The 57,671-nt window shown below is 33.9% G+C and carries 51 protein-coding genes and 2 tRNA genes (1 of these 53 running past the window's edge); 26 read left to right on the top strand and 27 right to left on the bottom strand.

Going from position 1 to position 57,671, the window contains the following annotated elements; genetic code table 11:
• From ABEB18_RS00265 to ABEB18_RS00255, 3 genes are all read left to right on the top strand, one after another.
• Positions 1-1,577, top strand: the 3' portion of a protein-coding gene (locus ABEB18_RS00265) for an ArnT family glycosyltransferase (RefSeq protein WP_348796994.1). It extends 46 nt beyond the left edge of the window; 1,577 of the gene's 1,623 nt are visible here — the last part of the coding sequence; its start codon lies beyond the left edge, outside the window; its stop codon occupies positions 1,575-1,577.
• A 131-nt stretch (positions 1,578-1,708) separates the two neighbouring features.
• Positions 1,709-2,422: a glycosyltransferase family 2 protein gene (locus tag ABEB18_RS00260; protein ID WP_348796993.1), complete on the top strand. Its 714-nt coding sequence runs from the start codon at positions 1,709-1,711 to the stop codon at positions 2,420-2,422.
• Positions 2,422-3,057, top strand: a complete 636-nt coding sequence (locus ABEB18_RS00255; protein WP_348796992.1) for a lipid-A-disaccharide synthase N-terminal domain-containing protein — start codon at positions 2,422-2,424, stop codon at positions 3,055-3,057. Before ABEB18_RS00260 ends, ABEB18_RS00255 begins: the two co-directional genes overlap by 1 nt.
• Positions 3,058-3,213: 156 nt before the next feature.
• Here the strand turns inward: ABEB18_RS00255 and ABEB18_RS00250 are convergent, their stop codons facing one another.
• Positions 3,214-3,441, bottom strand: coding sequence for a DUF8828 family protein (locus ABEB18_RS00250; RefSeq protein WP_348796991.1), 228 nt, complete (start codon positions 3,439-3,441; stop codon positions 3,214-3,216).
• Between the two features lie 329 nt (positions 3,442-3,770).
• On the opposite strand from ABEB18_RS00250, the gene ABEB18_RS00245 reads away from it, so the two are divergent.
• Positions 3,771-4,223 carry a sulfatase-like hydrolase/transferase gene (locus ABEB18_RS00245; RefSeq protein ID WP_348796990.1) on the top strand — a complete coding sequence of 151 codons (453 nt, stop codon included), beginning with the start codon at positions 3,771-3,773 and terminating at the stop codon, positions 4,221-4,223.
• 150 nt (positions 4,224-4,373) lie between these two features.
• Positions 4,374-5,273: a sulfatase-like hydrolase/transferase gene (locus ABEB18_RS00240; RefSeq protein WP_348796989.1), complete on the top strand. Its 900-nt coding sequence runs from the start codon at positions 4,374-4,376 to the stop codon at positions 5,271-5,273.
• Positions 5,274-5,579: 306 nt separating this feature from the next.
• Here the strand turns inward: ABEB18_RS00240 and ABEB18_RS00235 are convergent, their stop codons facing one another.
• Complete coding sequence (locus ABEB18_RS00235; RefSeq protein WP_348796988.1) at positions 5,580-6,962, bottom strand: MATE family efflux transporter; 1,383 nt, start codon at positions 6,960-6,962, stop codon at positions 5,580-5,582.
• A gap of 210 nt (positions 6,963-7,172) precedes the next feature.
• On the opposite strand from ABEB18_RS00235, the gene ABEB18_RS00230 reads away from it, so the two are divergent.
• From ABEB18_RS00230 to ABEB18_RS00210, 5 genes are all read left to right on the top strand, one after another.
• The gene (locus tag ABEB18_RS00230; protein WP_348796987.1) at positions 7,173-7,715 is read left to right on the top strand and encodes a hypothetical protein; all 543 of its coding nucleotides are present in this window, start codon (positions 7,173-7,175) and stop codon (positions 7,713-7,715) included.
• A gap of 365 nt (positions 7,716-8,080) precedes the next feature.
• Entirely contained in the window at positions 8,081-8,914 is an 834-nt protein-coding gene (locus tag ABEB18_RS00225; RefSeq protein WP_348796986.1) for a DUF6929 family protein, read from the top strand.
• A 75-nt stretch (positions 8,915-8,989) separates the two neighbouring features.
• The gene (locus ABEB18_RS00220) at positions 8,990-10,909 is read left to right on the top strand and encodes a transglutaminase-like domain-containing protein (protein WP_348796985.1); all 1,920 of its coding nucleotides are present in this window, start codon (positions 8,990-8,992) and stop codon (positions 10,907-10,909) included.
• Positions 10,910-10,976: 67 nt separating this feature from the next.
• On the top strand, positions 10,977-13,133 hold the full coding sequence (locus tag ABEB18_RS00215) for a DUF3858 domain-containing protein (protein ID WP_348796984.1): 2,157 nt from the start codon (positions 10,977-10,979) through the stop codon (positions 13,131-13,133).
• A 145-nt stretch (positions 13,134-13,278) separates the two neighbouring features.
• On the top strand, positions 13,279-13,995 hold the full coding sequence (locus ABEB18_RS00210) for a 3-ketoacyl-ACP reductase (protein WP_348796983.1): 717 nt from the start codon (positions 13,279-13,281) through the stop codon (positions 13,993-13,995).
• Positions 13,996-14,069: 74 nt separating this feature from the next.
• On the opposite strand, the gene mtaB is transcribed toward ABEB18_RS00210, so the two are convergent.
• Positions 14,070-15,398 carry a tRNA (N(6)-L-threonylcarbamoyladenosine(37)-C(2))-methylthiotransferase MtaB gene (gene mtaB / locus ABEB18_RS00205; RefSeq protein WP_348796982.1) on the bottom strand — a complete coding sequence of 443 codons (1,329 nt, stop codon included), beginning with the start codon at positions 15,396-15,398 and terminating at the stop codon, positions 14,070-14,072.
• Between the two features lie 338 nt (positions 15,399-15,736).
• On the opposite strand from mtaB, the gene ABEB18_RS00200 reads away from it, so the two are divergent.
• Positions 15,737-15,889, top strand: coding sequence for a hypothetical protein (locus ABEB18_RS00200; RefSeq protein ID WP_348796981.1), 153 nt, complete (start codon positions 15,737-15,739; stop codon positions 15,887-15,889).
• Positions 15,890-15,975: 86 nt separating this feature from the next.
• Entirely contained in the window at positions 15,976-16,497 is a 522-nt protein-coding gene (locus ABEB18_RS00195; RefSeq protein WP_348796980.1) for a hypothetical protein, read from the top strand.
• 103 nt (positions 16,498-16,600) lie between these two features.
• Here ABEB18_RS00195 and ABEB18_RS00190 read toward each other — a convergent pair whose 3' ends face one another.
• Positions 16,601-16,759: a hypothetical protein gene (locus ABEB18_RS00190; protein ID WP_348796979.1), complete on the bottom strand. Its 159-nt coding sequence runs from the start codon at positions 16,757-16,759 to the stop codon at positions 16,601-16,603.
• A gap of 252 nt (positions 16,760-17,011) precedes the next feature.
• Here ABEB18_RS00190 and ABEB18_RS00185 point away from each other — a divergent pair, with 252 nt between their 5' ends.
• The gene (locus tag ABEB18_RS00185; protein WP_348796978.1) at positions 17,012-17,485 is read left to right on the top strand and encodes a BON domain-containing protein; all 474 of its coding nucleotides are present in this window, start codon (positions 17,012-17,014) and stop codon (positions 17,483-17,485) included.
• A gap of 6 nt (positions 17,486-17,491) precedes the next feature.
• On the top strand, positions 17,492-17,863 hold the full coding sequence (locus ABEB18_RS00180; protein WP_348796977.1) for a LysM peptidoglycan-binding domain-containing protein: 372 nt from the start codon (positions 17,492-17,494) through the stop codon (positions 17,861-17,863).
• 71 nt (positions 17,864-17,934) lie between these two features.
• Here the strand turns inward: ABEB18_RS00180 and ABEB18_RS00175 are convergent, their stop codons facing one another.
• The 6 genes from ABEB18_RS00175 to ABEB18_RS00150 form a co-directional block, all read right to left on the bottom strand.
• Complete coding sequence (locus ABEB18_RS00175; RefSeq protein WP_348796976.1) at positions 17,935-18,747, bottom strand: Cof-type HAD-IIB family hydrolase; 813 nt, start codon at positions 18,745-18,747, stop codon at positions 17,935-17,937.
• 78 nt (positions 18,748-18,825) lie between these two features.
• A complete protein-coding gene (locus ABEB18_RS00170) occupies positions 18,826-19,044 on the bottom strand; it encodes a putative signal transducing protein (protein WP_348796975.1) in 219 nt (72 codons plus the stop codon).
• Positions 19,045-19,133: 89 nt separating this feature from the next.
• The gene (locus ABEB18_RS00165) at positions 19,134-19,868 is read right to left on the bottom strand and encodes a DEAD/DEAH box helicase (RefSeq protein ID WP_348796974.1); all 735 of its coding nucleotides are present in this window, start codon (positions 19,866-19,868) and stop codon (positions 19,134-19,136) included.
• A 27-nt stretch (positions 19,869-19,895) separates the two neighbouring features.
• Positions 19,896-21,059, bottom strand: a complete 1,164-nt coding sequence (locus tag ABEB18_RS00160) for a sigma-54-dependent transcriptional regulator (RefSeq protein WP_348796973.1) — start codon at positions 21,057-21,059, stop codon at positions 19,896-19,898.
• Positions 21,060-21,124: 65 nt separating this feature from the next.
• Positions 21,125-22,441: an ABC transporter permease gene (locus ABEB18_RS00155; RefSeq protein ID WP_348796972.1), complete on the bottom strand. Its 1,317-nt coding sequence runs from the start codon at positions 22,439-22,441 to the stop codon at positions 21,125-21,127.
• Between the two features lie 57 nt (positions 22,442-22,498).
• Positions 22,499-23,422: an ABC transporter ATP-binding protein gene (locus ABEB18_RS00150; protein ID WP_348796971.1), complete on the bottom strand. Its 924-nt coding sequence runs from the start codon at positions 23,420-23,422 to the stop codon at positions 22,499-22,501.
• A 205-nt stretch (positions 23,423-23,627) separates the two neighbouring features.
• Here ABEB18_RS00150 and ABEB18_RS00145 point away from each other — a divergent pair, with 205 nt between their 5' ends.
• Both ABEB18_RS00145 and ABEB18_RS00140 read left to right on the top strand, forming a co-directional pair.
• Positions 23,628-24,749 carry a PQQ-dependent sugar dehydrogenase gene (locus ABEB18_RS00145; RefSeq protein WP_348796970.1) on the top strand — a complete coding sequence of 374 codons (1,122 nt, stop codon included), beginning with the start codon at positions 23,628-23,630 and terminating at the stop codon, positions 24,747-24,749.
• Entirely contained in the window at positions 24,749-25,204 is a 456-nt protein-coding gene (locus ABEB18_RS00140; protein ID WP_348796969.1) for a c-type cytochrome, read from the top strand. Before ABEB18_RS00145 ends, ABEB18_RS00140 begins: the two co-directional genes overlap by 1 nt.
• A 78-nt stretch (positions 25,205-25,282) precedes the next feature.
• On the opposite strand, the gene dnaJ is transcribed toward ABEB18_RS00140, so the two are convergent.
• The 3 genes from dnaJ to ABEB18_RS00125 all read right to left on the bottom strand — a co-directional run bounded on the left by dnaJ (position 25,283) and on the right by ABEB18_RS00125 (position 27,787).
• The gene (dnaJ, locus tag ABEB18_RS00135) at positions 25,283-26,392 is read right to left on the bottom strand and encodes a molecular chaperone DnaJ (RefSeq protein ID WP_348796968.1); all 1,110 of its coding nucleotides are present in this window, start codon (positions 26,390-26,392) and stop codon (positions 25,283-25,285) included.
• A 52-nt stretch (positions 26,393-26,444) separates the two neighbouring features.
• A complete protein-coding gene (locus tag ABEB18_RS00130) occupies positions 26,445-27,020 on the bottom strand; it encodes a nucleotide exchange factor GrpE (protein ID WP_438861429.1) in 576 nt (191 codons plus the stop codon).
• Positions 27,021-27,334: 314 nt separating this feature from the next.
• On the bottom strand, positions 27,335-27,787 hold the full coding sequence (locus ABEB18_RS00125; RefSeq protein WP_348796966.1) for a DUF4442 domain-containing protein: 453 nt from the start codon (positions 27,785-27,787) through the stop codon (positions 27,335-27,337).
• Between the two features lie 339 nt (positions 27,788-28,126).
• On the opposite strand from ABEB18_RS00125, the gene ABEB18_RS00120 reads away from it, so the two are divergent.
• The 5 genes from ABEB18_RS00120 to ABEB18_RS00100 all read left to right on the top strand — a co-directional run bounded on the left by ABEB18_RS00120 (position 28,127) and on the right by ABEB18_RS00100 (position 32,413).
• Positions 28,127-28,582, top strand: coding sequence for a DUF4870 domain-containing protein (locus ABEB18_RS00120; RefSeq protein WP_348796965.1), 456 nt, complete (start codon positions 28,127-28,129; stop codon positions 28,580-28,582).
• Positions 28,583-28,666: 84 nt separating this feature from the next.
• Positions 28,667-28,999 carry a PadR family transcriptional regulator gene (locus ABEB18_RS00115; RefSeq protein WP_348796964.1) on the top strand — a complete coding sequence of 111 codons (333 nt, stop codon included), beginning with the start codon at positions 28,667-28,669 and terminating at the stop codon, positions 28,997-28,999.
• A 7-nt stretch (positions 29,000-29,006) separates the two neighbouring features.
• The gene (locus ABEB18_RS00110) at positions 29,007-30,719 is read left to right on the top strand and encodes a PspC domain-containing protein (protein ID WP_348796963.1); all 1,713 of its coding nucleotides are present in this window, start codon (positions 29,007-29,009) and stop codon (positions 30,717-30,719) included.
• Positions 30,720-30,756: 37 nt separating this feature from the next.
• Positions 30,757-31,494, top strand: coding sequence for a head GIN domain-containing protein (locus ABEB18_RS00105; RefSeq protein ID WP_348796962.1), 738 nt, complete (start codon positions 30,757-30,759; stop codon positions 31,492-31,494).
• Between the two features lie 85 nt (positions 31,495-31,579).
• Positions 31,580-32,413, top strand: a complete 834-nt coding sequence (locus tag ABEB18_RS00100; protein ID WP_348796961.1) for a GIN domain-containing protein — start codon at positions 31,580-31,582, stop codon at positions 32,411-32,413.
• An 85-nt stretch (positions 32,414-32,498) separates the two neighbouring features.
• Here ABEB18_RS00100 and trxB read toward each other — a convergent pair whose 3' ends face one another.
• The 4 genes from trxB to ABEB18_RS00080 all read right to left on the bottom strand — a co-directional run bounded on the left by trxB (position 32,499) and on the right by ABEB18_RS00080 (position 35,482).
• Positions 32,499-33,449, bottom strand: a complete 951-nt coding sequence (gene trxB / locus ABEB18_RS00095) for a thioredoxin-disulfide reductase (RefSeq protein WP_348796960.1) — start codon at positions 33,447-33,449, stop codon at positions 32,499-32,501.
• 133 nt (positions 33,450-33,582) lie between these two features.
• A tRNA-Pro gene (locus ABEB18_RS00090) sits at positions 33,583-33,657 on the bottom strand.
• 311 nt (positions 33,658-33,968) lie between these two features.
• Positions 33,969-35,066, bottom strand: a complete 1,098-nt coding sequence (locus tag ABEB18_RS00085) for a slipin family protein (protein ID WP_348796959.1) — start codon at positions 35,064-35,066, stop codon at positions 33,969-33,971.
• Between the two features lie 364 nt (positions 35,067-35,430).
• Positions 35,431-35,482, bottom strand: a tRNA-OTHER gene (locus ABEB18_RS00080).
• A 343-nt stretch (positions 35,483-35,825) separates the two neighbouring features.
• Here ABEB18_RS00080 and ABEB18_RS00075 point away from each other — a divergent pair.
• Entirely contained in the window at positions 35,826-36,839 is a 1,014-nt protein-coding gene (locus tag ABEB18_RS00075) for a helix-turn-helix transcriptional regulator (RefSeq protein ID WP_348796958.1), read from the top strand.
• A 54-nt stretch (positions 36,840-36,893) separates the two neighbouring features.
• Here the strand turns inward: ABEB18_RS00075 and ABEB18_RS00070 are convergent, their stop codons facing one another.
• The 7 genes from ABEB18_RS00070 to ABEB18_RS00040 form a co-directional block, all read right to left on the bottom strand.
• On the bottom strand, positions 36,894-38,888 hold the full coding sequence (locus ABEB18_RS00070) for a family 2A encapsulin nanocompartment cargo protein cysteine desulfurase (protein ID WP_348796957.1): 1,995 nt from the start codon (positions 38,886-38,888) through the stop codon (positions 36,894-36,896).
• Positions 38,872-39,789, bottom strand: coding sequence for a family 2A encapsulin nanocompartment shell protein (locus tag ABEB18_RS00065; RefSeq protein WP_348796956.1), 918 nt, complete (start codon positions 39,787-39,789; stop codon positions 38,872-38,874). The genes ABEB18_RS00070 and ABEB18_RS00065 overlap by 17 nt, the downstream gene beginning before the upstream one ends.
• Positions 39,790-40,059: 270 nt before the next feature.
• Positions 40,060-41,175: a formylglycine-generating enzyme family protein gene (locus tag ABEB18_RS00060; protein ID WP_348796955.1), complete on the bottom strand. Its 1,116-nt coding sequence runs from the start codon at positions 41,173-41,175 to the stop codon at positions 40,060-40,062.
• A 91-nt stretch (positions 41,176-41,266) separates the two neighbouring features.
• Positions 41,267-42,334, bottom strand: a complete 1,068-nt coding sequence (locus tag ABEB18_RS00055) for a sterol desaturase family protein (RefSeq protein WP_348796954.1) — start codon at positions 42,332-42,334, stop codon at positions 41,267-41,269.
• A gap of 206 nt (positions 42,335-42,540) precedes the next feature.
• A complete protein-coding gene (locus ABEB18_RS00050) occupies positions 42,541-44,472 on the bottom strand; it encodes an arylsulfatase (protein ID WP_348796953.1) in 1,932 nt (643 codons plus the stop codon).
• Between the two features lie 145 nt (positions 44,473-44,617).
• A complete protein-coding gene (locus ABEB18_RS00045) occupies positions 44,618-46,087 on the bottom strand; it encodes a RagB/SusD family nutrient uptake outer membrane protein (RefSeq protein ID WP_348796952.1) in 1,470 nt (489 codons plus the stop codon).
• Positions 46,088-46,107: 20 nt separating this feature from the next.
• Positions 46,108-49,236 (bottom strand): SusC/RagA family TonB-linked outer membrane protein, encoded by a 3,129-nt coding sequence (locus tag ABEB18_RS00040; protein WP_348796951.1) that lies wholly within the window; start codon positions 49,234-49,236, stop codon positions 46,108-46,110.
• Positions 49,237-49,930: 694 nt separating this feature from the next.
• Here ABEB18_RS00040 and udk point away from each other — a divergent pair.
• The 4 genes from udk (at position 49,931) to scpA (ending at position 54,558) form a co-directional block, all read left to right on the top strand.
• The gene (gene udk / locus ABEB18_RS00035) at positions 49,931-50,539 is read left to right on the top strand and encodes a uridine kinase (RefSeq protein WP_348796950.1); all 609 of its coding nucleotides are present in this window, start codon (positions 49,931-49,933) and stop codon (positions 50,537-50,539) included.
• A gap of 105 nt (positions 50,540-50,644) precedes the next feature.
• Entirely contained in the window at positions 50,645-50,968 is a 324-nt protein-coding gene (locus ABEB18_RS00030; protein WP_348796949.1) for an FtsB family cell division protein, read from the top strand.
• A 32-nt stretch (positions 50,969-51,000) separates the two neighbouring features.
• Positions 51,001-52,365: a methylmalonyl-CoA mutase subunit beta gene (locus ABEB18_RS00025; protein WP_348796948.1), complete on the top strand. Its 1,365-nt coding sequence runs from the start codon at positions 51,001-51,003 to the stop codon at positions 52,363-52,365.
• Between the two features lie 69 nt (positions 52,366-52,434).
• Positions 52,435-54,558 carry a methylmalonyl-CoA mutase gene (scpA, locus tag ABEB18_RS00020; RefSeq protein WP_348796947.1) on the top strand — a complete coding sequence of 708 codons (2,124 nt, stop codon included), beginning with the start codon at positions 52,435-52,437 and terminating at the stop codon, positions 54,556-54,558.
• Positions 54,559-54,878: 320 nt separating this feature from the next.
• Here the strand turns inward: scpA and ABEB18_RS00015 are convergent, their stop codons facing one another.
• From ABEB18_RS00015 to ABEB18_RS00005, 3 genes are all read right to left on the bottom strand, one after another.
• Positions 54,879-55,514, bottom strand: coding sequence for a peptidoglycan-binding protein LysM (locus ABEB18_RS00015; protein ID WP_348796946.1), 636 nt, complete (start codon positions 55,512-55,514; stop codon positions 54,879-54,881).
• A gap of 418 nt (positions 55,515-55,932) precedes the next feature.
• Entirely contained in the window at positions 55,933-56,973 is a 1,041-nt protein-coding gene (gene mltG, locus ABEB18_RS00010) for an endolytic transglycosylase MltG (RefSeq protein WP_348796945.1), read from the bottom strand.
• A gap of 17 nt (positions 56,974-56,990) precedes the next feature.
• On the bottom strand, positions 56,991-57,545 hold the full coding sequence (locus tag ABEB18_RS00005; protein ID WP_348796944.1) for a GNAT family N-acetyltransferase: 555 nt from the start codon (positions 57,543-57,545) through the stop codon (positions 56,991-56,993).
• Positions 57,546-57,671 lie beyond the last annotated feature (126 nt).

Below are 57,671 nucleotides of genomic sequence, written 5' to 3'. Positions count from 1 at the left end.
TTATCCTAATTCTAATTTTTATTGCCACTCTAATCCAACTTGGTTCATGGGGTTTTACAGAAACTAGTGAGGCACGTTATGCTCAAATTTCTAAAGAGATGCTAGATTCTGGCGATTACATTCGTCCAACCAAACTTGGAATAACGCACTACCATAAGCCACCCCTAACCTATTATATCACAACTGTTGGTTATCACATTTTTGGCACCAATGAGTTTGGAGCGCGCTTTTTTTTATCAGTTGCACTCGTAATCCAATTATTATTGGTTTACAAAACATCGCAATTGTTATTTAACAATATCAAAACTTCGATTCTTGCTGTTGTATTATATTTTTCTACTCCATTGGTTTTAGCCTCTGCCAGAAACTTAACAACCGATACTTATTTGACAACTTTTATATTGATGGCTATTTATTTTTGGCTAAGATATCAAGAAAAGAAAACGTTTTTTTTCTTTTTTTACCTGTCAATAGCATTAGGTTTCTTGACCAAAGGACCACTGGTATTATTACCTATAATTATTTTTCAACTGACATGGTTGTATTTCAACAAAAAAAGAATCAAATTTTCTATATATGATTTGTGGGGTCTTTTAGTTTTCTTCGTTTTCTGTTGTTGGTGGTATCTTGCTGTAATAAAAGAAAACCCAATGGTTTTTAACTACTTTACGGGTGACCAACTCTATCAACGAATGGCTTCTAAAGATGCATTTAACAGAGGGAAACCTTTTTGGTATTATTTGGTATTCTTACCTGTATCATTATTGCCTTGGGTTGTGTATGTTTTTGCTTCGCTAAAAAAGATTAAACTAAAAGAAATCAAAGAGAAAAGCTTATTGGTTACTTTCATTTTAATCATTGCACTTTTTTCATTTTTCAAAACAAAATTGATATTCTATGTTTTACCATCAATATCTTTCCTTGTTCTTTTTGTATCAAACAAATTGATAGAATTAGAAGAAATAAGCTGGAAAAAATTCACACGTTTCTTATATATCTATTTTTCAATAATCACTATTGTTGCCGTAATTGCAATACTACTTCACAAAATTGAAGTAAGCTTTGTTTATGTATTACTATTAGCATCGGGAGTCCTAATTAGTCTTTTTGGATTAAAAAACATAGACTGGTTTCACAAAAACATTTATACATTGCTTATAAACAGTATTGCAATATTGTTGTTTTCAACAGGTGTAATGAATTCGAATGAATTGCTACTGAATTCTCCAAAACCGATAGCAAATTTTGTAAATACACTTCAGGCAAAAAATGTTTATGTCTATAACTATCTCCTCCCATCAATGGCTTTTTATACCGATAAAAAAATTATAACGGTTAATAATGGTAACCCAAATAGTCAGAGAGAAATACAATTTGAAAGAAATCTAAACTATTTGGAAACGTATTACAATCTTGAAAAACCAGAAGAAGCAAACCGATTTGACACCGATTTTTCTACACAAAATTCAGTTTTTTTAGTTAGAAAAAAAGAAACTATTCCAGACAACATCAAATCAGAATTACTTCCTTTTAAAAGACAAAAGGATTTTGGTAAATGGATTTTGTATTACAATTAACATCCAAATCAAAAACAGCTGATATAAAACAGCTACAAACCAACTAGAGCCTCGACTTTAGACAAGATATTTAATAGATTTTGAGGGTATTTTACTCGAAATAAAATACTTTTGCATAAAATTACAAAAACATGAATTTTGAATTAACCATTATCATACCTGTTTATAATGAGGAAGATAATCTTGATCGTGTGCATCAAGAAATGAAACAATATTTGAGCATCGCTAAAAAAAAGACAAAAATTTTATTTGTCAATGATGGTTCAAAAGACAACAGTCAAACTCTGATTGAAAAAATATGCAATAACAACGAAGAGTTTACATTCATTTCATTTGAAAAAAATGCAGGTTTGAGTGCTGCAATCAAAGCGGGTTTTGATTATACCGATACCACTTGGGTAGGATACATTGATGCCGATTTACAAACTGCTCCTGAGGACTTTAATATACTTATCGATTTCGCAGGAGAATATGATTTGGTTACAGGAGTAAGATCAAACCGAAAAGATTCCTTTACCAAGAATATGTCTTCAAAAATTGCCAATAGTATTCGAAGAACGTTTACAAATGACGGAATGGATGACACAGGTTGTCCTCTAAAAATTATCCGTACGGATATGGCCAAAAAAATTCCAATGTTTAATGGTTTACACCGTTTCTTACCCGCTATGATTTTGTTGCAAAATGGTAAAATCAAACAAACGCCAGTAAGACATTTTCAAAGAATTGCAGGAGTTTCTAAATTCAATTTATGGAATCGCCTCTTGGGACCTCTACAAGATTGTTTCGCTTACTTGTGGATGAAAAAAAAATACATCAACTATAGCGTAGCAAAACAAGGCTAATGAACAACATTATCGTTTATTCTATAGGATTCATCGCTCAAATATTATTCTCAAGCAGAATGATATTACAATGGATTATTTCAGAAAAAAACAAAAAAGTACTTACTCCAATTTTGTTTTGGGAAATCAGCTTATTTGCATCCTTTTTATTATTTGTATATGGCTATTTAAGACAAGATTTTTCAATCATGTTAGGACAAACCATCACCTATTACATCTACATCAGAAACATACAACTGCAAAATGATTGGAAAAAAATCAATATTTTTTTAAGATGGTTTATACTTTTATTTCCCGTTTTTATCGTTATGTATTCGTACAATAACAACATCTATGATTTAGATAATTTATTAAAAAATGAAGCCATCCCAAAATGGTTGTTATGGACAGGCATTATTGGACAAGTATTATTTACATTGCGTTTTATTTACCAATGGGTATATTCTGAAAAGAAAAAAGATTCGGTTTTACCTATGGGATTTTGGATTATAAGTTTAATAGGATCCCTTATTATCTTTATTTATGCCATAATTCGAAAAGACCCTGTATTATTGTCAGGACACGCCATAGGTTTGGTTATTTATTCCAGAAATATATTTATCCTAAAGAAAGACATCAAACTCAATTCCGAATAACTTTAGAAAATAAAAAAGCTTCGTCAAAATGACAAATTTGAATACTACTAAGCCCCTTTTTTGGGTAAACCTTAGTACAAAATTGTCATTTTGCGAAGGATTAATTGAAAACAAAGGTTCTAAAAATCAAAAAAAACCGCTAATATTCAATTCAGATTACTCTTCGTAACGCGCGATTTCTCTATCGTAAAACTCGTTGGCTTGCTCGATAAGTCCTTCCATTTCAGCATTTAATTCTGCTTCATCTAAATCTTCAGCTTCTTCTAAAAACTCTACTTCGTCGTCTTTTAAATTGATGATAAATCTTGGGTAATCTAAGTGAATAACAAAAATATCATCCTGAAAATCAGTATTATCTCCTAATAAGAATTTTGGTAATTCCATCTATTTACTATTTTATTTAAAGCTGTAAAAATACACTTTTTATCGATAAGATTTTACCAAAAATACACAACCAAAATTCTTACAAAACATAAAAAAGTAACTTTTACACTTTCTTCTATTCGGCAAAAAATAAAAAAACATAACTTATCCCTTCAGAATACATTTTTTTTATAAAAATTTAATGATAAAAAAAGTCCGTAATCAATTTAATACATTAATTTTATGATAACCTCAATTCTGTATCAGAAAACATTTCCTATATATTAAACCTACAAGTCAATTACTAACACTTTCAAAATTATTATTATGAAAAAAAGCAACTAATTTATATGATGTGCTTCACTTTTCTGTTGAACTGTTTCCCAACACTTGCACAGAAAAAGCCAAACATCCTGATTATTTGGGGAGATGACGTAGGAATATGGAATTTAAGTGCATACCATAGAGGTCAAATGGGAGGTAGTACACCCAATATTGACCGAATCGCCAAAGAAGGTATGATGTTTATGGATCATTATGCAGAAGCATCTTGTACCGCTGGTAGAGCCGCTTTTATAACAGGGCAATACCCGCTACGAGTAGGATTGGCAACGGTAGGACTTCCGGGAGCAGCACAAGGATTAAGTACTAAAGATCCAACAATTGCTACCTTACTAAAACCATTAGGTTATGCAACAGGACAGTTTGGAAAAAACCATTTAGGTGATCGTGATGAACACTTACCTACCAACAATGGTTTTGATGAATTCTTCGGAATACTTTATCATTTAAATGCGGGATAATATCCAGAATTATACGATTTCCCAAAAGATACAGCAGTCGCTCGTAAACTAGGACTTTCGCAACGTGGTGTTATTCATTCATGGGCTACTGGCAATGGCAAACAAAAAGTAGAAGATAAAGGAACATTTGGAAAAGAACGTCAACGAAATTTGGAATGGGAAATCTTGAAAGAATCAAAACGTTTTATTACAGATGCCGTAAAAGCAGACAAACCATTCTTTGTGTGGCACAATACTACCCGTACACATTACAGAACCAATCTTTCGCCTAAATATGATGGATCTACAGGTTATGGCGTATATGCAGACGGTATAAAAGAAATGGATGATGTAGTTGGAGAATTATTGAAACTAATAGATGATTTGGGCGTCGCAGACAATACGGTCATCATGTTTTCTACCGATAATGGTGCTGCTTCAAACAGTTGGCCAGATGGCGGAAACACACCTTTTCATGGAGAAAAAGGTGTTGGAGGTTATGAAGGAGGGTTTAAAGTACCTTGTATGGTAAAATGGCCAGGACTAACTCAACCGGGAACAATCAGTTCCGAATTGATTACTATGGAAGATTGGCTTCCTACCATTATGGCCAATGTGGGACAACCAGATATAAAAGACAAACTCCTTAACAGTTACAAAGCTGGAAACCGCAGTTATGAAAAAATACATTTAGATGGATACGATCAAACTGCAATGCTATCTGGAAAAGGAAGTTCTAACCGAAAAGAATTTTTCTTTTTTACCGAAACCACTTTACATGGTGTACGAGTTGGTGACTGGAAATTTTTATTCAAAAAACAAGACAAGTGGTTTAATGGAGTACAATTACAAATGGTAACCCCATTGATTACAAATTTGAAACTAGACCCATTTGAGCGTTTTCATGAAGCAAGAGGTTTTGATGAGTGGCAAGAAAATCGTTCGTCAGTATTACCAATGGCGGTTTCGCAAGTTACCAATTTGATAGAATCGTATCAAAAATACCCGCCACGTATGGCCAGTCTTAATTTTAATCTAGATGACGCATTAAAAATGCTTACACCTAAATAAGAATTTATTTTGTACCACTATCCAAACATGTAAAAAACACTAGTATTGGGGTTTGAAATGTTTGAAAAAAACAAAATACTATACCAGCTACAAAACAACCTCTCTTATTCCTACAAATGAGAATAAAAGAGGTTGTTTTATTTTTTTAAAGTGCTTCAAAAAACTACAAAGCCGTAAAATAGCCCTGATGGAAGCGGCATCTCCCGATTAAAAACAAGGCTTTTTTGCCGCTGTTTTTATAATCGGGAATATAGCGGACAGCAGGTGTGATGGTGTTATGAAACCTAAGATTTGTGCTCCTAAAAATTACTTACCTGCATTTTCTTGAATAAGTTTTTGGGTCAAACTAGCAAAACGTAAATATAAAAACAACGCAGCCGATGTTAAGCCCGCCAACAAGCCAATCCAGACCCCAATAGCCTTTAAATTAGTACATATTCCGAGGTAATACGAAATTGGAAAACCGATAACCCAATAGGCCACAAAGGTAATATACATAGGCACTTTTACATCTTGTAAACCTCTCAAAGCCCCCAAAACAACGACCTGAACACCATCTGAAATTTGAAAAAAAGCAGCCACCAACAACAATTGTGCTGCAATAGAAATAACTTCGGTATTTTTGGCAAAATTAACGGCATCGTTTAAATCGACAAAAAGTTTGGGTAATAAGGTGTGAAGAATCACAAATACAAGCGCAAAAATGATTTCCAAAATAATCGTTTGCAGATAAATAGAAAATGCAATTCGACGGAGGGAAACAAAATCCTCTAACCCTTTCTGATTCCCAACCCTAATCATGGCTGTGACGCTCAATCCCATTGCCACCATAAAAGTGAGCGAGGCAAGACTCAATGCAATTTGATTTGCAGCTTGACTGGTAATCCCTATCATACCGCAAAGCCAAATTGCACCAGTAAAAAGAGCTACTTCAAAAAACATTTGTAATGCCGAGGAAGTTCCCAAATTTAATATCTTACGTGTGATAGTCTTGTTGAGTTCCTTGAAACTAAAATCTTTAAAATAAGGGTGAAATTTTTCTTTTTGCTGCAATGCAAAATGCATATAGCCCAACATCACAAAACGGGAAGCTATTGTACCTATTGCAGCTCCCACTATTCCCATTTTAGGAAAAATCCAGATTCCATAAATCAAAAAATAATTGATAACCACATTGGTAATATTAGACAAAATGGTAGCCCACATCGAGTATTTGGTTTCGCTCAGCCCATCAGCAAATTGCTTATAAGCTTGGTACATTATCATCGGAATCAACGAGAAACCTACAATATCCAAATAAGGTTTTGCCATTTCGACCACAACTAAAGGTTGTCCCATAAGCGACATCAATGGTTTAGAAAAAAAGATACATAAAAACAAAACCAGCCCTAGTATCGAACACAAATACAATCCGTGATGAAAAGCACTTCGCCCGCTAGCAATGTCTTTTTTCCCATCGGCTTCAGCCACCAAAGGAGTTATCGCTGTAGAAAACCCAATACCTATAGACATGGCCAGAAACACAAAACTATTGCCTAACGAAACAGCAGCCAACTCGGTTGGACCCAATTTACCAACCATTATATTATCTACAATACCAACAACAGTATGCCCGACCATCCCTAAAATAATAGGATATGCCAATTTAATATTATATGAGAATTCTTTGGTGTATTGCGAAATGTTCATCTTAATTTATTTGAGTGGCAAAGATAATTAGAACATCCCTATTCTAAATACTATTTTGACGAAAGAAAATCATCCCAAACATAGTATCTGAATTTTATAAAAAAAGCCCAAAATTCTATAATAACAACGGTTTGCAATTGCAATAATTTTACAAAACACTTTTTTATCAAAGTGTTTAACAAATTGTTTTAACAACTTAAAAACTGCATTATGAAAACGACAGCGAAAATAAAAATGGCTATTATAGTAGTAATTACAGCATTATTTACCGTTGACACCAACGCACAAGAAGCAACAAATTACGATCAAGGTTTTAGATTAGGATTTGGTCTAACAGGCGGTTATGCCATTCACGAACCTTACAAACTGGCGTTAGGAGCCGATGCCAGGTTACAATACGATCTTTCCAAAAGATATTCTCTAACGCTCACCACTGGTTACAGCAATCTCTTTGTGAGCGAATCCGATGGTAACGACCTCGGTTTTATTCCAGCAAAACTAGGTTTCAAAGCTTTTATTTGGAACGATCAATTTTACATAATGGGCGAAGGAGGTGCTGCCTTCTCTACAACCAACGATTACAACAAAACCTCACTACTCTTGGCGCCAAGTATAGGGTATGCAACAAAATGCATCGACATATCCTTGAGATACGACCACTATAATGATTTTGAAAGACTCAATGATAACGGAACACTAAGCAAGGGGGTTGGTCAAATAGGCCTTCGCTTGGCTTATGGTTTCAAATTATAATTTCGTCAAAAAAAACTTTAAAAGAGGTTGTCCAAGAAGTCTTGTCTTTGTCATTCCAAATTTATTTCGGAATCTAAAAAATATTGATAATTAAATATTTACAGAAGCTGAAACAAATTCAGTTTGACAAGAGAATGTCTTTTTAGACAACCCCTTTTTTTTTGTAAAACTCAATAATATAAACCGTATTTTTGAGGAGCTATTTCCAGCTGTTCGTTACAAACTTTTTCAAGAACTTCTTTATTTTCTAAGCACTAGCAGGAGCTTCTTAGGTCGCTCTGCCAGCACAAGAAAAAACAAGAGTTCTTTTCAAAAGGTTTTACACTTCCATCTGGGCTAGGGCATTCATTTTCAAAACAAATTTCATGGAAAAATTCACATTAGAAATCCTATTTCACATCATCGGTATAGGTTCAGCATCAGGACTTATATACAAAGACAATACTTTATTTATCATTAGTGACAATAGCGGATATTTATACGAATATGCAATGCCATCTCAAACACTACAACGCCACGAAATTATCGAAAACACCACCGATAACATCCCCAAAAGCGACAAACCCGATTTTGAATCAATTACCCAGTTTGGCGATACACTTTATGTTTTTGGTTCGGGTTCTACCCCAAAAAGAAACCAAATGATCGAAATAAACACCGTTGCCAAAGAAATACGAACCAATGATTTGACCAATCTGTATTCGGTTATGCAAAGTTTTACCGCAATCAAACCAGAAGATTTTAATATCGAAGGAGCCATCAATTCAGGGAAAGAATGGTACTTATTTAATCGGGGCAATGGAGAATCGGCCAAAAACACCATATTTACCATTGAAGGCAAAAACCTCCTGAACGAATTTAACATGGTATCCAACAACTATAAATTACCCAAAATAAAAGGAGTTCGTAGTAGTTTTACAGATGCCGTTTTACTGGATTCCAAAATATATTTTCTAGCAACTGTAGAGGATACCAAATCTACTTATGATGATGGCGCAATCTTAGGAAGCTTCATAGGTTGCATAGATACTAAAACCATGAAAATAAATTTTACCAAAAAAATTACAGACACTCACAAATTTGAAGGTTTAACCGTTTATCAAAACAACGATAGGACCATAACATTTTTGCTTTGCGAAGACAACGATACCGAAACATTAAAAACCACAATTTTCAAACTTACTATCACTAAAAAATGACAAAAATAAATAGGAAAATTATTTTATTTACTGATTAAAATCAAAATAAATATGTATTTTTCGAAAAAAAAATACATGATCAAATTTATACTTAACCTATTAATTTTCCTACTATTTACTCTACACTCATTTGCTCAAAAAAGCATTGATCCCACTCCCGAAGACATAACAAAAGCAAAAAGTCTTAGAGAAACCTATAACAAAGACGATGTTGCCATACTAGAAAGCACCGAAAAAATTGCATTTGATCTAAACAAAGATCAATCTAAGGTTATGGTAAAACACAATGTAAATGAACTTTTGATGAACATCAACCATCGAGCTGATATTCAAAAGTATGAATTCTATGATAGTGAGTCTAAAATTGATGTGTTCAATCTAAATTTTAGAAATGACAAAAAAACAAATTTCTATGTAAAAGATGAATTTTACAAAGACAAGGATTTATTTTACAACGATGCTCGCGTCAAATACATGAACATCGATTTCCCGTTTCAAGGCTATACCTATAAATATGAAATCGAAAAAAGATACGAAGATGTAAAGTATTTTAGAGCCTTATATTTTAATGACGAATTCCCTGTTCTAAAAAAACAAATAACAATAACAATCCCTTCGTGGCTAACTGTTGAACTCAAAGAATTCAATTTCAAAGGAAACAACATCACCAAAGAACAAGCCAAAGATTCTAAGAACAATACCGTTTATACCTATACCCTAAACAACATTCCAGGTATTTACAAAGAAGAAAATTCGCCAGGCAGAAGCTACTTGTATCCACATATATTGGTTATTGCCAAATCATTCAAAGCAAAAGACAAAGAGGTTACGTTATTTAATTCGACCGCCGATTTGTACAAATGGTATAAATCGTTGGTAGATTCTATGAAAGACGATCCTACTGTTTTAAAAGAAAAAGTAAAAGAACTTACCGCAAATGCCAAAACGGATGAAGAAAAAATAAAAAACATCTATTATTGGGTACAAGACAATATTCGATACATTGCTTTTGAAGATGGAATCGCTGGTTTTAAACCCGATGAATGCAACAACGTTTTCAGCAATAGATATGGTGATTGTAAAGGAATGGCCAACTTAATCAAGCAAATGCTTAAACTAGCAGGTTTTGACGCTCGATTAACCTGGATTGGTACCAAACATATTGCCTACGATTATACAACACCATCATTGGCAGTAGATAACCATATGATTTGTACTCTTTTTTATAAAGGTAAAAAATACTATTTGGATGGAACCGAAAACTATGCTCCACTAGGAGAAAATGCCGAAAGAATTCAAAACAAAGAAATCATGATCGAAAATGGGAACGATTTTATCATAGAAAAAGTTCCGTTGATGACCGATGCAAACAATAAAGAAACCTTCAAATCTAAACTTCATATCGAAAACAACCAATTGAAAGGCACTTGTTCCAGAAGTTATATTGGTGAGAGTAGAACACAATTTCTCAAAATATACAACTCATTCAAAACCAATAAAAAATCAGAAAACCTCGAAAGTTATTTATCTTCTAATGATAAGAATATTCAAATCGATGCAGTAAAAACCTCCGATTTAAACAATAGAGATATCAAATTGACTTTGGATTACGAAATTACAATTGCCAACAAAGTTTCATCTTTTGACAATGAAATGTACATTGATATTGAATACAACAATGAATTCAAAAACATGAACTTAAAAGATCGTAAAACTGATTATCAATTTGATTACAAAGAAAACTACGAATCTATAACCGAGTTTACTATTCCTAACGGTTACAAAGTTACAAAGCTCCCAACCAACTTTGTGGTCACCGAAAACGATTATACCGTATCGCTAACATTCGAAAAAACTCCGAAAGCAATACTCTATAAAAAACAATTTATTTTTAAAAATGCCGAAATAAAAACAACCGAAATCGCTAAATGGCAAACTTTAAACAAAAATCTAAACGAAAACTACAATCAACAAATTACACTAACCAAAATATAATGATGCGTAATGCTGTTGGCAAACAGCAATCAAAGTTATGCCGCCTATTAAATTAAACTTACCAACAATGAAATCAATTATTACTTTTATTTTAATTCTATTCAGCATTTCGACATTTGCTCAAAAAAAGTCAGAAATAGACGAACTGGTTTGGGGAAAAACTGATGAATACAGCAAGGTTACCGAAGTTCCAAGCAAATGGAAAGACGAATCGGCTGTCATTATTTACAAGTACAATTATTACGGTTACCACAAATTTGGAACCAGCGTAAAATACACTTACATCATTAGAGAACGCTTAAAACTACAAGATGCAGCTGCCGTAAAAGAATATTCTGAGTTTTCATTTAGAGAAAAATTTAAATCCGATAAAGGATATGGAGCAAAAAATGCTACTGGTATATTTGGTATAAAAATTGTCAAACCAAATGGCAAAGAAATAATTGTTGATGTCGAAAAAGAAGCCAAAGAAATAGATAAAGAGAAAAAAATTGCAATTGCAAATCTAGAAATTGGGGATATTATCGACATCTATTCCTATACTATGGAACCCTTTTATTCTAAATATGCTTTAGGTTTTGATCCGATAGAAACAACATTGGGTGACTACTACCCTATCATGAATTTGAAGATAAGTTTTAAAACCGAAAATGATTTCTTCCTAAATTTCAACACCTATAACGGAGCACCAGAACTTAAAGAAATAGAAACAGGCAAAGGAGGCGAAAGACAATATGTCTTGGAAGCCAAAGACATTGAAAAAAATGAATTTCCGCGTTGGTTTTATCCTTTGGTCGAAATGCCTTGCTATAAGTTTCAGGTTTCGTTTGCCAGATCAGGAAAATATGAAGATGCCGCTTATGCATTTTTACCTAAAAAAGAGAACATCGTAAAGAAAAATGTTTCTAAAGATGAAGTCTTTGAATACTATAATGATAAATTCAGACCTTCTGGAAATATGGCTCCCGTTGAAGAATTTGTCAAAAATCATAAATTCTCAAGCGATGAAGAAAAAGTTAGAGAAGTATATTATTTTACCAGACACAAATTTTACACGCAATTTATTGAACCAATGATTGTAGAGAATCAAAAACTATTTAGCCCATACAAATATTATCAGTATGATTTTAAATGGTTTATGAACACTCAAAAACAGTTCATTGATTACTTCATGGAATTTTTAAAAGAAAACAAAATAGAATACGACTTAATCGTAGCCACAGGCAAAGAAAACGGTCCTATTGACGATTTATTGATCGAGCAAAATGCTAAAGTCTTATTGAGAGTCAACACCAAGAAACCAATTTATTTAGACTATTTTACATCATTTTCGAACACAGACTTTTTTGATTATTCTTTAGAAGGAACAAAAGCTTATGTGATGCAAATTTCTAAAGGAAAAAAAATCGTAGATGCTCAAAACACAACTTTGCCAGAATCAACAGCCGAAGACAATACATCTAAATCAATTTCAAACATCACGATATCGGATGATTTTTCGACTTTAAAAGTGAATCGTGAATTGCAATTTCAAGGTCATTTAAAAGAAGACCAACAATCCTATCGTGTAAAATTTTATGATTATGTACACGAAGACTATACCAAATATGTGACTGAATCTTTGGACGATCGTATAAAATCTAAAAAAGAAAGAGCGAAATATATCAAAGAATACGACGCATTTATTACCAAACTCAAAGAAAACTTATTAGAAAGCGGTAAAAAAGATATTAGCGAAGAATTTGGTTTTGAAGTTGAAGACTACAACAGTACTATAACCAATACCGGAAGGTACGGAACTAAAACACCTCTTGCTGTAAATGAAAATTTTAGTATCAAAAAAGATTTGATTAAAAAAGCTGGTAACAATTACATCCTTGAAATTGGGAAAATGCTAACCAAACAAGTCGAAATCACTAAAAAAGAAAAGGACAGAAAAAACAATGTTTATTCGCCTTATCCTCGCACTTATGAAAATGAAATAATTTTTGAAATTCCAAGCGGATATACCGTTTCTGGAATCGAAAAGTTAACTAAAAAAATACAAAACGAAACAGGCGAATTTACTAGTATTGCAAAGATAGAAGGCAATAAATTATCGATTAAAACCTTAAAAAAATACAACAAATACTACTGGCCAAATAGTGATTGGAAAAAAATGATCTCTTTCTTAGACGAAGCCTATCAATTTACACAAGAGAAAATTTTATTAAAAAAGAAATAATACTAACTCGCAATCTAACTTAAATTATAGCCAAAAGGCATTGAGAACTTTATATTTCTCAATGCCTTTTTTTCGAATTTGATTGCAAAAAAACCTTCAAAACTCCCTTTATATTATTAATTTTACTCTGTAAAACAACAATACCATGAATGACTTAAAAAATAAAAATGCACTAATTACTGGTGCAGGAAAAGGAATTGGAAAAGCTATTGCATTGGCTTTGGCCAAAGAAGGTGTAAATGTAATTTTATTGGCAAGAACACAATCGGATATAGATACCGTAGCCAAAGAAATAAAGGAATTAGGCGTAAAATCGTTTGCTATAACTACTGATGTTGCTGATATCAACTCTGTAAATACTGCCGTAGAGAAAGCCATATCGGAATTTAAAACCATCGATATTTTAATTAACAATGCAGGAATTGCTGCTTTTGGAAAATTCTTAGAACTAGAACCAACCGAATGGGAGCGTATTATTCAGGTAAATGTTATGGGAACGTATTATGTTACTCGTGCGATTTTACCGAATATGATAGAGAGACAAACTGGTGATATTATCAATATTTCGTCAACAGCTGGATTAAACGGAAATGCATTAACGAGTGCTTATAGTGCCTCAAAATTTGCCGTTTTAGGTTTAACAGATTCTCTAATGCAAGAAGTTCGCAAACACAATATTCGTGTAACAGCTTTAACCCCAAGTACTGTTGCAACGGATATGGCAAAAGATCTAAATCTGACGGATGGAAATCCCGAAAAAGTAATGCAATCCGAAGATATGGCTGAATTGATTATCGCTCAATTAAAATTAAACCGTCGAGTATTTATCAAAAACAGTAGTATTTGGTCAACAAATCCTTAAAAAAAAATCACGAATTCACACCAATAAAAAATCAATTTGTGTGAATTCGTGAAATTGTTTTTATACCTCTTTTTTTAAACTTCTACATTCAAAAATTTCATACGAACACATCCATCTTCATCAATTCTTGTCAAATTGATTTCGTGCAAAGTGTTTACCAATTCTGGATTCCAAGGCGTTTTTACTTTTACGTAATTTTCTGTAAAACCGTGAATATAGCCTTCTTTATTTTCTGCTTCAAAAAGAACCGTTCTATTAGTTCCTAATTGACTTTCGTAAAAAGCACGGCGCTTTTTTACCGATAAACCACGCAACATTTTACTGCGTTTGGCACGAACATTAGCTGGAACAACACCATCCATTTCGGCTGCTTCTGTATTATCTCTTTCCGAATAGGTAAAAACATGTAAGTACGAAATATTCAATTCGTTTAAAAAATGATACGTTTCTAAGAAATGTTCATCTGTTTCACCAGGAAAACCAACAATAACATCAACTCCAATACAAGCATGTGGCATTACTTCACGAATTTTGGCCACTCTTTCAGTATAAACTTCGCGCATATAACGACGTTTCATCAACTTTAAAATAGCATTACTCCCTGATTGTAATGGAATGTGAAAATGTGGAACAAAGGTTCTACTTTTGGATACAAACTCTATGGTTTCATTCTTCAACAAATTAGGCTCGATTGAAGAAATACGCAACCTTTCTATTCCTTCGACTTTGTCTAAAGCCTGAACTAATTCTAAGAAAGTATGTTCGTGTTTTTTATTTCCAAACTCCCCTTTTCCGTAGTCACCAATATTTACACCCGTAAGGACAATTTCTTTAATGTTTTGTTTCGAAATTTCATAAGCATTTTTCAAAACATTTTCCAATTCATCACTTCTAGAAATCCCACGAGCCAATGGAATTGTACAATAAGTACATTTATAATCGCAACCGTCTTGCACTTTCAGAAAAGCACGGGTTCTGTCCCCTATAGAATAACTGCCTACATAAAAATCGGCTTCGCTTATTTCACAAGAGTGTACTTGTCCATAATCATTTTTTGACAAATCATTTACATAATCTGCCAATTTGAATTTTTCGGTAGCACCCAAAACCAAATCAACTCCATCAACATCAGCTAATTCTTCAGGCTTTAATTGAGCATAACACCCAACGGCAGCCACAAATGCTTTGTCGTTTAATTTCATCGCTTTGCGAACAACTTGTTTGAATTGTTTATCTGCATTTTCGGTTACCGAACAAGTATTGATAACATACATGTCTGCAACCTCTTCAAAATCGACGCGGTCAAAACCTTCGTCTTGTAAATTCCTTGCAATTGTAGAAGTTTCTGAAAAATTCAGTTTACAACCCAAAGTATAAAAAGCAACTTTCTTCCTTTTTTCCATAATGATCTTAAATTAATGAAATCGTTGTCAAAAAATTTAAGTGCGCAAATTTACAAACAATATTTATTAAAACGAAATCACAAATAAATTGATTTTCAGCAAATTAAATATATACACAGACAAAATTTAAATAGAAAATAGATACCTGTAGAATCTAAGCAAAGACATAAACACAACAAACTCAAACTTGATATAAATAAATCTTTCGACACAACTTTCTTATTTATTCTTTTAAAAATAAAACAACTCAACAATAAATAAGTAAATACCTTGTTTTAACTACAAGTTTTTTCACAAAAAGCAACCTGAAAAATAAAAGTATTCTTGATTTTGTTGTTATGAATTTAAATCTTAATTTCACCATTCCAAAAAACAAATTAACATCGCAAAACTTCGATATTACCAATGAAGTTGTCATGCAAAATCATATCCAGAATTTAAAAGCATTGTCTATTTCAAAAACACATGAAACTATTGCGCTTTTAAATTGAATATCAGAAAAATATATAATAAACAAATGGGATTACCGAAAACCATAAAGAGTAGGTCAATATTAAACAACAATTATTTAAAAAAAATGAAATCAATCTGCCTCACCATCTCCCTACTATTCATCACAATTTTCACACAAGCACAAAGCACACCTTCTATTGCTACCAAAAATCCTTTTCCAACGATAAGTACCTTGACATCTTGGGCTAGTTATAATTCACAAGAAAAATTCAATATCGACATCAGATCACTTGGTTTCAAATTTGAAGAAAAATCGGTAGAAGCAGCTTCAACAGCTTACACCTACATCCGAAAAGTATCTGTAGATAACATCAACTATACCGATAGAATTGTTTATAGAATTGCTAATGATAATTCACAAAGTATTATTTCGTTAGTAACAGCTTCGACAGATTTAGTTTCTTTTTACACCCCTCAGTTGGCCAATTACAAAACCGGAAAATGCGATAACGAAATGTCTAAAGACAAAAAAACAACATGTACCTGTTATGACAATGGTCAATTTGTTATAGACGTTTGCGACGAAAGAGTTAAACTTACAATGGGTGACGGAAATAATTATTTTATTTCGGTAGCTAAAAAATAAAACAATTCAGATTCATACAAAAGAAAGTCCCGTTGTAGCGGGACTTTTTTTATACTAAAAGTTTTTGGAGATCCTAAAAAAACATTTCAAGCATACCTCTTTTTCAATCCCAAAAATCAGAATCTCTATAAAAATTGCGATAAAAATCATCATCGTCATCTGAATTGTTCGAATTTTTAAAAAAATTATCGGGCAACTCAATGCTTCCAGTACAAAAACCAACTATCAAAAGTCCTGCAAGAATTAATAAAGCATATCCCATAGTAAATAGATTTTAATTGTAAAAGTTACAAATCAATCGTGGTGTTAAAAAAATAAAACGTTGTACAGCCAAAAAATTCAGTTTAAGTACCAAAAAACGAATTAATTAATCAATAATTTAAAATCAACTCAAAGTAAGTGAGAATATCATATAAGAACGTATGTACAAAAAGCATTAAAAAAACACATTTAACACACAACTGATTAAAAATGAATTCATTAACTTTAAATGTAAATTTTAAAAACAACAATTATGAAAATTAAATCAATCATTTGTAGTTTATGTATTGCCTTATTGGTATTGTCTTGTGGCCCTAAAGATGCTGACATTCAAAAAGAAATTCTTGCAAAAATGGGCGATATGCCAGAAATGCAGGTTTCGGTAAAAGATGGTATAGCAACAATTTCTGGTATTTGCAAAGACGAAGCTTGCAAAGCAAGTTGTGAAAACATCGCCAAAGAAGTAAAAGGGGTAAAATCGGTAGTGAATAATTGCAAAATTGCAGCACCCGAACCTATAATTGCTCCTATCGAAATTAACACTGATGCTATTTTGACAACCGCTGTCAGCAAAGTTGTAGAAACCTACTCGGGGGTTACAGCAACAGTTTTGGACGGAGTAATTACTTTGAAAGGAGAAATAAAAAGAGATCAATTACCTACTTTAATTCAGAGTATGCAAGAATTAAAACCTAAAAAAGTCGAAAACCAATTAACTATAAAATAAACTACGATGAGCTTAAACGATAAATATGCAGAATTAATTACAACAGCGACTAATTTGGGAGTTACTGACTTGCAAGTTCGCGAACAAGACAATGTATTATATATAGACGGAACCGCAAAATCGGCTGCAGACAAAGATAAAATTTGGGAAGTGTATGGCAAAATTGATCCCGATTTTAGATCTGCTGATGTTGTTATGAATATTGCTGTGGCTGTAGGTACAACAATCGAATATACAGTTGTAAGTGGCGATTCTTTATCCAAAATTGGTAAAGCCTATGGTGTTTCTTGGCAATCTATTTATGAAGCCAATAAAGATATCATTAAAAATCCAGATCTAATTCAGGTGGGCTGGAAACTAAAAATCCCAACTGCATAACAGTTTTATAAACAAGTCTGGCTAACCGCAATACCAGACTTGTTTATTTTATATTTAGAAATCTAATAGTATTAGTCCAAAATATATTTTTTGATGACCTCTGCAACACCATTATCATTATTGGAAGCCACAATAACATCGCCTTTGCCTCTTAGCTCTGGACTTACATTATCAACCCATACACCCAAACCTGCATATTCTATCATTGTCAAATCGTTACCAGCATTTCCAACAGCTATAATCTCGCTTTGATCAATATTTAATTTTTTAGCTAATTTACTTAAACTAAAGGCCTTGTCAATTCCTTGTTGAGCTACTTCTAAAAAGAAAGGTTTAGACATCGAAACACTTAAATGTGGCATTCTTTCTTTTAAATCTATTTCTACATTTTTCAAATAAGATGGTTCTTCCAATAAAATACATTTCACCGCATTGGTTTGCACTTCTGCCTTAAAACTAGTTACTTTATTATGAGGTAAACCAGTAATATTTTTTTCTACATCAATATATTCTGAATCGGTTTCACTAACAATCGCTTCATTCAAATACGTAATGATATGTGTTTTGCTCTCCAAACTGTAATCGTATAGTTCATGAATTTGTTCTTTGGTTAAAGTTTGCTCAAAAAGAACCGTATCCGATTTTAAATCTGTAATTACAGCACCATTATAAGAAAGCATATATGAATTATAAAAATCCAATTTTAATTCTTTAGCATAAGCGGTCATTGCTGAAGTTGGCCGGCCAGATGCCAAAACGACATAAACCCCCTTTTCCTGAGCTTTAAAAATCATTTCTTTATTTTCATCTGATATGGTATGATTGTCTGTCAACAATGTATCATCCATATCCAAAACCAACATTTTGTAATTTATTTTTTTCATTATTCTATTCTCTTCTAATAAAAAAACCTTGATACAATTTTGTGTTTCAAGGCTTTAAAAAGTTGCAATTCATTCGAACTAAATACTCAACCTAAACGCTTCGATAACTGGATTTGCTTTTGCAAAATCAGTTTCTTGAATAAAAACTTCAACAGCTGAATCCGAATTTGGAAATCCAGACATTCTAGCCGACTGAATGTTGTTTTTAATTGAAGTTTCGACTCCGACCTCTTCAATTTTTTTTTGCAAAGCCAAAGCTAAAATTTCGCTTCCTGAAAATACTTTCATTAATCCCATACTATTACTTTTTTAAATTATTATTCAAATTAACTACAGAAATTAAGAGTATTTTAACCTTGAGCACTTGCTACTCCTGAAATCAGATTTTACTCTTCTTCATTATCAATTTCCTCATCTAACTCTTCAAAATCATCAAAATCTTGTTGCTTGTAAATTTCCTCTTTCAAGTCTTCGTCATCCTCATCTTCCTCATCTTCCTCATCTTCATATTCATTAAAATCGAATTCGTATGGTTCTACTAACATTTTATCTGCCAATAATTCTATACGCTCTGTAATTTGATCTGTAAAAATAAGGCGTTGTGTCTTGGCAATACTATTTGAAATTCTCATAATTTTGGTTTCATGTCTCAATTTCAAAATTTTATCGGCATCATCTATAATAAACATTCTCAATCTGTTTACATTATAACCAGCCGTTGAAAACATATCGTTTAGTTTTGTTGGAGTTCCAATAAGAACATCAATTCCGGCCGAAATAAAATTTTTGTCATAATCCATATCCCCTTTTTCATGCACGCCATACACTCTCAAGTTAGTAAATTTTCCAAACTTATCAAAGAGTTCTTCCATTTCACGAATTTTCGCTTTATCCTCTACAAAAATTAAAGCACGTGGAGATTCTTCGCCTTTACAAACCAGTTGTTGAATTACATTGATGACAATTGTTGCTGTTTTACCTGAATATGCTGGCGAAGCTATAATTGCATCAACACCACTTTTTATGGTCGAAAAAGTTTCTTTTTGCAATAAATTAGCTTCTATTAATCCGCTATCAATCAAAGCTTCTTGTAATACAGGATTTATTTTTTTTAACTTCATTTTTTATGATTGAAAGATTAAATTACTTTATTTGCTGGCAAAAGCTTTTACATCACTCTCCGAAATTTCGCTTCCACCAAGAATAATCAAACGTTCTACTACATTTCGCAACTCCCTAATATTTCCAGTCCAGTCGTACTGTTGAAGTAAATTGATGGCTTCTTTCGAGAATTTCTTGACAGCATTTCCGTTTTCATTTGCAATTTTAACTGTAAAATGTTTTATTAATTCTGGAATATCATCTCTTCTATCATTCAAAGAAGGAACTTTTATAAGAATTACTGCCAAACGATGGTACAAATCCTCTCTAAAACGTCCTTCGGCAATTTCATTTTTCAAATCTTTATTAGTGGCAGCGATCACACGAACATCTACTTTAATGTCATTATCGGCTCCTACTCTAGTAATGATTCCTTCTTGTAAAGCCCTTAGTACTTTGGCTTGAGCCGATAAACTCATATCCCCAATTTCGTCTAAGAAAATGGTTCCTTTATTGGCGGCTTCAAATTTTCCAGCACGATCTTTTACAGCCGATGTAAAAGCCCCTTTTACATGACCAAACAATTCACTTTCTATCAATTCACCTGGAATTGCAGCACAATTTACCTCAATCATTGGGGCGGTAGCACGATCACTTTTGTCGTGCAATTGATGAGCGACCAATTCTTTTCCTGTTCCATTAGGCCCCGTTATCAAAACACGAGCATCAGTTGGAGCTACTTTATCAATCATAATTTTCACTAGATTAATTTGCTCACTTTCTCCGATTATCTCGTACTTTTTGCTGACTTTCTTTTTTAAAATTTTGTTTTCGACAACTAATTTTTTTCGATCCAAAGCAATACGTACTGTATTTAACAATCGATTCAAATCTGGTGGTTTTGAGATATAATCAAAAGCTCCTAAACGCATTGTATTGATAGCGGTTTCCATATCACCATGTCCGGAAATCATAACAATTGGAATTTCGGTATCAAATTTTTTGACTGCTTCAAGTAACTCAACACCATCCATTTTTGGCATTTTTATATCACAAAGCACTAAATCATAATCATTTTCTTTTATTTTTTCGAGTCCTATAACTCCATCCTCAGCAGCATCTACTTCATAAGAATCATTCTCTTCGCAAAGTATTCTAACCAATACTCTTCGGATAGCTTCTTCGTCTTCAATAATTAAAATTTTGCTCATTGTTTAGGTTTCAGAAATTTTAAGCTTTTGATTTGTATTTTATCCAAAAACTTACAAACTATAAATTAATATTTAAGCCATCTATACAATTCTTTCCAGCTTGGTTTTTTTCCGTACATCAAAATTCCGACACGATAAATTTTGGCTGCAAACCAAACTACCCCGATAAATGTCAAGAATAACAAAGATACAGAAATTGCAATTTGCCACCATGGTACCCCAAAAGGAATACGCATTAACATAACAATTGGAGAGGTTAACGGAATCATCGAAAAAGTTACCGCAATTGTTCCGTGTGGGTCATTAATAACAGTAAAAAAACCAATATAAACACTTAATATCAAGGGCATGATGATTGGTAATAAAAACTGCTGAGAATCAGTTTGATTATCTACAGCTGCACCAATTGCCGCATAAAATGAACTATATAAAAAATAACCTCCTATAAAATACACAATAAAGCCAATCAAAATACTTGCAATAGGAAGACTCCATAACTCTTTGATATACATTTGTGCTGTGCCTGAAAATTCTTGTTGCGCTACTTGCATCATTTCTGGAGAAACTCTTGCTGTTGGTCCTAAATTGACTCCGAAAAATGTCGAAGCTGCAAAAATCAACGCCAAACCAATAATAGACCATATAATAAACTGCAACAAACCAGCCAATGAAGTTCCAATTATTTTTCCCATCATAAGTTGGAAAGGTTTGACCGAAGATATAATGATTTCAATAATACGGTTGGTCTTTTCTTCAATTACAGATCGCATAACCATATTACCATAAATAATGATAAACATCATGATAAGATACCCAAAAGCACCACCAATTCCTATTTTAATTTCATTCAACCCTTTTAGACTTTCCTCTCCTGATGCCTTAGTTAAATTTAAAACAACCTTTGCTTGAGCATTCTTTATGGCCAAAGTGTCCAAATGTGCTAATTCTAGATTACTTTTGGTCAATTTATCAGCAATAAGATTTTGTGTTTTTTCGATAAATATTATACTCGGACTATCATCCGAAATTAATTGAATTTTAGTTTCTAAATCTTTGTTAGTATTGGTTTTAGGAATATAAAGCAGCGCTTCATAATTTTCTCTAGTGATACTGTCCTTGAGAATATCAATATCTATTTGCGAATAATCCAGGTATTTATGGTCATCATCCTCAAGATTCAAGGCCATAAACTCTTTTACAAACAAACCTGATTCATCGTGAATGGCGACAAATTTAGTATCAGGTTTCATCGAACTCAAATAGGTTATAAACACTGTAATTGCCACAAATAATAATGGACTCAAAAATGTCATTACAATAAATGACTTGTTGCGAACTTTGGCAATAAACTCTCTTTTTATGATTAATGAAATTATACTCATTTTGAAATTTTAGATTTAAAATTTTAGATTTTGATTCAATTACCCGAAATCTAAAATCTAAGATTGACTGACTGTTTGAATAAAAATATCATTTACACTTGGTATTTTTTCTACAAAATGGGTAATTTGACCACGTTGTACCAAAACATTCAATAAATCATTTGGAGTTGAATTCCCAATTTGAATTTCTAACTTTAGTTCGTCATTTAATGATTTAAAATTTGCAGAACCAACTTTGAATTTTTGCGTGACATCATACATTAAACCTTCGATATTATCAGACAAAATTCCAACTTCGTAACTATTGGTTCTGAATTGTCTTTTTACATCGATCAACTTTCCCTCTATCAATTTATTCGATTTGTGAATCAAGGCAATATGATCGCATAATTCCTCAACACTTTCCATTCTATGAGTCGAAAAAATAATGGTTGATCCTTGCTTCTGAAGTTCTAATATTTCATCTTTAATCACATTCGCATTTACAGGATCAAACCCTGAAAAAGGTTCATCAAAAATCAACAACTTAGGTTTATGCAGCACGCAAACTACAAACTGTATTTTCTGTGCCATCCCTTTGGATAATTCTTGAATCTTTTTATTCCACCATCCATTAATTCCTAAACGATCAAACCAATATTCTAATTGTTTTTTGGCTTCGGATTTAGACAATCCTTTCATTTGAGCCAAATACAAACATTGCTCTCCAACTTTCATAGAACTATATAATCCTCTCTCTTCAGGAAGGTAGCCAATGTGCTGAACATGTTTTGGCTGAAGTTTTTCGCCATCAAGAATTACCTCACCACTATCGGGCATTGTAATTTGATTGATAATTCGAATTAAGGAAGTTTTCCCAGCACCATTAGGTCCTAATAAACCAAAAATACTGCCTTTGGGAATTGAAAGAGAAACCGAATTAAGAGCGACATAATCGCCATATTGTTTTACAACATTGTTGACTTCAAGTATAGTACTCATATCACTTTTTTAGAATTGCAAAAGTAGTCAATTAGTAATGAATCTAACAGGGATCTTACACAAAAAGACCCTAAAACTAACTATAATCAAACCAAAACAACAAAACAGTGCTTTTTAACCAAAAGACAAACTTTCCACTTCAACATTCAATCACAAAATCAAAACAAAATAAACTTTTTATTATTTTTAAATAAAAATATAAGATATGAAGACATTTTCGTTACTTTTTTGTTCATTTATAAGTTTTCTTTGCCAAGCGCAACTGAGAACAAACGATGCCATTCCGTTACAAGATGATCTAAAAAATTACGACATCGAAACAGTTGCAGATGGCATAAACATCCCTTGGGGAATGGCTTTTTTACCCGATAACTCTATACTTATCACTGAAAAAACAGGCGTTTTATACCATATAATAAATGGTAAAAAAACGGAAATAAAAAATACACCAAAGGTTTATAACCGTGGACAAGGCGGTTTAATGGATATTGTTTTGCATCCTAATTATTCAACAAATGGTTGGATTTATTTTACTTATGCCTCAACGGATGGTGAAGGCGAAGGAGGAAACACAAAACTAATACGAGCCAAACTAGAAAACGAAAACCTCACCCAAATAGAATCTTTGTACAAATGTGAGCCAAATACCACAAAAGGACATCATTTTGGCTCACGAATTGCCTTTGACAAAGAAGGATACCTGTATTTTTCGGCCGGAGAACGTGGAGAACATTTTGTAAATCCACAAGATATTACACGTGATAATGGAAAAATTTATCGTCTTAATGATGATGGAAGTATCCCAAAAGACAATCCTTTTTTTGATAACGAAACGGCAAAAAAAGCCATTTATTCCTACGGGCATCGTAATCCTCAAGGATTGGCTATGAATCCAGCTACGGGAACAATTTGGGAAAATGAACATGGACCTCAAGGTGGAGACGAAATCAATATCATCAAAAAAGGAGCAAATTACGGTTGGCCAGTGGTAACTTACGGCATCGATTACAACAATAGTATAATTAGCACCGAAACACAAAAACTAGGAATTGAGAATCCAATTTATTATTGGGCACCCTCTATTGCTCCTAGTGGAATGACTTTTGTAACCAGCGATATTTATCCTAATTGGAAAGGACATTTACTGATAGGTTCCTTAAAATTTCAATACTTGGAATTAATAAAATTAGATGGTGACAAAGTTATTGGTAGGCAAAAAATCGCAACAGACATTGGTCGTTTACGCAATGTGATTCAAGCACCCGATGGGTATATTTATTTAGGAGTTGAAGGAAAAGGAATTTTAAAAATTATCCCAAAAACATAATGATTACAAAAATAAATATTGGCATGGCCTTATTGGCTTGGGGTGTGACTTACTTTCTAAACCCAACAATTTCAAATCAGTATTCTCAAAAAGGATATTTACCAATTAAAATACAGCAAACACCAATACAGGAAAGTATTATTCGAGGCAAAGAAATCTATGCTGATTTTTGCATTCAATGTCATTTACCTTCTGGTAAAGGAAATGAAATCACTTTTCCTCCATTGGACGGCTCCGATTGGCTAAAAAAGAAAAGAAAAGAGAGCATTCATGCAGTAAAATTTGGTCAAAAAGGAGAGATTATTGTAAATCAAAAAAAATACAATAGCAATATGCCTCCAACGGGATTAAGCAATCAAGAAGTTGCTGATGTTATGAATTACATCATGAACTCCTGGAGCAATTCCAATAAAAAAATGGTTACCGAAAAAGAAGTAGAACAGATTAAAGAATAAATCCTTTTTTCTAAAAAATCCCCATTCTAAAATCAATTAGAATGGGGATTACATATTTAGACTTTTTTAAAAAAGAAATTAAGAAAACATATCTTTTACTTTTTCAAAAAATGATTTGTCTGATTTTTCAGGACTTGGAGTAAAATTATCATCGTTTAATGCTTTTTCAAAGAATTGTCTTTGTTCTTTATTCAACGTTTTTGGCGTCCAAACATTAACATGAACCAATAAATCTCCGCTACCATAACCATTGATACTTGGAACACCTTTGCCTTTCAACCTCAAAATTTTACCTGATTGAATACCTTCTTCTAATTTGATTCTTACTTTACCATTTACAGCCTCAATATCTTTTGAAATTCCGAGAACAGCTTCGGCAAAACTGATATACAAGTCATAATGAATGTTCTCGCCCTCACGTTTCAAAAACTCATGTTCTATCTCTTCGATAACCACAATTAAATCTCCAGAAACGCTATTCCCTGGTGCATCATTTCCTTTTCCAGAAACTTTCAATTGCATGCCATCAACAACACCAGCAGGAATTTTTATTGAAACTGTTTCATCTTCAGAAATCATTCCTTGTGAATCGGCATTGTTTGGTTTTTTATCCAATATTTGTCCAGATCCACCACAAGTTGGACAAGTAGAAGCTGATTGCATTCTTCCCAGAATAGTATTGGTTACGCGCATTACTTGTCCTTGACCGTTACAAGTAGAACATGTTTTATAAGATACTCCAGGAGCTTGAACTTTGCGTTTTACTTTTACTTTTTTCTCAACACCATTTACGATTTCTTCAAGAGTCAATTTTACTTTGATACGTAAATTGCTTCCTTTTGCACGACGTGGGCCACCGCCTCCGCCTCCGAAACCGCCAAAACCACCGCCAAAGATATCACCAAATTGACTGAATATATCATCCATATTCATACCACCATGGCCTCCGCCAAATCCTCCAGATCCATCAAAAGCTTGATGACCATACTGATCGTATTTTGCTTTTTTAGCAGGATCGCTCAACACTTCATAAGCTTCAGCAGCCAATTTAAAGTTTTCTTCTGCCTCTTTGTCGCCAGGATTCTTGTCAGGATGGTATTTCAAAGCACTTTTTCGGTATGCTTTTTTTATTTCAGCAGCATCAGCACCTTTTGAAATGCCTAATATTTCATAAAAATCTTTTTTCATAATTTAAAGTAATTCCAAATTTTAAAAATCACAACTCCTTAGTTAACCGTTATTATCCTCCGATTACTACTTTTGGGAAGCGAATAATTTTGTCTCCTAATTTGTATCCTTTTTCAAGAACGTCTATAACTTTCCCTTTCATATCCTCTGAAGGTGCAGGAATTTGTGTAATAGCTTCAGCAAAATCAGCATTAAAAGCATCTCCTACTTTAACATCCACTAACTCTAAGCCTTTTCCAACCAAGGTTCCTTTTAATTTTTCATGAATAAGTTCTACACCTTTAGCCAAAGATTCATCTTCTGACTTACTGATTTCTATAATAGCTCTATCAAAATCATCTAATATTGGTAACATGGCTAGCAATACTTCCTGATTTGCCGTCTTGAATAATTCGACTCTTTCTTTAGTAGTACGTCTTTTATAATTTTCAAATTCTGCAAATAATCTCAAGAACTTATCTTTTTCTCTAGCTAAGTCTTGTGTCAATTGCTCTTCAACACTTAATTCTTCAATAATGATTTGCTCTCCATTTGCATTTTTCTCTAAAGTCACATCATCTATTTCTTGATCGAATTCTGTATTTTCTGTAGTCATATTACTTTTATTTTTAAAAAAATTCTTAAACATAGTTTTATTCTTTTAATCCGATTGCAAAAGTACTGCCAAAACTTATAAAATGTCAAATTGTCATCTTTTATTTTAAAAATAAAAATGACTGTAAAAAAAGTTCTTTATAGCTAAAAAAAAATTAATATAATTTTAAGACTATTACGATATAGTTTACATAAATTTGAGTATGGTTTTATCAACCCCAAAGGATACAACTCGCAATAATCTTAACATAAGTTGTTTTCTATTATAATTATTAATTCACCCAGCCTTATATCAAAAAAAGCTTCGTTATTTAGTAACGAAGCTTTTTTCTTTATTATAATTTTAGGTTATTTCAATCTGATACTCCATTCAAAATCCATTTCCGAAACTTGTACACCTTCTTCATTAGTTCCAATAGATTTCATCCAAAATGTTTGACCTTCCCCCGTAGCAATCGTTTTTTGAACCGCTTCCTCAATCAAATGTCCGTCATGGCAAACAAATGTAATTAAACCCGTAGCTTTTTTTGAAAAATTAGATTTATTGTTGGCAACTAACATTGAAATTTTCTTACCACTTGTTTGAATATTATCGATGACCAAAGCTCCTGTAGTCATTTCGGCAGCCATAGCCTGAACAGCAAAATACATAGAATTAAAAGGATTCTGGTTTATCCATCTATGTTTTACCGTTACTATACATTGTTCTTTTGTAATAGATTTGACACGAACTCCACAAATATAGGCAGAAGGTAATTTGAATAGTAAAAATCGATTCAATTTTGTAACAGTAAGTCCCATAACACCATTTTTTTAAGGCTAAAATACAAAAAATACTATGCACACATATAAAAAACAAGTGCTAATTATAATTGAAAGCTATTCTAAAATACAATAACTGGTTTTAAAACACTTTCAAACACAATATCAATCATCTTAGAATAAACTAATCCCTATTACAATTTAAAATTTATAAGTAAAATCGTTTGCTAATGTTAATATTATGTTAATATATACTACTATGTGATACAAGATACCGTACTTTAAACATATATTTGCATAAGAAATTACTAGGTTAGTCTATAGTTCTATTTCTAACATCAATCAAAAATCAAAAAACGAACATTAAAAATTAAAAAAATGGAAACTGCAAACGAAAACAAAATTGCTGCTTTTACACACTTAAGTACTTTGAGTCAATATATAATTCCGTTTGGAAATTATATTTTTCCGATACTATTTTGGACATCGAAAAAAGACCAATCTAAATTTGTTGACGAAAACGGTAAACAAGCCTTAAATTTTCAATTAAGTATTCTAATGTATTCCTTAATCTTTGCTCTTATTGCTATTCCGATTTTCTTATATACAGTGTTAAGCAATATATCATTCATCGAATTAATCAACTATGATGATATTATTTTTGAAAGATTGAATTATGCTAACAGTATAGGATGGTTGACCTTAGGTGTGATTGCGCTTTTGGCAATTGCATTTATCAAAATAGCCGAATTCTTTTTGGTCATTTTGGCCACAATAAAAGCTTCGAATGGAGAAACTTATAATTATCCGTTTACGATTCCATTTTTGAAATAAACAAACTAAAAATCAATCAATCAATCAATCAATCAATCAAAAAATGAACAGTTTAATCAACAAATCAACTCAAATTACAACATTATGAACATTGAAAACACTAAAGCCCAGATGCGTAAAGGTGTTCTTGAGTTTTGTATCTTATCGGTTTTGAAAGAGAAAGACGCTTATACCTCAGAAATATTAGACACCTTGAAAGACGCTAAATTATTGGTTGTTGAGGGAACCATTTATCCATTGTTAACGCGATTAAAAAACGATGGTTTACTGAATTATCGTTGGGAAGAATCAACCTCGGGACCACCACGAAAATATTATGGTTTGACCGAAATAGGCCATACCTTTTTGAAAGAATTAGATGGAACTTGGACAGAATTATCCAATGCTGTTAACTTAATTACTACCAACCAAAAATAACAAAGTCATGAACAAAACTGTAAATATAAATTTAGGTGGAATGGTCTTCCATATTGATGAAGATGCGTACCAAAAATTAACACGATATTTTGATGCTATCAAACGCTCGCTATCAAAATCATCAGGTCAAGAAGAAATATTAAAAGATATCGAAATGAGGGTATCGGAATTGTTGCTTGAGAAACAAAAAAGCGAAAAACACGTTGTTACACTTAGAGAAGTTGATGAAGTAATCGCAATTATGGGGCAACCTGAAGATTACATCATTGAAGAAGATGGTCCAAGTGACAACTCTAGTTCATATAACTATTCGGCTCCTAGAACGACCAAAAAATTGTACCGCGATAAAGAAAACGGAATGATTGGTGGTGTGGCAACTGGTTTAGGACATTATTTTGGTATAGATGCGGTTTGGTTAAAAATTACATTTTTGATCTTTGTTTTTGCAGGATTTGGTACTGGTATTTTAGCCTATATTATCCTTTGGATAGTAACTCCTGAAGCGGTAACAACTTCAGAAAAATTAGAAATGACTGGCGAGCCCGTAACGATTTCGAATATCGAAAAAAAAGTCCGTGAAGAATTTGAAAATGTTTCTGGAAAATTAAAAAATGTAGATTACGATAAATTTGGTAACCAAGTAAAGTCGGGTGCTGGTAAAATAGGCAGTTCATTTGGCGATTTTATCATAACTGTTTTCAAAGTTTTTGCTAAAATCCTAGGGGTTATTTTGATTATGACTGGTTTAACTACTTTAGTATTACTTTTCATTGGTGTATTTACTTTGGGAACAACTGTTTCATTAAATTTTCCTTGGTCTAGTTTTATAGAGGCAGGCAATTTTACAGATTATCCAATTTGGTCTTTTGGTATATTGATGTTCTTAGCAGTAGGAATTCCGTTCTTTTTCATGACCTTATTAGGTTTCAGACTATTGGCTCCAAACATGAAATCAGTTGGAAATATAGTAAAATACACTTTGCTAGCTGTTTGGTTAATAGCTGTATCTATAGCCATTTCTATTGGTATTACACAAGCAACAGCATTTGCAGTAAGCAGTAGATCGATTCAAAAAGAAACTCTAAATCTTAAACCAACAGATACTCTTTCTATCAAATTTGTTCATAATAATTATTTTGCAAAAGACATACACGATAGAAACGATTTTATGATAACCAAAGACTCATTGGATAATGATATTATCTATTCGAATGAAGTAAGCATTCAAATTGAAAAATCAGACGAAAAATACGCCTATATTCAAATTGAAAAAGATGCCAAAGGAAAATCATTGTCTGAAGCCAAAAAAAGAGCCGAAGCGATACGTTACAACTACAAAATTGTTGGCAACAAATTGATCTTTGACAATTATTTGATTACCGAAGCCAAAAACAAATTCCGTGACCAAGAAATTGAAATCACTTTGTTTTTACCAGAAGGTACATTATTTAAACCAGACGATTCGATGGAACATTATGACCGAACTGATGGTGATTACTTTTATTGGCATCCCGAAAAAAATGAACTTTTTAGAGTAGGAAATGACAAAATAAAATGTCTAAATTGCCCTGAAGAAGATATTGATGATACAGAAAACAAAAGCAACATCACTATTAATGGCGACGGCGTAACTATCGAAAGTGATTCTGTTGTAAAGACCAAAAAGAATTTCAAAGAATTGAAAATCAATAAAGACGGCATTATCATCAAAACAGAATAAATCGTCTTGATCTCATACTAATCAAAAAACTTTAGCCATGTTAAAACTCATCACATTAATCACCAAATTTATTGTCATTACAATAATAGCGTTATTGTTTGGCTCTTGTAATCAAGGTTTATTAAATTCGGTTACCGGAAGCGGTAATGTTACTACAGAGAAAAGAACTGTTGCAGGCGATTTTAAAAATATCGAAATCAGCAATGCACTCGATCTTGAAATTGAGCAATCCAACACAACCGAAATAATTGTTATTGCAGATGACAATCTCCAAAAAGATATTATCACCAATATAGAAAATGGCGTTCTTTCTATTTCATGCAAATTTGGCAATTACAACAATGTTACTTCCAAAAAAGTAAAAGTAAAAATGCCTGTCATCGAAGGATTAGAAGCGTCATCAGCCTCTACAATCAGAAGCAATTCAACATTAAAAGGTGTTAACTTATCATTGGTTTCGTCAAGTGCTGCTTCAATAAACATTGCTGCTGAGTATGAAAATATTGAGTTAAACAGTAGTAGCGGAAGCTCTCAAACCATCAAAGGAAAAGCAATTCATGCTGTAACCTCTTCTTCGAGTGGTTCGACATTAAATGCTGGTGAATTATTTGTAAATGATATTGATGCGAATGCTTCTAGCGGCTCCTCTACAATCGTTTCGCCGATAGTGAGTCTCAAAGCAGATGCGTCAAGTGGTTCAAGTATTGTTTATAAAAAGACTCCAAAATCTATTGAAAAAGAAGAACATTCTGGAGCAAGTATTCACCAAGAATAATATTCATCGCATCAAAATTCAAAAAAAATCATCCATCAACAATGGGTGATTTTTTTATATTTGCAATAAACCCAAATAAAATAAGATGAAATATTTGCATTTAATTATTGTTTGTCTGCTAACAACAACCCTAACAATTGGTCAAAACAAAGAAAAAGTAAAAGGTTCAAAAACAGTTATCGAAAAAGCAAAAGAAATTGGCGAATTCAATGCCTTAGAAATAGAAGACAATCTCACTGTATTCTTAGAAAAAGGAGATAAAAACGAAATAAAAATCGAAGCTGACGATAATCTACATGAGGAAATCTCATTTGACATCAAAGAAAAATCTCTTCGAATCTACACTTCAAAGGAAATTAGTACGTACAAAAAATTGGTTTTAAAAATCAAATACACCAATGATTTAAAATCTGTTACTGCCAAAAATGCATCGATAATAAATGCTCTAGAAGTTATTATGCTAGACGAAATCAACTTCAAATCTTTGGATTATGCAAAATTGTATATGAATGTAAATTCTAAAAACTTTACTTTGATTTCGGATGATAAAACTAAGATTGAGTTGAATTTGAAAGCCGAAAAAGCAAAATTCCAATTAAACAATAACGCACAAGTAAAGGCATTGATAACAGCAACAGACCTTGCATTTGATATGTTCCAAAAAACATCAGCAATCATTGAAGGAGAAACCACTAACGCGATTATCAAACAGGACAATAACAGCGTTTTTACGGGGAATAATTTTACCATAAAAAATGGTGATGTAACTACAGATGGAGAATCCGTAAGCAATATAATGGCCGATGTATCACTTATTATTGATGCAAATGGATCATCAAAAATCTATTTGTTGGGAACGCCTAAAATCGAGGTTAGAAAATTTTTAGGACAAGCTCAAATAATTAAAAAAGCGAAATAAACTTTTTGTCTAAAATTGTTTAAAGTTGTTTAAAAGCAGTAACTATCTTTCAAACAACTTTAAACATTTTAAACTTTAAACCAATTTAGACCTCTTTTGCAGCCAAATACCTTTCGGCATCCAATGCAGCCATACAGCCAGTTCCTGCAGCTGTAATTGCCTGGCGATACACATGATCAGCAGCATCACCAGCTACAAAAACACCTTCAACATTTGTTTTTGAGGTTCCAGGTGTGTTTACAATATAACCTGTTTCGTCAAGAGTTAAATACTCTTTAAAAATATCAGTATTGGGTTTGTGACCAATTGCGGCAAAGAAACCAGTTGCTGGAATTTCAAAAACCTCATCTGTAGATTTATTTCTAGCTTTTACACCAGTAACAACATTTCCATCTCCCAAAATTTCAACAGTATCATGGTTCATCAAAATAGAAATATTCTCAGTTTTGCGAACACGCTCTTCCATGATTTTTGAAGCTCTAAATTTATCACTACGAACCAGCATAGTAACTTTTGAACATAATTTAGATAAATAATGTGCTTCTTCGCAAGCAGAATCCCCTGCTCCAACGATTACAACTTCTTGATTTCTATAGAAAAAACCGTCACAAACCGCACAAGCCGAAACTCCACCTCCCATTTTCAAATAGTGTTGCTCCGATTCTAAACCAAGGTATTTAGCAGAAGCACCAGTCGAAATAATTACAGTATCACAATGCAATTCGATTTTGTCGTTAATCCAAACTTTGTGAACTCCTCCAGAAAAATCAACTTTGGTTGCCCATCCATCACGAACATCGGCTCCAAAACGTTGCGCTTGTTGTTGTAATTGTATCATCATTTCCGGACCTGTAATTCCATCAACATAACCTGGAAAATTCTCTACTTCATTAGTCGTAGTCAATTGTCCTCCTGGTTGCATTCCTTGATATAAAACTGGATTCATGTTAGCTCTAGCAGCATAAATAGCAGCAGTATAACCCGCAGGACCAGAACCTATAATAAGACATTTAATTTTTTCGATAGTATCTGACATAATGTATTTGATTTTTTTTTTAACAACACAAAAATAGGTTATTAATGCTGGATAAAATAATAGGATTTATCATTTTTTGTTATCCAAGAATAGATAAATAAAAAAAGCCTTCTTGTAATCAAGAAGGCTTTTGTCGGGGTGGCAGGATTCGAACCTGCGACCTCCTGCTCCCAAAGCAGGCGCGATAACCGGGCTACGCTACACCCCGTATTGCGGGTGCAAATATACAACTCTTTTTTACTTATACAAGTCTATTTTATAAAATAAAAAATAAAATTTAAAAAAGCTTTTATAAACATTCTCACCAGGAGTGGTGTTGCAAAAGACAAAAAAGTTGCCTAATAAAGTCGTGGCTTCTTATTTGAATATCTCGCAGGAGACTTTGAGCAGGTTGAAGACTAGAAACTTAAATTTCCACGCTATCCGCTTAAGAGATATTTATACTATATCTGGCAATCAGGATTAGTAAAATTTCAAATAAAATAAAAACCACGAATAGACCTCTACTCGTGGTTTTCATTATTTTACAAAAATCTCTTTCAACTGACCGATGATATTTCCGCCTCCAGAAATAGTAATTTCTCCAATCTTATCAGCAATTTTCTCAACATATTCCATCTCTTTCAATTTCCATAACATTTCGTTTTCCTCCATCAATTTGGCGGTATTCAGCAAACTTCTTGTAGAAGCAGTTTCTTCACGTCTCATAATGCTGTTGGCTTGAGCTTTTTTCTCGGCAACCAAAACCTGATTCATAATTTCTTTCATATCACCTGGCAAAATTACATCTCGAATCCCTGCATCAGAAACAACTAAACCTAAATCACTAATTTTAGTAGAAACCTCATCCAAAATAGACGAAGCAATAGTATCTTTCTTACTTAACAATTCATCCAAGGTTAAACTTCCAACAAAAGCTCTCAAGGCCAGTTGCATCAAAACATATAACTGTTTTTCGAAATCTTTGTTATCTACCAATGCTTTCGAAATATTACTCACTTGATATCTCACATAGAAATTTATTCTCAATCCTGCTTTGTCTTTGGTTAACAATTCCTGACCAGAGATTTCCAATTGTTGTTGTCTCATATCAGCTGTTTTTACCTCAACTGTAGTACTGTTGTTCCAAAAATAATGGGTTCCTGCTGTCAATTCTTTTACATAAATACCGTTTACAAACAACAATGCTTTGTCATTGCTAGACACTATAAACTTTCTTAAATAAGCTCTTAATTTAGCTGATTCAAACAAAAACATTGGAATTTTTTCTGTGATTTCAACCTTAGACAAATCTATTCTGGAGAAATAGGTATTAGTTACTCCTTTCCAAAAAGCATAAGTTCCAGCAGTCAAAACCTCTTTGAAATTTCCGTTTACAAATTGCAAAACAATTTCATTATCCGCTACTTCAATTACTTCCAACATCGAAGCCAATACTTCATTTTGTAACAATACATTGAATTCGTATGGTGACTGAAATGAAACAGTTTTTTCATAAACCATAACCTGTTTATCTCCAAAAATCCATTTTGTTCCTTCTTTTACTACATCCACCAATTTTCTATTTTCGAATACCAAACCTACTTGGTACGTATCAATTTTAATTTTTCTTATCATAATAAATATTTTTTGTTAATTAACTTTTGTTTCTTTTTAAATAAGAAAACCATTTGTCTTTCTCCTTTTGAAAAAACGGAAGAATCGTTTGTAAATGAAACACTCTAATTGTTTTACAGTTATCTTTTAAAAAAGTAATTCTATGATTTACAGCTTCAATCAAACCGAAAAGAAAAAAAGTACTTTCAAAAACTTTTCAATTCCTACTGGTTCATCGTAAGTGTACATTTTTGATTTTACAATCCTAAATAGTACTGACAAAGACCAAACAGTTTTCTTTATAGTGCATCTTTTAAGAGTAATGCGCTCTGGAATACAGATTTTGAGTCTGTAAGGAGACAACCACTGTCAAAACCAAAAAAAATGGTTACAGGATTCGAACCTGCGTTTCCCTCTATTGTTCTACCAACTGAACTATCACATTACTGTGAGCGGGAATCGAACCCACGACACATAGAATCGAGATAATTTTTTGGAAAACTACCAAAACCTCCAAATCAAGTTGCATAGAAAAACATAATACGCTTTAGCGAAAAGCTCCCTACAATGGTGCTATACAGAAACACGCAACAGGACTTTTTTGATATTGTAAATCAAAGTTGTACTTTGATATTTTTCAGCCTATAAAAGAACTCGTTTTATTTCTTGAACAAAGATTTCAAAACTACTGCGCAGCTATTTTGCGTAGTAAAATTAAAAGTGTATTTTTAGTATAACGATTAATTGTAAACTCCATCCAATTACATAATAAACTAAACTATGTCACAAAACAAGAATGCTTTAATCCGCTATAAAACTATTGATAAATGTCTGCAAAATCAGTACCGTCAATGGACTTTAGATGACTTGATTGAAGCTTGTTCGGAAGCACTTTTTGAATACGAAGGCAAAGAAAACTCAGTTAGCAAACGTACTATTCAGATGGACATTCAGTTGATGCGATCGGAAAAATTGGGGTATAATGCACCGATTGTAGTCTATGACAAAAAGTTTTACAAATACGAAGACGAGGATTTTACAATTACCGACATTCCGCTGACAGAAACCGATATGAATGTATTAACCGAAACCGTTTCCATGCTAAAACAGTTTAAGGATTTCTCTTTGTTTAATGATGTTTCGGATATTTTACAGCGATTGGAAGATAAAATCTATGCCGAAAAATCGCATACACAGCCAGTAATTCATTTGGATAAAAATGAAAATTTAAAGGGCTTACATTTCTTAGAAGAAATCTATCAGGCTATTGTAAAAAAGATTGTTTTGGTGATAACCTACAAATCATTCAAATCCTATGAAGAAAGAGTATTTGATTTTCATCCTTGTATTTTGAAAGAGTTTAATAATCGCTGGTTTCTAATAGGACGAAGAAAGGAAAACCAACCTATTGCAAATTTAGCACTGGACAGAATTATTTCTATTGATTACAACTTGAATTTACCTTATTTAGAGCAAAATTTTAACCCCGATGTTTTTTATAAAAATGTAGTTGGAGTTACCGTAAATACAGGTCTGCAACCCAGACGAATCGAACTTTGGATTGATTCTATCAATGCCCCTTATATTATAACCAAACCTTTGCATAATTCACAAAGAGTAATTAATAAAAATGAAGATGGTAGTATTATCGTGCATCTTTTTATCATTCATAATTATGAATTAGAACGCATTTTATTGGGATTTGGCGATGGTTTAGAAGTTATTCGGCCGGAAAATTTACGTAATCGAATGAAAACAATTCTCCAAAAAGGATTGATGCGTTATAAAAAGTAATTTATAACCCAAAAAAGCCCAAGAAAAAATCCTTGGGCTTCTATGTTTGCATTTTTATTTGGTTTTTAATCGCCAAAGCGTTTCAATAAAAACATCAACATCCTGACTGGTATTGTAAAAAGCCAACGAGGGGCGAACTGTGGTTTCTACTCCCATTCGCCTTAAAATGGGCTGAGCGCAGTGATGTCCCGTTCTCACGGCTATACCTTCCCTATTCAATGCTTGTCCAACCTGATCGTTGGAAAACCCTTCTAAAGTAAAAGAAAGCACACTCGCTTTATGCTCAGCAGTTCCTATCAATCGGACATCCGGAATTTGTTTGAGCAAATCAGTCGCATATTCCAATAAATAATGCTCGTACTGACCAATTACCTCTATTCCTATTTTCGAAACATAATCAATCGCAGCACCGAGACCAATGGCATCGGCTATATTTCCAGTTCCTGCTTCAAAACGATGTGGTGCTTTATGGTATTTGATTTCCTCAAAAGTCACATCCTGAATCATATTTCCGCCTCCTTGATACGGTTCCATTTCGTTTAACAAATCTTCTTTCCCATAAAGAGTGCCAATTCCTGTTGGACCAAATAATTTATGTCCTGAGAAAACCAACCAATCGGCATCAAGATATTGCACATCTACTTTCATGTGCGAAACCGACTGTGCGCCATCCAACAAAACTTTTGCGCCAACAGCATGAGCCATTTCGACCATTTGTTTGGCTGGAGTTATGGTCCCCAACGCATTCGAAACTTGCGTAAAAGCTACCAATTTGGTTTTTGGTGTTAATAATTTGGCATATTCACCTAACAGAATTTGTCCGTCATCATCTACTGGAATCACTTTTAAAACCAACCCCTTTTTGTCGGCCAAGCGTTTCCAAGGAACAATATTGGCATGATGTTCTAAATGACTGACAATTATTTCGTCGCCAGCATTCAGTTTATGGTTTCCCCAACTTTCGGCCACCAAATTAACCCCTTCGGTTGCGCCGCGAACAAATACAATTTCGTTTACCGAACTGGCATTCAGAAATGCTCTCACTTTTTCGCGTGCCGCTTCATAAGCATCCGAAGCTCTGGCAGCCAACTCGTGAGCAGCACGGTGAATATTGGAATTTTCATGTTCGTAGAAATACTTCACTCGATCTATTACCGATTGTGGTTTTTGTGTCGTAGCAGCATTATCAAACCAAATCAAAGGTTTTCCATTTACAGTTTCGTTCAAAATCGGAAAATCTTTCTTGATTAAATAGGCATCAAAATTGGAACCTAGCCAACTATTATTTTTTGGGAGTACAGGAACAACATTAGAGATATCAGATTTTTTTGAATCGAAAGCAAATGGATTGTGTTCCAAAAAATAATAACTGTTTTGAAATTCATTTCCAACAATCCCTGTATCTGACGGACTTCTAAAATCGCTATTTATCAAATTTAAAGCTGCTCGCAATTCGGCCTCAAAAGAATTTCCTTCGTATTCAAATGGCAAATAGGTTTCGTTTTTGGTATCCAAATTCGAGTCGTCAAAAGAAGACTGAATATTTTCGGGGACAATCTCTTTTTCTACCGATGCAGGAACCTGTTGGCTACCCAAAGAATATTTCGAGACATCCATTCCGTTATGATTTTGTTCCATAAAGGGAATATCCGAAATTAAAGAAGAAACATTTGGCACTGCTTCTACTCCTCTACTATCTTTTATATAAGTACCAACCGATGGCGAAACTCCAATTCCCCCTATTGATGGAGGATACTGATACATACTGTTGGTAATCACTGGCGGAGTAGAAAGTAATGACGCACTATGTCCCAACTGCGCCAAGGCCGTATCGTGATTACTCACAGGAAAAACAGTTTCACCAACACCCAAATTACCCACATTAAGGAGTGTTTCGGCAATTTTGGTAGCACGAGGATGATCATTTGGATCTGGACTCAACGAAATCTGTTTTGGAATTTCGTTGGGCAGAGCACTAAACAACTCATTGGCCAATTGTTGCAACTCATCAATATTGGGTAAACCAAGATGATTAGTATTTGTATTCATGATATTTATCTATTTGTACATCTTCTAATACGGCAATAGCGTCATCGACAGTTATTACTAATGAACAATACAACGAAACCAAATAGGATGCAATTGCTTTTTCATTGATCCCCATAAAACGCACAGACAATCCTGGAGATTGTTCGCCTTGTAATCCCGGCAAAATAAGCCCAATAACTCCTTGACGGCTTTCGCCAGTACGCATTAAGATAATTTTTGATTTTCCTTTTTCAATCGGTAATTTATCTGAAGGAATCAGTGGCACCCCTCTCCAAGTCAGAAATTGAGAGCCAAACAAAGAGGTTGTTGGTGGCGGTACACCACGACGGGTACACTCACGACCAAAGGCGGCAATTGCTAGCGGATGCATCAGGAAAAAACCGGGTTCTTTCCAAACTTTGGTTAGTAATTCATCCATATCATCTGGTGTTGGAGCACCTGCTCTGGTTTTAATAACCTGAGACGGAGCCACGTTACTCAACAAACCGTAATCTTTATTATTGATTAACTCTCGTTCCTGACGCTCTTTGATCGTTTCGATAGCCAAGCGCAATTGCTCTGTTATCTGGTTATAAGGCTTACTATACAAATCGGAAACACGAGTATGGACATCGACGATAGTTTGAACGGCAGCCAAGTTATACTCTCTAGGATTGTCAATATAATCCACAAAAGTATTGGGCAACTGATGCTCATCTCTAGCAGAACAATCCACTTCTATATGTGTGGCATTTTTTACTTTATTCAAACGATATACTCCGCCTTCTACTGGAACCCAATGTAATAGATGGGTAAGCCATCTGGGAGAAGTTGACATTGTAGGTACCGAACGGGTTGCAATTGCTAATTGTCTTGCAGCTACATCTCCTAATGCAGTTTGCTGTTTCTTTGGATCTGCCATTACTTATAATTATTAGTTAATAAAATTCACGTACTCTCATAGCTAATTTACAACAAATCAATAAATTACACACAAAAAACAATGTAATATATCGGTTACTATTTTTCAAATAACTGAATAAAATTGGAAGAAAATATCAATTTGTTAAAATAGAATTTACCACTAAGTTCCCTTTGAAAATAAAACAAAGGCAACTATTAATGTCAGTATAATATTGAAGATATGTGGGATTAAAAAAGCATATAAAGGTTTTTTACTAGTATTATGAAATCAATCTTTCACACATCTAAATCCTAAATGATTGCAAGCACTTGTAGTTTCTCCTTTTCCTCTTGCACCAGCAACGTATCGAATGCAATATTGATCGCTACATAGAAACGAGCCTCCTCTTTGTACATGTTTCTCGACACCAGGTTCTTCGGGATCATAACTTGTTTTGGGTCCCGTAGGATTATCGGTAGAACTCGTTTTATAGTAATCGTTATGGTATAGGTCATTACACCATTCCCATACATTCCCTTCTAAATCATACATTCCATATGGATTTTTAGCATAAGATTTGACAGGCGCAGCACCTTTAAAACCGTCTTCGGCTGTATTATTATTGGGAAAAGTCCCCTGAAAAATATTGGCAACCCATTTTCCTTTCGGTTTAAATTCCTTTCCCCAATAATATTTAGTGTGAGATCTTCCAGCTCTGGCAGCAAATTCCCACTCAGCTTCAGTCGGGAGTCGTTTACCTGCCCATTTTGCGTATGCCTGAGCATCTAAATAGCTAATTTGTACAACAGGATAATTGTCTTTGCCAATAATATTACTTTTGGGTCCTGTAGGATGTTTCCAATTCGCTCCCGGAACATATTGCCACCACTGTTGTATATTATCCAAGGTAACTTTTGAAGTTGGAGCAACAAAAACAGCAGATCCTGGAACCAATTTATCCAAAGGAACACCTGGATAATCTTTTGGATTTAACGGACGTTCGGCAATTGTTACATAATTAGTTGCTTTTACAAAAGCCGCAAATTGCGCATTAGTTACTTCGTGTTCGTCCATCCAGAAACCATTTACTTTTACTTTGTGAATAGGTTTTGCATCCGGATAATCATTGGTTCCCATAGTAAACTCCCCACCGGCAATCCAAACCATCTCTTTTGCAGATGCACCCGTGCTCTCATTTATTTTTTTAGTAGGTGTTGTTTCAGACTTATTTGCACTAACCGAAACAGAATTCATTAACAATGCTTTTTTAGAAGTATTGGCTTTGCACATTGCTTCACAACTAGTGGATGTTGCAACAATCAAAACATCGTTCTCTTGCCCCAAAACAGAAAAACAAGTAAACAATACAACTATCAATTTCAAACTATATACTTTTATATTCATAATACACTTTCAAAAAAAGGGATCTCAAATTGTAATTAATTATGAAATCCCTCAAAAAAAAAAATAACCAAAACCATTTTTCTCCTACTCTCTATGATTGAAGAGGCTCGTACACGTTGGAAACTACCTCAACATCGGATTTTTTTGGAGTAATTGGCAAAGCCAAAACGCCTTCTGCCAATGGGCTTCCCTCTTTTTTAGATTTAAAAATTGGCCAAAGAAATTGAGCATACCACTCTTCTTGTTTGTATGTTTTGGTCCCGTAGGATTCAGGAAATCGTCTAGTAATTAGAGCTGTACCAAAAATTACATCCCACAAGAAAAACATATTCCCGAAATTTCCTTTAAAGTACCCTACTCCATCACCACTTGTATCGGCATGATGCGCATGATGAGTAGCTGGAGTCGAAATCAAACGCTCTAAAACCCAAGCTATCGGGTGCAGAATTCGGTATTTATAAAACGGTTTATCCCAAGCAATACTCGAATGTGCTCCCAATGTGATAAAACTTTTTATCACGGTTACAAACAAAGCTGGTAAACCCAAACCTAAATACGTTAAGGTTGCAGTTAAATATATTTGTGAAAAAAATATGGTGTAAATAAAATTTTGTCTGGATGCCATCGCCATTCCCATGTACGGAGCCGAATGATGTGTTCTATGAAAGCGCCATAAAAAAGGCACTTGATGATGTAAACGATGGTACCAATATTGGGTCAAATCATCGGCTACAGCAATTAAGAAAAAGCCTCCCCAGAATGGAACCCATGAAAGTGTATTTTCAAGATTTGGAATCAAAAAAGGTAAAGCTGTTAAGCTGAAAAAAGCAATTACAGGAGGCAAAAGCAATTTTGGCGCAAGAAAACTAATAATATCAATTTTTCGCTCTTCGCCTGTCCATTGATCATCATACATTCCTGCTGCAAACTCAATTATCCCTAAAACAATCATAAAAACAGATAAACCCCAGGTTCTAATGTTTTGAAAAGCGGGTTTTATAAATTCTAAATACGATGGTAATGTCAGATGTGATTCGCTCACAATTCCATTATTCAATTTAAAATACAGATAGATTGCTACAACTGGTAAACTATATAATAAGAGACTAATACTTATATCTCTTCTTAATTTGCGTTTCAATTTTACGTCTAAAGCCATGATTTCTTATTTTAAAATTAGATTTACTATTGCTAGTCCCCCAACCAAAATGGTAAATGGAACCAAAAAAACTATTAATCCAACGAGGATTTTTCTTGCTATAATCTGAAAATCTATCAACTTCATAATTCTTAACTTTTAAAAGGTTAGTAAAAAAGTGTCAGAACTTTACATTTGTATAAAGTCCTGACTCTTTATTGAACTTATCAATGTGTTCCTCCATTGTTTGTTTGATCCGATTGTGTTGCTTTTTTAATCAATTCCTGAAGGTTTTGATTTTTATCACCGCTCGGATTGTGGATTCTTCTTGCCAAGACATCCGACCAATCAATCAACGGATACAAATTGTTTTCTTTGGCCTGTTCATCAAACAGTATTTTAAGTTCAGCCAATTTTTCTGGATGTTTAGCAGCCAAATTGTTACGCTCATTAAAATCCTCATTCAGGTTGTACAATTCCCAAACATCATCGTCAAAATTACTCGGCTTTGGTGGCTGAGGTTTTCCTCCAGCAACCAGTGACGTAAAAGGATTTGCGTGAGCTGCTGCAGCTTTCCAACCGTCTTTGTAAATGGCTCTGTTACCAAAAATGTAATAATATTGCACCTTGTGAAGCGATTCGGCTTTAGCATTATTCAAAGAACTAGCCAACGAAGACCCCTGAATGATATCCTGTTTGATTCCTTTGATACTTTCAGGAGCTTTGATTCCTGCTACTTCCAAAGTAGTCGGAAGAATATCCGTTACGTGACTGTATTGGTTACGGATGCCGCCTTTTTCTTTAATTCCTTTAGGATAAAAAACAATCAACGGATTACGTGTTCCTCCTTCAGAATGTGCATCTTGTTTCCAGTTTTTGAAAGGAACATTGGTGGCCTGCGCCCATCCCAACGGATAATTCGTATTCAGGCCTTGAGCTGTTCCGATTTCTCCAATTTTCTCCAAATTTGATTTAAGATTTTGTTCATCGGTTGCCCCTTGAGCAAAAAGACTCTGACTGATGGTACCCACTTGAGTCCCTTCTTTACTCGCTCCGTTATCACCAATGGCAACAAAAATTAAAGTATTATCCAACTGATTGGTTTCTTTTAGATAATTAACCACTCGACCAATTTCATAATCCGTATAGGTCAAATATCCAGCATATACTTCCATGAATCGGGCATACACTTTCTTTTGGTCAGGAGTCAATTTATTCCAAGCTGCAATAATAGCATTACGCTCTGGCAGTACTGCATTGGCAGGAATTACCCCCAATTTCTTTTGGTTCGCCAATACTTTTTCGCGGTACACATCCCAACCTTCATCAAATTTCCCTTCATAAGGTTTCACCCATTTTTCCTCCACCTGATGCGGTGCGTGAACTGCTCCTGGTGCATAGTATAAGAAGAATGGTTTTCCTGGAGCCGCTTTTTGTTGTGCTTTGATATAACTGATAGCCTTATCTGTAATTTGCTCATTCAAATGTCTTCCATCAGGTTTCACATGTGCCTGATCTTCGACTAAATCCGGTTTGTACTGATCGGTTTGCGAACCTAAGAATCCAAAAAAGTGATCGAATCCTTTACCGGTTGGCCATCTGTCAAATGGGCCTGCATCAGTAGCATCTTCATCTGGTGTTACTCCATATTTACCTACTGCAAAAGTGTTGTATCCGTTCTCCCTTAAAATCTCAGCAATCGTTCCTTTGTCTGATGGAATTCGTCCGTCCCAACCCGGGAAACCAGCCGATAAAATCGTATGAGAGAAACCACTAACGTGCACTCTTCCTGAGTTTCTGCCTGTTAACAAAGCAGCACGGGTTGGTGCGCAAATTGCTGTGGTGTGGAAATTGGTGTAACGTAATCCGTTATTGGCCAAAGCATCAAATGTTGGTGTACTAATCAAACCTCCAAAAGCACTAGAAGCCCCAAATCCTACATCATCCAGCAAAATCCAAACAACGTTTGGTGCTCCTGCTGGAGCTTTTACAGGTTCTGGCCAATACTCCTTAGACTCGGCCAATGTTTTTCCAATTACACCTTTGTAATTGGGATCAGGTTGGTTTTGAGAAAACCCAAGCTGCGTTGCTAATAATGCGGTAAGCAAAAGTCCGTTCTGGGGACTCTTGAAACTTGAACTGAATTTAAATTTCTTCATTTTTTTATTTTTTTAAAGTTTATAAATGCCCCACTACAGGGAATGTTTAGTTGTTTTAATATTTATTAATTCTATGTATTTAGTATATTTTAATTAAAAAATTTTTACTTCCTATATTCAATCTTATGTTAATTAAATTATTCTATTAATAACCTGGGTTTTGAGGTAAACCAACAGGATCAATATTGCGTTCACTCTGTGGAATTGGGTAGAGATTATTGCGTTCTGAAACCGAGTTTTTGGCTGTAACTTTTTTTACCTCGCTTACCAAAATTCCCCAACGAACCAAATCAAACCATCGTTGTCCTTCCTGTACGAATTCTTTTTTGCGCTCTTCGCGAATGGCTTGTCTCAACTGTTCGGTGGTAAGTCCAGCCAAATCTACAGATGCATCAGGTGTAACTATTGCTTTACTAAAAGCTCTTCTTCGAATTTGATTTACCAGTTCTACAGCCTCTGGAGTCACTCCGTCTTTCTCGTTAATTGCTTCTGAAAGCGATAATAAAATATCGGCATAGCGAATCAAAGGGAAATTAATTGCCACATTGGCTGGAGTAGCAATATTAGAAAGATCAAAATATTTGGCGAAGATTGGTTTTGGAAAAGTATAAAGTGTACCCGTTGCCTGATTATACAATTGTTTCTTATAGCTCACATCTCTCCTTAGATCACCTTCTTCATATATATCGTAAAACAAGGCCACGTCCGAAATAATATCTGCTGGTTCTGTTGCTGTAAACCCTGTAAAAGCAGTCGCCTGAAAAGTACTTCCGCTGGAACCGTTTCCTGCTTGATTGGGTTCAAATTGTATTGAAAAAATATGCTCCTTGCCATTTTTTTTCGTTTTCGTGAATATATCCTGAAAGTTTTCAAACAATGCATAACCATATCCGCCATTGATAACTTCGTTTGCTTTTAAAATCGCATTTGGCCAATCTTTTCTAGTCAGATATACTTTAGTCAAAATCGCTTTGGCGGCTCCCGAAGTCGCTCTTCCTGCTTCACTAGCAGAATAAGTTGCAGGCAAACTTTCGGCGGCAGTTAGATCGGATATAATTTGAGTATAAACCTCATCAACTGTAGCTCTTTTTGATTTTAAACTTTCAATATTAATCGAAGTTGGTTCGTGCAAAACAATTGGCACTCCACCCCAAAGACGCACCGCTTGAAAGTACAACAGTCCTCGGATAAACTTGGCTTCGTTTATTAATCGAGTTTTCAACACTTCAGAAGCAGTGGCTCTCGGGATATTGTCTATAGCGACATTGGCTCTGTTGATTCCGCTATATATTTGACGCCAAGCCACCTGAACACGGTCGGAAGTGGCATCGTGAGTCAAACTACTCAAAGCCCTAACTTGCGGATTGGTTGCCGATACTCCGGCTGCAGCATAATCTGAAGCCATATCGGTAAGAAAGTAAAGGTTTCTTCCAAATAAACTTTGCTCTCCCGGATCGATATTCAGGGCTGAATAAACTGCTGTAACACTAGCTACTGCATCATCCTCTGTTTGAAAGAAATTATCTTCGGTTATAAAAGAGGTTGGTGTTACCTCCAGATCTGTGCACGATACAAGTAAAGTTGCACTTAATATGAGTGTTACTATCTTTTTCATTTTAAAAAATCTTTATTGTATTAAAAAGTTACGTTCACTCCCGAAATGAATGTTCTAGAATTCGGATAAGCACCAAAATCGATTCCGGGATATAAATTATTCTGTTCGTAGGAACTCACCTCTGGATCAAAACCAGTGTATTTTGTCCAGGTTACTAAGTTTTCGGCAGATACATAAAACTTGATACTTTGAGTTCCTAATTTTCTGGAAACACTTTTCGGAAAAGTATAGCCAAATGTGATCAATTTCAATCGTAAAAAAGAAGCATCTTCTACATAACGCTCAGAGACAATACCCAACGGTGAACTTGATGCTCTCGGGATTTCATTACTAGGATTTGTTGGTGTCCAACGGTCTAATACCGTTGAAGCCGAATTGGTGCCTAATGTTGTAATTTCCAGTTGTTGGTTCAAGGCATTGAATATTTTTCCGCCATAGGCTCCTTGGAAAGAAAAATTCAAATCGAAGTTATTATATACAATCGTGTTCCCGAAACTTCCAACAAATTTGGGTTGTGATGTTCCTAAATCATGCTTATCAAGAGCCGTAATTACACCATCGCCATTAGTATCGACGTATTTTCGATCACCAATTTTGGTATTGGCAAGGCTATTAATCTTGGGTTGAGTATTAATTTCCTCTTGAGTTTGAAAAATTCCATTAGTTTGATACCCCCAAAATGTTCCCAAAGGCAAGCCTACTTTTACCGTTACTGGCTGTTGTTGTAACAATGAGCCATTCGGAACTACTGGAAAAAATTGATCTACTCCATTCCCTATTTCTACTACTTTATTTCTATTAGCAGAAAAAACAATGTTTGAATTCCAAGAGAATTTTTCATTTTTAATGTTTTCGGTAGTCAAACCAATTTCGATACCTTTATTTTCAACCCCACCAATGTTTTGCAAAACACTTGAATATCCAGAAATCAACGGAATTGGCACATTAATTAATAGATCATCAGTTTTTTTATAATAAGCATCAAAAACAAAATTTATTTTTCTGTCCAACAAAGACAAATCCAGACCAATGTTATATTGAGTTGTTTTTTCCCATTTTAAATCTGGATTAGCCAAACGAGTAGGTGTCAAACCAGTTTGTATGGTTCCTCCAAAAGCATAATTGACAGAACCAACTGAGGCTAATGAAAGATAATTACCTATTTCCTGATTTCCTGTAGTTCCTACACTCAATCGTAATTTTGCCTCATCTACACCTTTAATATCATTTGCAAAATCTTCTTCGGTAATATTCCAAGAAAAACCAGCCGATGGAAAATACCCCCAAAGTGACTCAGATCCAAATCGTGATGAACCATCTGCACGAGCCGAAAGGGTAAGATTGTATCGTCCATCGTAAGAGTAATTTACTCTTGCCAACCACGATTTCAAAATACTTTCGAATGCATCACTGTAAGGTTTTGTAGCGATACCGTCTTGTAGAGCATTGTAAGAAACCAAATCATTAACAAAATTATTAGCTCCTGCATTGACTACTTCTCCTTGTGTATATTGAAGTGTATATCCAGCCAAAGCTGAGAATTTATGATTTTCTCCAAAACGTGTACTGTAATTCAAGGTGTTTTCATTCAAAACCGAATGTACTAATCGATCCCCTACCGAAGCCAACCCTTTGGTCCCTGCTCCAGTTGTTGTAGTAGAAGGGGCATAGTAATTTTGCTTGGTATTGATAACATCTCCACTGACAGAAACTTTAGCTGTAAGCTCTTTGGTAATTTTATATTCACCAAACAAACTCGTCAAAATCCTATTGATTTTGGTTTCGTTAGTTGTATTCTCCAAATCGTTTATGGCATTAGGAATAATTCCATTAACCGCCGTTGCATACGGATTATTTGTCAAATTAAAAGAGCCATCTTCATTTCGGATAGGAACTACTGGCGGAGTATATAACACTGCCGTCAATGGATTAGGGTTTCTTCCTGCTCCTGCTCCCCCATTGGTTCCAATACCATTTGAAATAGAATTGCTATAATTCGCATTTACCCCAAATTTAAATTTTTGGCTATAGTTCCTTTCATAATTTGCACGAAGTGAAATACGCTTAAAATCGGTCGCAATCACTACTCCATCCTGATCAAAAAATCCTGCAGAAATAGAATATCTAGAACGATCATCTCCTCCAGAAAATGTCAGTTGATGGTTTTGGATGGGTGCTGTTCTAAAAGCTTCAGATTGCCAATCATAATTCCCAGAAGTTTTAAATGCCTCTATTTGTTCAGAAGAAAAAGAAGGCGATTGACCGATACTGGTCTGAATGTCATTTCGCAGCTCTGCCCATTCGCTTGCATTTAATAAATCTATTTTTTTGCTAACAGATTGAACTCCAAAATAACCTTGATAAGAAATAGAATCTAAGCCTTTCGTTCCTTTTTTGGTGGTAATCAAAACGACCCCATTGGCACCACGAGAACCATAGATAGCCGTAGCCGAAGCATCTTTCAATACTTCAATAGATTCTATATCACCAGGGCTGATGGTTGACAATACATTGACACCTGCTCCGGCATTGGTCACACCCGCTGTACCGTTCGAGTTATCATTGTAAATCAGGATTCCATCCACAACATAAAGTGGCTCATTACCTGCTGTAATAGAGCTTCCACCTCGAATTCGAACACTCGAAGTAGCCCCAGGGCGACCCGAACTTTGTGTAACTACCACTCCAGGAACAGCACCTCGCAGTAAATTATCTGCCGATGAGGTAACTTGACTTAAATTTGCTTTAGGAACAGAAGCAATAGCTCCAGTTATATCCTTCTTTTTCTGTGTACCATAACCCACAACAACTAACTCATTCAGTTCCTGAACATCTGGTTTTAAACTTATAGTTACTGGACTTCCATCTACAATAACTTCGGCTTTTTTATATCCTATATAAGTTACTACCAAAGTATAGGGAAATTTTTGTCCGGTTTGAAAGTAAAACTTTCCTTCAGCATCAGTGATAACGCTGTGCGTAATCCCTTTGATAGAAACTGTTACCCCAGGCAATGGAATGTTGGTTACATCGTCTATAACTTTTCCATCAAGCCTTGATTGAATCAAGGGAGTCGTATTTTGTGCATTTATCCCTATCGAGAAGAGTAAAAGGAAAAACCACAAGTGTATATCTAATTTTTTTTTCATTACTTTGTTTCGGTTTAATAAATAAGGATTCCCGAAGGTTGATTAATCAACTTTCTATCCTTTCTTTGAGATGAATATTCTTTTTTAAGCCTGCCATTTCTGCTGCAACAGAAATGGCTTTTTTTTTATTTATCTACAACAACACATTCGTTTTTTCATTATCCTTTGTTTTGATTAATATTTATACATAGTCTCTATCCTAAAAAAATCAGGATATTATTGTTTTACCAATACGATTGATGAGAAGAGTAAATGAAGCTTTTATCTGCAACAGCACATCCAACAAAGACTGTTAGATGTGAATACTTTTTGCATATTCAAAAATGGGATGTATTTGATAGTCTTCAATTTTTTTGTTTTTAGATGTTTTATTAACCCTACTAATTTGATAGAACAAATATATGTTGAAAATATTTTAATTTCCAAATTATAATCTCTCTTTTTCATAAAAAAAAGTTAACCAAACACATAACTACCTAAAAAACAAATTATTAAACATAATTTCTACACAATAAAACTCTAATAAAATCTGACTTTTTCAGCAACTATAATTCCTTAACCGCTTATAAAACAACCCCAAACCAATATCTATTTAAAACGTATAAAGACAATCAATCTAAAAAATGAAGACAATAAATTAGCCTCTTACTATAGAAATATTTCTATTTTTGTAACATAAATAAACAAAATAGTTATGCTTATCATAGGAATTGCCGGAGGAACAGGATCTGGAAAAACAACAGTTGTACATCAAATTATGAATGAGTTACCCGATACCGAAGTTGGTGTCATAGCGCAAGATTCATATTATAAAGAAACTCACGATTTGAGTTATGAAGATCGTTCCAAAATCAATTTTGATCATCCAAGAGCAATAGATTTTGATTTATTGATAGCGCATTTAAAAGAATTGAAAGCAGGTAATTCTATTAACCAACCCGTATATTCTTTTGTACAACACAATAGAACAGATGATGTTATAGTGACTCATCCTAGAAAAGTAATGATTGTAGAAGGGATTCTAATTCTTACCAATCCCGAAATAAGAAATCTTTTTGACATCAAAATTTATGTTCATGCCGATTCTGACGAACGATTGATTCGACGTTTAAAGAGAGATATTTCGGAACGAGGAAGAGATATAGACGAAGTATTAAACCGCTACCAACAAACGCTAAAGCCAATGCACGAACAATTTATTGAGCCCACAAAAGCTTTTGCTGATATTATAATTCCAAATGATAGATTCAATACAGTTGCTATAGATGTTGTACGTGCCGTAATTAACCAACGAATATTGTAATTTTATTGTACTTTTATGGTTTCGTAAAACATTTAATAATTTAGTTTTCCTTTACACGATAAAAGCAAAGTCAAGATTTCTATTACAATTAGCCAAAATACCCCAATGAAAAACCCTTTTAAAGACAAATATTGGTTTAAATTTTTAAGCAACAAATACATTTGGGTCTCCATTTTATTTATAATTTGGATGGTATTCTTAGATAATTATTCTTATTTTGAGCATCGTTTTTTAGACAAACAAATCAATGAGCTAGAAGATAATGCCACCTATTATGAAGGTGAAATCAAAAAAGATGAAGAAAACATTAAACAGTTGAAAAATCCTTTGCAAATTGAAAGATATGCTCGTGAAAAATACTATATGAAAAAGGATAGCGAGGATATTTATATCATTCACTTTCAAGGAGACACTGTATCCAAAAAATAATCAATCGTATCGTAACCAAATTACAATTGAAAATGGATAAGAATTTATTCGATAGTTTCGATCCTGTTTCGGCTAAACTTTGGAAGCAAAAAATTCAATTTGAGCTCAATGGAGCCGATTATAATGAAACTTTAATCTGGAATTCACCCGAAGGAATTAAAGTAAAACCATTTTATGACATTGAGGATTTTTCCAAAAATTATGCAGTAACTACCAAATCCAGTCAATTCAAAATTTGCCAAAACATCTATGTTTTCGATCTTGGCAAATCAATTGATAAAGCATTCGATTCGATAAATCGTGGTGCCGAAAGCCTTCACTTTACCATTCCAAGCGAAAAAACCGATATTTCTAAATTACTTGAAAGCCTTCCACTTGAACAAATTACAATCTATTTGTATTTTCATTTCCTGTCAATCGATTTGGTAAAAAAAGTCAATACAATTGCCAAAGATAAAGGAATTCTTATTTATTGTCTTTTAGATCCCATTGGTCAGTTAGCCAAAGACGGAAATTGGTATCAAACCACAGAAAAAAACAATTTCGACGCTTTAAACCTACTTTCAAAAGAAACAGATTCGGTTTCTTACATCAGTATCAATAGTAGTTTGTACCAAAACGCTGGTGCCTCAATAATTCAACAAATTGCCTATAGCTTGGCACATGCCAACGAGTATTTTAATAGAATTCCTGATTTAAATAAACCAATTGTTTTTCAGATTTCGGTAGGAAGCAATTATTTTTTTGAAATTGCAAAACTCAGAGCATTCCGAATACTTTTCAAAAAAATCGCTCAGGAATACCAGTACAATTTAGATTGTCATTTATTAGTTACCCCAACAAAGCGCAACAAAACCATCTACGATTACAATGTCAATATGCTCCGCACAACCACAGAATGCATGAGTGCTATTTTGGGTGGTGCTAATGCAATATCAAACTTAGCTTATGACAATTTGTATCATAAAGACAACGAATTTGGAGATCGAATTGCTCGAAACCAATTGCTGATACTAAAAAACGAAAGTTATTTTGATAAAGTAAACAATCCTGCCGATGGAAGTTACTATATTGAAAGCATTACCAATCAACTAGCAGAGAAAGCTTTAGCATTATTTAAAGATATTGAAGCAAAAGGTGGATTTTTAAAGCAGCTCAACGAGGGTACAATTAAGAAAAAAATACAAGAAAGTGCCGATGCTGAACAAGTATTATTTGATTCTGGAAAAGAAGTATTAGTTGGAACCAATAAACATCCAAATCCGAATGACAAAATGAAGCATAATTTAGAATTGTTTCCTTTTGTAAAAATAAAACCCAGAAAAACTTTGATTACACCAATCATTGAAAAAAGGTTATCCGAAAAATTAGAACAAGAACGTTTATCCAAAGAATAATTTTCGACATTCTTTCTTATCAACTTTTAATATTCTCTGTAAAGATTAAAAGGAATACAAAGCCAAAAAATGAAACGAAAAGATTTACAACATATCAATCTTGAAAATTCTAACGCATCAGAAACGGTTTCATCGGAATCCAATTTTCAAACTGCGGAAGGAATTGCTATTCATCAAAACTATACCGAAAAAGATATCGAAGACATCGAGCATCTTGATTTTGGTGCTGGATTTGCGCCTAATTTACGTGGGCCTTATACCACTATGTATGTTCGTAAACCTTGGACAATTCGTCAATATGCAGGGTTTTCTACCGCCGAAGACAGTAATGCATTTTACAAAAGAAATCTCGCTGCAGGCCAAAAAGGGCTTTCAATAGCTTTTGATTTGCCAACACACAGAGGATACGATTCTGATCACGAACGTGTGGTAGGCGATGTCGGAAAATCGGGAGTAGCTATAGACACTGTCGAAGATATGAAAGTATTATTCGACCAAATCCCTTTAGATGAAATTTCGGTTTCGATGACCATGAATGGAGCCGTTTTACCCATTTTGGCATTTTATATTGTTGCTGCCGAAGAGCAAGGAATAAAACCCGAACAACTCTCTGGTACTATTCAAAACGACATCTTAAAAGAGTTTATGGTTCGAAATACTTATATCTACCCACCTACTCCTTCGATGAAAATTATCGCAGATATATTTGAATTTACAAGCAAGAAAATGCCCAAATTCAATTTTATATCCATTTCGGGATACCACATGCAAGAAGCAGGCGCAACTGCCGATATCGAGTTGGCCTACACACTTGCCGACGGTTTAGAATATATTCGAAATGGGCTAGCAACAGGAATGAAAATAGATGATTTTGCTCCTCGTCTCTCTTTTTTCTGGGCTATTGGAATGAATCATTTCATGGAAATTGCCAAAATGAGAGCCGCAAGAATGATTTGGGCAAAACTTGTACAACAATTCGATCCCAAGGATGAAAAATCATTAGCGCTAAGATCACATTGTCAGACCTCGGGTTGGAGTTTGACCGAGCAAGACCCTTTCAATAATGTAACTAGAACTTGCATCGAGGCTTCGGCAGCTGCTTTTGGAGGAACACAATCCTTACACACCAACGCTCTAGACGAAGCAATCGCTTTGCCAACTGATTTCTCTGCACGAATAGCTCGAAATACCCAAATCTATTTGCAAGAAGAAACCAAAATCACCAAAACAGTAGATCCTTGGGCTGGAAGTTATTATCTCGAAACTTTGACAAACGAAATCACCCAAAAAGCATGGAAACTTATCGAGGAAGTCGAACAATTAGGCGGAATGACTAAAGCCATAGAAGCTGGAATCCCAAAACTTAGAATTGAGGAAGCAGCAACTCGCAAACAAGCCCGTATTGATAATGGTCAGGATGTTATAATTGGTGTCAATAAATTTCGTTTAGAAAAAGAAGAACCTTTACAAACACTTGAAGTTGACAATCAAATGGTTCGCCAACAACAAATTGAAAGAATAATCAAAATAAAAGCCACAAGAGATACTGAAAAAGCACAATCGATATTACAAAAATTGACAAACTGTGCCCAAACAAAACAAGGGAATTTATTAGAAGTTGCCATAGAAGCAGCCAGAAACAGATGCACATTGGGAGAAATTAGTGATGCTTTAGAAATAGTTTATGGCAGACACAAAGCCCAAATTAAATCCTTTACAGGTGTATATAGCAAAGAGATGAAAGACGATGAAAATTTTGAAAAAGCCAAACAACTTGCAAACGCTTTTGCCAAACAGGAAGGACGCAGGCCTAGAATTATGATTGCCAAAATGGGGCAAGATGGCCATGATCGAGGAGCCAAAATTGTAGCAACTGGCTATGCCGATGTTGGATTTGACGTAGATATCAGCCCTTTATTTCAAACACCATCCGAAGTAGCTAAACAAGCCGTAGAAAATGATGTTCATGTTCTTGGGATTTCATCACAAACCGCTGGTCACAAAACCTTAGTTCCTCAAGTAATCGAAGAGTTAAAAAAATATGGCAGAGAAGATATTATGGTAATTGTGGGCGGGGTAATCCCTACACAAGATTATCAATTCTTGTTTGACGCTGGCGTAATTGCTGTTTTTGGACCTGGATCTAAAATAAGTGATACTGCCATCCAAATTTTAGAAATACTTATAGATTAGTTTCAAAATTATTGCTGTCCTGTAAAACTTTTTAAAAACTTAACTAAGTATTGAATTCGTTTATTTCACAAAGTTTTCCTGTAATAGAGCTCGGTTTTGGATGTTTCTAGCAAAGTCAAAGAGTCGCAAAGAAAAACTGTCTCAGTACCTTTATGAGAGTATAATTTTGTAAAATCAGTATGAATAGAAACTTTGTCAAAAAGCACTTTCTAAAGTATTTTTTACTAGACAACAATATTTTCAAACCGAAACAATAACAATTAAAATCGCCTCTTTTGAATATTTCAAAAGAGGCGATTTTATCATTTTCAAAAAAACTTTTACTTTACACTTGCGGCACCATCCGCTTTGATAAAAGAAGTATCATAACCTCCAAATCGCACTAAATAACTTCTTAATGAAGTTCCGTAAGCATCGGTAAAATAACGTTTCCCCTCATGTTTAAAAAACTTTTTTACAGTACCTGCACCTGCCAAATGTGCGGCAGCCAAAATTCCAGATTCGGTAATACGAATCCCATTTAGAACGGTACCTTCATATTTCTCGATTACATATCGTAAACGCCATTTGTTTTGGGATAAAAGAGCAATAAAAGCTTTTTCTTGCATTTTGGGGCTGTTTAGGAAAGCAGCACTATCGTTAATACCGATAGTTTTTAAAGTTTCAACACCAAATTGGTATTTTCCTAGATAACCATGAGAATTAATTTTTTTGTATTTCCCTTGCGACTCTTTAAAGCCAATTGCCTCTTTATAGCCAATAAAGAAATTTCCAGTATAGGGAATCTCAGAATTGGTATAATCAGTCACATTTAATGATGGTAGTAAGTAGGATGTATCATCTGATTCTTGAATTAGAAACCATGGGGTCGATTCTAATTTTGATGTTTTAAAACCCGAGCTTAAATAAGCGACTACAACAATTAAACTTGCGTAAAAATACCATTTTTTTATCATAAATTAGTTTTCTTCAGAACCTGTCACGTTATGAAATTTCTATGCGCAAATATACGACTAAAAAAAAATAAAGCTGAAAATCAACCCCTTAAACTTATCAAACAGTCCGAAAACGACTCCTAAGTCCTTAATTGTTCGGCTATTCGGGCTGTGTTAAAAAAAACAAAATCAAGTAAAAGCACCCCAAAAACTCGTTTTTAAAGTAGGATTCTACTTTCTTAAAAAATGTAAAAACGTCTAAAAATTCAAAAATAGACCCAAATATTTACAAATTTTTGATTTCCCTATATAGTTTTAGTCCAAAAACAAATAATTCTCGAATATCGAATTTGCAAAGCATAAGCGTTGGACAAAAAAAAAAGCTTCAAAACTGTCTTAAAAACAATTTTGAAGCTTTCTTAGCATCAGTACAATTTTGTTATCGTTGCACTCCTTGACTATTGATCCAAGCCGAATATTTCTCGGCATTTTTATTATGTTCTTCCAAAGTTGCTGCAAACTCATGGTACCCAAAACGATCTACACTTGCACAGAAATAAACATAATTGTGTTTTTCGGGATTTAAAACTGCTTCGAGTGCTGTAATATCAGGCATTGCAATAGGTCCTGGTGGAAGTCCAATATTCACATAAGTATTATAGGGAGATTTCATAATCAAATCATTATAAAAAACCCTTTTAATAACTTGATTAAAATCATTCGATTTCTTTTTCATTGCAAAAATAACGGTAGGATCTGCTTGTAAAGGCATTTCAAGTTTTAGACGGTTTAGGTAAACCCCAGCAATTCTAGGCCTTTCATCTTTTTTTACCGATTCTTTATGAACAATAGAAGCCAATATGGTAGCTTGAACAGGGTTTAATCCTTGAGCGGCTGCTTTATCTATTCGTTCTTTGTTCCAAAAATTATGATACTCTTTGATCATTTTATCGCGAAACTTCACTGCCGAAGTATTCCAATACACTTCATACGTATTAGGAATAAACATTACAAATACATTTTCTTCGTTAAAACCATTTTCTTTCAAGAAAATAGAATCTTTAAACGTATTTAATAGCTCTAAACTGTCTGGTTCTATTTGTGAACCTACACGTCCGGCCAAATTCTCTAAACGTTCTTGATTGTTAAAAGCTAAACTTACTGGATCATTAAATTTCATTGCTTTGACCAACTCGTAACTATTCATTCCGCTTTTTAGTAAAAAACGACCTGGTTTTACATTTTCGGGATAGCTGGTTTTGTTGGCGACCATTTCAAAACGGCTGATATCTTTTACATAAGGAGCCAATAAGGTTTTTACTTGCTCATAATTAGACCCTGTTGGTACATACACATAAACTTGTTTTTCGGTGAATTTAGTGTTACCACTAAAAATTTGATACATCAAAACAAACCCGTAAACAATCAATATTGATATTAATGTAACAGCTACTAATGATACTATTTTCTTTAGATTCAAAATTTAAAAATTTAAAATTACTGCGTCAGTTCACTGTCGCTTTTTTGATTATTAATTAATTGAAAAATGGCTTCGTCTTTGTAAATCCCATTAACCAAAGTCCAATCTTTTTTTATGCCTATTTTTTCGAAACCAAATTTAGTAAAAAGTGCTATACTCGCATCATTTTCGCATCCAATATTTGCATACAATTGATGTAAATTTAAATTGTAAAAAGAATACTGAATTAACAGCTCCAAAGCTTCGGTACCAATGCTCTGATTTCTATTTTCGACATCCTTGATAACGATGCCAACCCCTGCTCTATTGTTTCGTGGGTCAAAATCGAATAGGTCGATAAGTCCAAGTGCTGGAAAATCTTCATCCTGACAAATTGCCAATCGTAATTGTTTGGCTTCATAGATATCCTGATGGGCATTTTTTAAATATTGTTTGATCAAAAAACGACTATAAGGAGTATGAGTATTACTTACTTCCCAAATGCTTTGGTCATTTTCCATTGCGTAAATAAACTCTAAATCATTGGGTTCTAATGCACGGAGGTAAATGGTATCGCCTTTTAATGTTTTCATGTAATTAATTACGAAGTGTGTTTTTTTGAATTACGAATTCTATTTTTTAAATTACGAATTTGAAATTACGAATTACGAAACGTATTTTTTGAATTACGAATTCGAAATTACGAATTACGAAGTCTA

It is taken from the genome of Flavobacterium adhaerens (assembly GCF_040045115.1).
Taxonomy (GTDB): Bacteria; Bacteroidota; Bacteroidia; order Flavobacteriales; family Flavobacteriaceae; genus Flavobacterium; species Flavobacterium adhaerens.
This window is presented reverse-complemented; position numbering and strand designations above follow the sequence as displayed.

What these genes read in the sequence shown, in the direction of transcription:
- mtaB (WP_348796982.1), bottom strand. Translation starts at nt 15,398, where the DNA reads ATGGAAAAAAGGAAGAAAGTTGCTTTTTATACTTTGGGTTGTAAACTG.
- ABEB18_RS00015 (WP_348796946.1), bottom strand. Translation starts at nt 55,514, where the DNA reads ATGATAAAAAAATGGTATTTTTACGCAAGTTTAATTGTTGTAGTCGCT.
- scpA (WP_348796947.1), top strand. Translation starts at nt 52,435, where the DNA reads ATGAAACGAAAAGATTTACAACATATCAATCTTGAAAATTCTAACGCA.
- ABEB18_RS00250 (WP_348796991.1), bottom strand. Translation starts at nt 3,441, where the DNA reads ATGGAATTACCAAAATTCTTATTAGGAGATAATACTGATTTTCAGGAT.
- ABEB18_RS00055 (WP_348796954.1), bottom strand. Translation starts at nt 42,334, where the DNA reads ATGGCTTTAGACGTAAAATTGAAACGCAAATTAAGAAGAGATATAAGT.
- ABEB18_RS00255 (WP_348796992.1), top strand. Translation starts at nt 2,422, where the DNA reads ATGAACAACATTATCGTTTATTCTATAGGATTCATCGCTCAAATATTA.
- ABEB18_RS00105 (WP_348796962.1), top strand. Translation starts at nt 30,757, where the DNA reads ATGTTAAAACTCATCACATTAATCACCAAATTTATTGTCATTACAATA.
- ABEB18_RS00100 (WP_348796961.1), top strand. Translation starts at nt 31,580, where the DNA reads ATGAAATATTTGCATTTAATTATTGTTTGTCTGCTAACAACAACCCTA.
- ABEB18_RS00005 (WP_348796944.1), bottom strand. Translation starts at nt 57,545, where the DNA reads ATGAAAACATTAAAAGGCGATACCATTTACCTCCGTGCATTAGAACCC.
- ABEB18_RS00220 (WP_348796985.1), top strand. Translation starts at nt 8,990, where the DNA reads ATGATCAAATTTATACTTAACCTATTAATTTTCCTACTATTTACTCTA.
- ABEB18_RS00260 (WP_348796993.1), top strand. Translation starts at nt 1,709, where the DNA reads ATGAATTTTGAATTAACCATTATCATACCTGTTTATAATGAGGAAGAT.
- ABEB18_RS00045 (WP_348796952.1), bottom strand. Translation starts at nt 46,087, where the DNA reads ATGAAAAAGATAGTAACACTCATATTAAGTGCAACTTTACTTGTATCG.
- ABEB18_RS00130 (WP_438861429.1), bottom strand. Translation starts at nt 27,020, where the DNA reads ATGTTTAAGAATTTTTTTAAAAATAAAAGTAATATGACTACAGAAAAT.
- ABEB18_RS00065 (WP_348796956.1), bottom strand. Translation starts at nt 39,789, where the DNA reads ATGGCAGATCCAAAGAAACAGCAAACTGCATTAGGAGATGTAGCTGCA.
- ABEB18_RS00030 (WP_348796949.1), top strand. Translation starts at nt 50,645, where the DNA reads ATGAAAAACCCTTTTAAAGACAAATATTGGTTTAAATTTTTAAGCAAC.
- ABEB18_RS00125 (WP_348796966.1), bottom strand. Translation starts at nt 27,787, where the DNA reads ATGGGACTTACTGTTACAAAATTGAATCGATTTTTACTATTCAAATTA.
- ABEB18_RS00110 (WP_348796963.1), top strand. Translation starts at nt 29,007, where the DNA reads ATGAACAAAACTGTAAATATAAATTTAGGTGGAATGGTCTTCCATATT.
- ABEB18_RS00210 (WP_348796983.1), top strand. Translation starts at nt 13,279, where the DNA reads ATGAATGACTTAAAAAATAAAAATGCACTAATTACTGGTGCAGGAAAA.
- ABEB18_RS00050 (WP_348796953.1), bottom strand. Translation starts at nt 44,472, where the DNA reads ATGAAGAAATTTAAATTCAGTTCAAGTTTCAAGAGTCCCCAGAACGGA.
- ABEB18_RS00245 (WP_348796990.1), top strand. Translation starts at nt 3,771, where the DNA reads ATGATGTGCTTCACTTTTCTGTTGAACTGTTTCCCAACACTTGCACAG.
- ABEB18_RS00195 (WP_348796980.1), top strand. Translation starts at nt 15,976, where the DNA reads ATGAAATCAATCTGCCTCACCATCTCCCTACTATTCATCACAATTTTC.
- ABEB18_RS00120 (WP_348796965.1), top strand. Translation starts at nt 28,127, where the DNA reads ATGGAAACTGCAAACGAAAACAAAATTGCTGCTTTTACACACTTAAGT.
- ABEB18_RS00025 (WP_348796948.1), top strand. Translation starts at nt 51,001, where the DNA reads ATGGATAAGAATTTATTCGATAGTTTCGATCCTGTTTCGGCTAAACTT.
- ABEB18_RS00160 (WP_348796973.1), bottom strand. Translation starts at nt 21,059, where the DNA reads ATGAGCAAAATTTTAATTATTGAAGACGAAGAAGCTATCCGAAGAGTA.
- ABEB18_RS00185 (WP_348796978.1), top strand. Translation starts at nt 17,012, where the DNA reads ATGAAAATTAAATCAATCATTTGTAGTTTATGTATTGCCTTATTGGTA.
- ABEB18_RS00215 (WP_348796984.1), top strand. Translation starts at nt 10,977, where the DNA reads ATGAAATCAATTATTACTTTTATTTTAATTCTATTCAGCATTTCGACA.
- udk (WP_348796950.1), top strand. Translation starts at nt 49,931, where the DNA reads ATGCTTATCATAGGAATTGCCGGAGGAACAGGATCTGGAAAAACAACA.
- ABEB18_RS00230 (WP_348796987.1), top strand. Translation starts at nt 7,173, where the DNA reads ATGAAAACGACAGCGAAAATAAAAATGGCTATTATAGTAGTAATTACA.
- ABEB18_RS00170 (WP_348796975.1), bottom strand. Translation starts at nt 19,044, where the DNA reads ATGGGATTAATGAAAGTATTTTCAGGAAGCGAAATTTTAGCTTTGGCT.
- ABEB18_RS00200 (WP_348796981.1), top strand. Translation starts at nt 15,737, where the DNA reads ATGAATTTAAATCTTAATTTCACCATTCCAAAAAACAAATTAACATCG.
- ABEB18_RS00180 (WP_348796977.1), top strand. Translation starts at nt 17,492, where the DNA reads ATGAGCTTAAACGATAAATATGCAGAATTAATTACAACAGCGACTAAT.
- trxB (WP_348796960.1), bottom strand. Translation starts at nt 33,449, where the DNA reads ATGTCAGATACTATCGAAAAAATTAAATGTCTTATTATAGGTTCTGGT.
- ABEB18_RS00190 (WP_348796979.1), bottom strand. Translation starts at nt 16,759, where the DNA reads ATGGGATATGCTTTATTAATTCTTGCAGGACTTTTGATAGTTGGTTTT.
- ABEB18_RS00140 (WP_348796969.1), top strand. Translation starts at nt 24,749, where the DNA reads ATGATTACAAAAATAAATATTGGCATGGCCTTATTGGCTTGGGGTGTG.
- ABEB18_RS00085 (WP_348796959.1), bottom strand. Translation starts at nt 35,066, where the DNA reads ATGATAAGAAAAATTAAAATTGATACGTACCAAGTAGGTTTGGTATTC.
- dnaJ (WP_348796968.1), bottom strand. Translation starts at nt 26,392, where the DNA reads ATGAAAAAAGATTTTTATGAAATATTAGGCATTTCAAAAGGTGCTGAT.
- ABEB18_RS00075 (WP_348796958.1), top strand. Translation starts at nt 35,826, where the DNA reads ATGTCACAAAACAAGAATGCTTTAATCCGCTATAAAACTATTGATAAA.
- ABEB18_RS00225 (WP_348796986.1), top strand. Translation starts at nt 8,081, where the DNA reads ATGGAAAAATTCACATTAGAAATCCTATTTCACATCATCGGTATAGGT.
- ABEB18_RS00175 (WP_348796976.1), bottom strand. Translation starts at nt 18,747, where the DNA reads ATGAAAAAAATAAATTACAAAATGTTGGTTTTGGATATGGATGATACA.
- ABEB18_RS00150 (WP_348796971.1), bottom strand. Translation starts at nt 23,422, where the DNA reads ATGAGTACTATACTTGAAGTCAACAATGTTGTAAAACAATATGGCGAT.
- ABEB18_RS00235 (WP_348796988.1), bottom strand. Translation starts at nt 6,962, where the DNA reads ATGAACATTTCGCAATACACCAAAGAATTCTCATATAATATTAAATTG.
- ABEB18_RS00060 (WP_348796955.1), bottom strand. Translation starts at nt 41,175, where the DNA reads ATGAATATAAAAGTATATAGTTTGAAATTGATAGTTGTATTGTTTACT.
- ABEB18_RS00040 (WP_348796951.1), bottom strand. Translation starts at nt 49,236, where the DNA reads ATGAAAAAAAAATTAGATATACACTTGTGGTTTTTCCTTTTACTCTTC.
- ABEB18_RS00070 (WP_348796957.1), bottom strand. Translation starts at nt 38,888, where the DNA reads ATGAATACAAATACTAATCATCTTGGTTTACCCAATATTGATGAGTTG.
- ABEB18_RS00165 (WP_348796974.1), bottom strand. Translation starts at nt 19,868, where the DNA reads ATGAAGTTAAAAAAAATAAATCCTGTATTACAAGAAGCTTTGATTGAT.
- ABEB18_RS00115 (WP_348796964.1), top strand. Translation starts at nt 28,667, where the DNA reads ATGAACATTGAAAACACTAAAGCCCAGATGCGTAAAGGTGTTCTTGAG.
- ABEB18_RS00155 (WP_348796972.1), bottom strand. Translation starts at nt 22,441, where the DNA reads ATGAGTATAATTTCATTAATCATAAAAAGAGAGTTTATTGCCAAAGTT.
- ABEB18_RS00145 (WP_348796970.1), top strand. Translation starts at nt 23,628, where the DNA reads ATGAAGACATTTTCGTTACTTTTTTGTTCATTTATAAGTTTTCTTTGC.